Source organism: Cupriavidus sp. 05N40 (assembly GCF_056397305.1).
Map to the genome: position 1 here is coordinate 1 of NZ_JBFTND010000022.1, position 48,472 is coordinate 48,472.

Annotated in this window: 46 protein-coding genes; 28 read left to right on the top strand and 18 right to left on the bottom strand. The window is 67.1% G+C overall.

From position 1 onward, the window contains the following. Positions 1-214: ABC transporter permease subunit (locus AC1DO7_RS07455; RefSeq protein WP_477115953.1), on the bottom strand; the 214-nt coding region annotated here is incomplete at its 3' end. Between the two features lie 10 nt (positions 215-224). Beyond that, on the bottom strand, positions 225-1,085 hold the full coding sequence (locus AC1DO7_RS07460; protein ID WP_477115954.1) for a branched-chain amino acid ABC transporter permease: 861 nt from the start codon (positions 1,083-1,085) through the stop codon (positions 225-227). Between the two features lie 458 nt (positions 1,086-1,543). Here AC1DO7_RS07460 and AC1DO7_RS07465 point away from each other — a divergent pair, with 458 nt between their 5' ends. The 3 genes from AC1DO7_RS07465 (at position 1,544) to AC1DO7_RS07475 (ending at position 4,538) form a co-directional block, all read left to right on the top strand. Further along, entirely contained in the window at positions 1,544-2,488 is a 945-nt protein-coding gene (locus AC1DO7_RS07465; RefSeq protein WP_477115955.1) for an IclR family transcriptional regulator, read from the top strand. A gap of 167 nt (positions 2,489-2,655) precedes the next feature. Next, positions 2,656-3,468 (top strand): SDR family oxidoreductase, encoded by an 813-nt coding sequence (locus tag AC1DO7_RS07470; RefSeq protein ID WP_441614718.1) that lies wholly within the window; start codon positions 2,656-2,658, stop codon positions 3,466-3,468. 86 nt (positions 3,469-3,554) lie between these two features. Further along, positions 3,555-4,538: a Bug family tripartite tricarboxylate transporter substrate binding protein gene (locus AC1DO7_RS07475; protein ID WP_441614716.1), complete on the top strand. Its 984-nt coding sequence runs from the start codon at positions 3,555-3,557 to the stop codon at positions 4,536-4,538. Positions 4,539-4,659: 121 nt separating this feature from the next. Here AC1DO7_RS07475 and AC1DO7_RS07480 read toward each other — a convergent pair whose 3' ends face one another. Beyond that, positions 4,660-6,048, bottom strand: a complete 1,389-nt coding sequence (locus AC1DO7_RS07480; RefSeq protein ID WP_441614714.1) for an MFS transporter — start codon at positions 6,046-6,048, stop codon at positions 4,660-4,662. Between the two features lie 361 nt (positions 6,049-6,409). Here AC1DO7_RS07480 and AC1DO7_RS07485 point away from each other — a divergent pair, with 361 nt between their 5' ends. The 4 genes from AC1DO7_RS07485 (at position 6,410) to AC1DO7_RS07500 (ending at position 12,786) form a co-directional block, all read left to right on the top strand. Then, positions 6,410-7,930, top strand: coding sequence for a pyridoxal phosphate-dependent decarboxylase family protein (locus AC1DO7_RS07485; protein WP_441614712.1), 1,521 nt, complete (start codon positions 6,410-6,412; stop codon positions 7,928-7,930). Next, positions 7,927-9,213: an ATP-grasp domain-containing protein gene (locus AC1DO7_RS07490; protein WP_441614710.1), complete on the top strand. Its 1,287-nt coding sequence runs from the start codon at positions 7,927-7,929 to the stop codon at positions 9,211-9,213. Before AC1DO7_RS07485 ends, AC1DO7_RS07490 begins: the two co-directional genes overlap by 4 nt. Next, positions 9,167-10,759, top strand: coding sequence for a hypothetical protein (locus tag AC1DO7_RS07495; protein ID WP_441614708.1), 1,593 nt, complete (start codon positions 9,167-9,169; stop codon positions 10,757-10,759). Before AC1DO7_RS07490 ends, AC1DO7_RS07495 begins: the two co-directional genes overlap by 47 nt. 368 nt (positions 10,760-11,127) lie before the next feature. Then, positions 11,128-12,786, top strand: a complete 1,659-nt coding sequence (locus AC1DO7_RS07500) for a methyl-accepting chemotaxis protein (RefSeq protein ID WP_441614706.1) — start codon at positions 11,128-11,130, stop codon at positions 12,784-12,786. Here the strand turns inward: AC1DO7_RS07500 and AC1DO7_RS07505 are convergent. Continuing rightward, positions 12,783-13,205: an organic hydroperoxide resistance protein gene (locus AC1DO7_RS07505; RefSeq protein WP_441614704.1), complete on the bottom strand. Its 423-nt coding sequence runs from the start codon at positions 13,203-13,205 to the stop codon at positions 12,783-12,785. The genes AC1DO7_RS07500 and AC1DO7_RS07505 overlap by 4 nt on opposite strands. 170 nt (positions 13,206-13,375) lie before the next feature. Beyond that, positions 13,376-14,050 (bottom strand): type 1 glutamine amidotransferase domain-containing protein, encoded by a 675-nt coding sequence (locus tag AC1DO7_RS07510; protein ID WP_441614763.1) that lies wholly within the window; start codon positions 14,048-14,050, stop codon positions 13,376-13,378. Between the two features lie 488 nt (positions 14,051-14,538). Here AC1DO7_RS07510 and AC1DO7_RS07515 point away from each other — a divergent pair, with 488 nt between their 5' ends. After that, entirely contained in the window at positions 14,539-15,378 is an 840-nt protein-coding gene (locus AC1DO7_RS07515) for an enoyl-CoA hydratase/isomerase family protein (protein ID WP_441614702.1), read from the top strand. Positions 15,379-15,432: 54 nt separating this feature from the next. On the opposite strand, the gene AC1DO7_RS07520 is transcribed toward AC1DO7_RS07515, so the two are convergent. Next, positions 15,433-16,008 carry a hypothetical protein gene (locus tag AC1DO7_RS07520; protein ID WP_441614700.1) on the bottom strand — a complete coding sequence of 192 codons (576 nt, stop codon included), beginning with the start codon at positions 16,006-16,008 and terminating at the stop codon, positions 15,433-15,435. Positions 16,009-16,151: 143 nt separating this feature from the next. Here AC1DO7_RS07520 and AC1DO7_RS07525 point away from each other — a divergent pair, with 143 nt between their 5' ends. Continuing rightward, on the top strand, positions 16,152-16,724 hold the full coding sequence (locus tag AC1DO7_RS07525; protein WP_441614761.1) for a MarR family winged helix-turn-helix transcriptional regulator: 573 nt from the start codon (positions 16,152-16,154) through the stop codon (positions 16,722-16,724). A gap of 5 nt (positions 16,725-16,729) precedes the next feature. Here the strand turns inward: AC1DO7_RS07525 and AC1DO7_RS07530 are convergent, their stop codons facing one another. Further along, entirely contained in the window at positions 16,730-17,953 is a 1,224-nt protein-coding gene (locus AC1DO7_RS07530) for an IscS subfamily cysteine desulfurase (protein WP_441614759.1), read from the bottom strand. Between the two features lie 362 nt (positions 17,954-18,315). Between AC1DO7_RS07530 and AC1DO7_RS07535 the strand changes: the two genes are divergently transcribed. The 12 genes from AC1DO7_RS07535 to AC1DO7_RS07590 all read left to right on the top strand — a co-directional run bounded on the left by AC1DO7_RS07535 (position 18,316) and on the right by AC1DO7_RS07590 (position 29,442). Then, positions 18,316-18,840 (top strand): flavin reductase family protein, encoded by a 525-nt coding sequence (locus AC1DO7_RS07535; RefSeq protein WP_441614698.1) that lies wholly within the window; start codon positions 18,316-18,318, stop codon positions 18,838-18,840. A 33-nt stretch (positions 18,841-18,873) separates the two neighbouring features. Next, entirely contained in the window at positions 18,874-20,358 is a 1,485-nt protein-coding gene (locus AC1DO7_RS07540) for a 4-hydroxyphenylacetate 3-hydroxylase family protein (protein ID WP_477115956.1), read from the top strand. 58 nt (positions 20,359-20,416) lie between these two features. Beyond that, on the top strand, positions 20,417-20,797 hold the full coding sequence (locus tag AC1DO7_RS07545) for a cupin domain-containing protein (RefSeq protein ID WP_441614694.1): 381 nt from the start codon (positions 20,417-20,419) through the stop codon (positions 20,795-20,797). A gap of 2 nt (positions 20,798-20,799) precedes the next feature. Further along, on the top strand, positions 20,800-22,146 hold the full coding sequence (locus AC1DO7_RS07550) for an amidase (RefSeq protein ID WP_441614692.1): 1,347 nt from the start codon (positions 20,800-20,802) through the stop codon (positions 22,144-22,146). A gap of 52 nt (positions 22,147-22,198) precedes the next feature. Further along, the gene (locus tag AC1DO7_RS07555; protein ID WP_441614690.1) at positions 22,199-23,425 is read left to right on the top strand and encodes an ABC transporter substrate-binding protein; all 1,227 of its coding nucleotides are present in this window, start codon (positions 22,199-22,201) and stop codon (positions 23,423-23,425) included. 58 nt (positions 23,426-23,483) lie between these two features. After that, entirely contained in the window at positions 23,484-24,173 is a 690-nt protein-coding gene (locus tag AC1DO7_RS07560; RefSeq protein ID WP_477115957.1) for a DUF2848 domain-containing protein, read from the top strand. Between the two features lie 50 nt (positions 24,174-24,223). Continuing rightward, positions 24,224-25,000 carry an ABC transporter ATP-binding protein gene (locus tag AC1DO7_RS07565; RefSeq protein ID WP_477115958.1) on the top strand — a complete coding sequence of 259 codons (777 nt, stop codon included), beginning with the start codon at positions 24,224-24,226 and terminating at the stop codon, positions 24,998-25,000. Positions 25,001-25,008: 8 nt separating this feature from the next. Then, on the top strand, positions 25,009-25,728 hold the full coding sequence (locus AC1DO7_RS07570) for an ABC transporter ATP-binding protein (protein ID WP_441614684.1): 720 nt from the start codon (positions 25,009-25,011) through the stop codon (positions 25,726-25,728). A gap of 10 nt (positions 25,729-25,738) precedes the next feature. Then, positions 25,739-26,623 carry a branched-chain amino acid ABC transporter permease gene (locus AC1DO7_RS07575; protein WP_441614682.1) on the top strand — a complete coding sequence of 295 codons (885 nt, stop codon included), beginning with the start codon at positions 25,739-25,741 and terminating at the stop codon, positions 26,621-26,623. Continuing rightward, positions 26,623-27,633: a branched-chain amino acid ABC transporter permease gene (locus tag AC1DO7_RS07580; RefSeq protein ID WP_441614680.1), complete on the top strand. Its 1,011-nt coding sequence runs from the start codon at positions 26,623-26,625 to the stop codon at positions 27,631-27,633. The genes AC1DO7_RS07575 and AC1DO7_RS07580 overlap by 1 nt, the downstream gene beginning before the upstream one ends. 206 nt (positions 27,634-27,839) lie before the next feature. Further along, on the top strand, positions 27,840-28,367 hold the full coding sequence (locus tag AC1DO7_RS07585) for a hypothetical protein (RefSeq protein WP_441614678.1): 528 nt from the start codon (positions 27,840-27,842) through the stop codon (positions 28,365-28,367). A gap of 118 nt (positions 28,368-28,485) precedes the next feature. Further along, the gene (locus tag AC1DO7_RS07590; RefSeq protein WP_441614676.1) at positions 28,486-29,442 is read left to right on the top strand and encodes a DMT family transporter; all 957 of its coding nucleotides are present in this window, start codon (positions 28,486-28,488) and stop codon (positions 29,440-29,442) included. Positions 29,443-29,483: 41 nt separating this feature from the next. Here AC1DO7_RS07590 and AC1DO7_RS07595 read toward each other — a convergent pair whose 3' ends face one another. Both AC1DO7_RS07595 and AC1DO7_RS07600 read right to left on the bottom strand, forming a co-directional pair. After that, positions 29,484-29,924, bottom strand: a complete 441-nt coding sequence (locus AC1DO7_RS07595; RefSeq protein ID WP_441614674.1) for a GFA family protein — start codon at positions 29,922-29,924, stop codon at positions 29,484-29,486. Positions 29,925-30,019: 95 nt separating this feature from the next. Further along, complete coding sequence (locus AC1DO7_RS07600; protein ID WP_441614672.1) at positions 30,020-30,379, bottom strand: hypothetical protein; 360 nt, start codon at positions 30,377-30,379, stop codon at positions 30,020-30,022. A 161-nt stretch (positions 30,380-30,540) separates the two neighbouring features. Here AC1DO7_RS07600 and AC1DO7_RS07605 point away from each other — a divergent pair, with 161 nt between their 5' ends. Further along, positions 30,541-31,215 (top strand): alpha/beta hydrolase, encoded by a 675-nt coding sequence (locus AC1DO7_RS07605; protein ID WP_441614670.1) that lies wholly within the window; start codon positions 30,541-30,543, stop codon positions 31,213-31,215. Between the two features lie 18 nt (positions 31,216-31,233). Here AC1DO7_RS07605 and AC1DO7_RS07610 read toward each other — a convergent pair whose 3' ends face one another. Next, positions 31,234-32,772 carry a DHA2 family efflux MFS transporter permease subunit gene (locus tag AC1DO7_RS07610; RefSeq protein ID WP_441614668.1) on the bottom strand — a complete coding sequence of 513 codons (1,539 nt, stop codon included), beginning with the start codon at positions 32,770-32,772 and terminating at the stop codon, positions 31,234-31,236. Between the two features lie 123 nt (positions 32,773-32,895). Here AC1DO7_RS07610 and AC1DO7_RS07615 point away from each other — a divergent pair, with 123 nt between their 5' ends. Both AC1DO7_RS07615 and AC1DO7_RS07620 read left to right on the top strand, forming a co-directional pair. Further along, positions 32,896-33,339, top strand: a complete 444-nt coding sequence (locus AC1DO7_RS07615) for a MarR family winged helix-turn-helix transcriptional regulator (RefSeq protein WP_441614666.1) — start codon at positions 32,896-32,898, stop codon at positions 33,337-33,339. Positions 33,340-33,420: 81 nt separating this feature from the next. Next, the gene (locus AC1DO7_RS07620; protein WP_441614664.1) at positions 33,421-33,897 is read left to right on the top strand and encodes a hypothetical protein; all 477 of its coding nucleotides are present in this window, start codon (positions 33,421-33,423) and stop codon (positions 33,895-33,897) included. Between the two features lie 92 nt (positions 33,898-33,989). Here AC1DO7_RS07620 and AC1DO7_RS07625 read toward each other — a convergent pair whose 3' ends face one another. From AC1DO7_RS07625 to AC1DO7_RS07635, 3 genes are all read right to left on the bottom strand, one after another. Next, positions 33,990-35,663 (bottom strand): FAD-dependent oxidoreductase, encoded by a 1,674-nt coding sequence (locus AC1DO7_RS07625; protein WP_441614757.1) that lies wholly within the window; start codon positions 35,661-35,663, stop codon positions 33,990-33,992. Between the two features lie 184 nt (positions 35,664-35,847). Continuing rightward, positions 35,848-36,816 carry a LysR family transcriptional regulator gene (locus AC1DO7_RS07630; RefSeq protein ID WP_477115961.1) on the bottom strand — a complete coding sequence of 323 codons (969 nt, stop codon included), beginning with the start codon at positions 36,814-36,816 and terminating at the stop codon, positions 35,848-35,850. Between the two features lie 110 nt (positions 36,817-36,926). Beyond that, the gene (locus AC1DO7_RS07635; RefSeq protein WP_441614662.1) at positions 36,927-37,307 is read right to left on the bottom strand and encodes a DUF1484 family protein; all 381 of its coding nucleotides are present in this window, start codon (positions 37,305-37,307) and stop codon (positions 36,927-36,929) included. A 402-nt stretch (positions 37,308-37,709) separates the two neighbouring features. On the opposite strand from AC1DO7_RS07635, the gene AC1DO7_RS07640 reads away from it, so the two are divergent. Further along, the gene (locus AC1DO7_RS07640) at positions 37,710-38,741 is read left to right on the top strand and encodes an isocitrate/isopropylmalate dehydrogenase family protein (protein WP_441614660.1); all 1,032 of its coding nucleotides are present in this window, start codon (positions 37,710-37,712) and stop codon (positions 38,739-38,741) included. A 38-nt stretch (positions 38,742-38,779) separates the two neighbouring features. On the opposite strand, the gene AC1DO7_RS07645 is transcribed toward AC1DO7_RS07640, so the two are convergent. Continuing rightward, positions 38,780-39,415, bottom strand: a complete 636-nt coding sequence (locus AC1DO7_RS07645) for a 3-oxoacid CoA-transferase subunit B (protein ID WP_441614658.1) — start codon at positions 39,413-39,415, stop codon at positions 38,780-38,782. Next, the gene (locus tag AC1DO7_RS07650; protein WP_441614753.1) at positions 39,412-40,101 is read right to left on the bottom strand and encodes a 3-oxoacid CoA-transferase subunit A; all 690 of its coding nucleotides are present in this window, start codon (positions 40,099-40,101) and stop codon (positions 39,412-39,414) included. The genes AC1DO7_RS07645 and AC1DO7_RS07650 overlap by 4 nt, the downstream gene beginning before the upstream one ends. 163 nt (positions 40,102-40,264) lie before the next feature. On the opposite strand from AC1DO7_RS07650, the gene AC1DO7_RS07655 reads away from it, so the two are divergent. Beyond that, positions 40,265-41,173, top strand: a complete 909-nt coding sequence (locus AC1DO7_RS07655) for a LysR family transcriptional regulator (protein ID WP_441614656.1) — start codon at positions 40,265-40,267, stop codon at positions 41,171-41,173. Positions 41,174-41,228: 55 nt separating this feature from the next. On the opposite strand, the gene AC1DO7_RS07660 is transcribed toward AC1DO7_RS07655, so the two are convergent. Then, complete coding sequence (locus tag AC1DO7_RS07660; protein ID WP_477115959.1) at positions 41,229-43,544, bottom strand: xanthine dehydrogenase family protein molybdopterin-binding subunit; 2,316 nt, start codon at positions 43,542-43,544, stop codon at positions 41,229-41,231. Then, on the bottom strand, positions 43,541-44,056 hold the full coding sequence (locus tag AC1DO7_RS07665) for a (2Fe-2S)-binding protein (protein WP_441614652.1): 516 nt from the start codon (positions 44,054-44,056) through the stop codon (positions 43,541-43,543). The genes AC1DO7_RS07660 and AC1DO7_RS07665 overlap by 4 nt, the downstream gene beginning before the upstream one ends. A gap of 375 nt (positions 44,057-44,431) precedes the next feature. Here AC1DO7_RS07665 and nadC point away from each other — a divergent pair, with 375 nt between their 5' ends. Beyond that, positions 44,432-45,268: a carboxylating nicotinate-nucleotide diphosphorylase gene (nadC, locus tag AC1DO7_RS07670; RefSeq protein ID WP_441614650.1), complete on the top strand. Its 837-nt coding sequence runs from the start codon at positions 44,432-44,434 to the stop codon at positions 45,266-45,268. A gap of 154 nt (positions 45,269-45,422) precedes the next feature. On the opposite strand, the gene AC1DO7_RS07675 is transcribed toward nadC, so the two are convergent. Further along, positions 45,423-45,968 (bottom strand): MarR family winged helix-turn-helix transcriptional regulator, encoded by a 546-nt coding sequence (locus tag AC1DO7_RS07675; protein ID WP_441614648.1) that lies wholly within the window; start codon positions 45,966-45,968, stop codon positions 45,423-45,425. A gap of 373 nt (positions 45,969-46,341) precedes the next feature. Between AC1DO7_RS07675 and phnN the strand changes: the two genes are divergently transcribed. Next, positions 46,342-48,450 (top strand): phosphonate metabolism protein/1,5-bisphosphokinase (PRPP-forming) PhnN, encoded by a 2,109-nt coding sequence (phnN, locus tag AC1DO7_RS07680; protein ID WP_477115960.1) that lies wholly within the window; start codon positions 46,342-46,344, stop codon positions 48,448-48,450. The last annotated feature ends 22 nt before the right edge of the window (positions 48,451-48,472 follow it).

Consider the following 48,472-nt stretch of genomic DNA (forward strand, 5'->3'; position numbering starts at 1 on the left):
GCGTGTAGGCGCCGATTGCCATGAAGCCACCGTGCGCGAGGTTGAGCTGGCCGGTGTAGCCGGTGATCAGGTTCAGCCCCAGCGTGGCGATGGCGTAGATGAAGGCCAGCGTCATCACCGTCAGGTAGTAGCTGTTGGGCGTGAGCAGCGGGAACGCGACGGCCAGCGCCAGCAGCAGTGCCCAGCCGGCTTTTCCTTGCAATGCATTGGTCATGTTGCGCTCCTTAAGCGGCCTTGCCGGCAAACAGGCCCTGCGGGCGGATSGACAGGATGRYCACCAGCAGCAYGAASGCGATGATGTCCTTGTAGTCGGTGGAGACGTAGAAGCCGCCGAAGCTCTCGGCCATGCCGATGATCAGCCCGCCCACGATGGCCCCGGGAATGCTGCCCATGCCGCCGAGGATGATGATGACGAAGGCCTTGGTGATGACCAGGTTGCCCATGCTCGGGTAGACCAGGTTGATCGGCGCGTACAGCGTGGCGGCGATGGCGGCCAGCGCGCCCGAGATGGCGAACACCAGCAGGGTGACGCGGGTCGCGTCGATGCCCACCAGCGCGGCGCCTTCGCGGTTCTGCGCCATCGCCACGATGGTCGAGCCGGTCACGGTGCGCGTGAGGAACAGGTGCAGCAGCACCATCAGGCCGAAAGCCGCGCCGATGATCAGCAGGCGCTGGGCGGGGGCGGTGAGCCCGAACACTTCCACCATCTGGCCGTAGGGCGTGGGCATGCGGTTGAAGTCCGCGCCCCACAGCGCCTGCGCGCCGGCCTCGAGGAACAGCATGATGCCGATGGCGGCGATCATGTCGTGCAACTCGGGCGCGTTGCGCAGCGGATGGAACACCAGGCGATCGGCCAGCATCGACAGCGCTGCCACCGCCAGCGCGGCGGCGCCCATCGCCAGCCAGTAGTTCATGCCGAGCGCCGTCATCATGTAGTACGAGACATAGGCGCCGGCCATGTAGAACGCGCCGTGCGCGAAATTGGGCACGTGCAGGATGCCGTAGACCAGTGTCAGGCCCAGCGCCACCAGGCTATACACGCCGCCCAGCGTGAGGCCGTTCAGGACTTGTTGGAGAAACAACATCTCGGGCTTACCTCTTGGCTAGTCGCAAAAAAAATCGCGAACGAAGGCACGCAAGCCGCATGGCGGCATGCGCGGAAGCTGCGGCGCCGCGCGCGAGGCGCGGGCCGCTCATGGGGCAAATACGGGGATCAGCCGGGCGGTGGTGCGGCTTGCCGGATGGTGTGGTCCATGTCTTGTCTCCTGTGCAATGCGGTGCAATGCGGATTTGGCTGGTCGGGGGCGGGCCCCGCTGCCGGTGTCGTCGTGTCGGTGAAGGCGCCATGCGTTCGCACGCATATGCACGTTCCAGCACGATCGTTCGTTTTCATTGACTGTTGCATACGGCCTGAGGCACAGTCAAGGAATACGGAATAGTCTTCCGCACAGCGAAATAGCCGGCGCAGCCCGCGTCCGCAGCCATCCGGCGCGGCCCCGGGGCGCGTCCTTCCGCAGCCAGTTGCCATGTGTCGCCGCCACCCATGAAGCGCACTTCGTCGATCCCGCTGTCGCCCTGCGCATCGCCTGCCGGCGCTGCCAGCGCCACGCAAGCCACGCAAGCCACGCAAGCCGCGCACGCCACGCACGCCACGCATGCGACCCATGCGGCCGATGCGCAGCCGGTGCTGTTTTCCGGCACGCCCGCCGATGCGGCGCGCGACGACCGCAACTTCGTCACCGCGCTGGCGCGCGGGCTGGACCTGCTGCGCGCCTTCGGCCCGCATGACGATTACCTCGGCAACGCCGAACTCGCGCGGCGCGCCGGCATTCCGCGGCCGACCGTTTCGCGCCTGACCTACACGCTCACCAGCCTGGGCTACCTGATCTATTCGGAGTCGCTCGAGAAGTACCGCCTCGGGCAAGGTGCTATGGTGCTCGGGCAGCGCTACCTGGCCGGCTCGCGCATCCGCGAGATCGCGCAGCCGCTGATGCAGTCGCTCGCGTTCGCCACCGATTGCACGGTGGCGCTGGCCACCGCCGACCGGCACGAGATGGTCTACCTGGAGGTCTGCCAGCCGCGCGGCGCGCTGGTGATGCGGCTGGCGCCGGGATCGCGCCTGCCCACCGCCACCTCGRCCATCGGACGTGCGTGGCTGGCCGGGCTGGAAGCGCCGCGCCGCGCCGCCGTGGTGGCCGACCTCGAGCATTTCTACGGCAGCCGCTGGGCACCTATCCGCACCAAGCTCGAACGCGCGCTGCGCGACTACGGCAGGCGCGGCTTCTGCCTCGCGCATGCGGAGTGGGACCGCAGCGTGAGCGGCGCGGCCGCGCCGGTGGTGCTCGAAGGCGGCGCCGAGGTGCTGGCCATCAATATCGGCGGCGCCGCCACGCGGCTCACGCCGGAGATTCTCGATGGCAACCTCGGGCCGCGCATTCGCGAGCTGGCCGAGACGCTGCAGGCGCGGCTCTGGCAAGGACAGGGATAGCGAGGCATCATCGCAGCGGCATCGACATGCATCCACCGCCATCCCTCACAGCAAGGATCACAGCAAGAATCACAGCAAGAATCACAGCAAGAATCACAGAATTCCCGCGGCCATGTGAGCCGTACATCTAGCTGGCATTACAGACAAAGAAAACAAAGGAGACAAAGATGGAGATCCGCAACAAGACCGTGATCGTGACGGGCGCCGCCACCGGCATCGGACGTGCGCTGGCGCTGGCCTTCGCCGCGGGCGGCGCGCGCGGCGTGGCCGTGGCCGACCTCGACGAAGCGGGCGCGCAGAAGGTGGCCGCGGAGCTGGCGCAGGCCAGTCCCGCGTGCAAGGTCTTCGCGCAGCGCACGGACGTGGCCGATGCCGCCGCGGTGCAGGCGCTGGCGGATGCGGCCACCGAGCGCTTCGGCCAGGTGGACGTGTTCTGCTCGAACGCCGGCATCATCCTGCGCAAGGGCCTGGACGCCAGCGCCGAGGAATGGCAGCGCATCTGGGAGATCAACGTGATGGCCCACATCCACGCCGCGCGCGCGGTGCTGCCGCAGATGCTCGCGCGCGGCGAGGGCTACTTCGTCAACACCGTATCGGCCGCGGGGCTGCTGTCGCAGATCGGCTCGGCACCCTACGCCGTGACCAAGCATGCCGCCATCGGCTTTGCCGAGTGGCTGTCGATCACCTACGGCGACCGCGGCATCAAGGTCAGTTGCATCTGTCCGCAGGGCGTGCAGACCAACATGCTGTTCGGCGAGGACGGGGCGCGCAAGGGCTTCCTGCAGGCGGGATCGGTCACGCCCGAGCATGTGGCGCAGGTCACGCTGGCAGGCGTGCAGGAGGAGCGCTTCCTGATCCTGCCGCATCCCGAAGTGCTGGAGTACTACCAGCGCAAGGGCCAGGACTACGACCGCTGGCTCAAGGGCATGCGCCGCCTGCACGACAAGGTGATGGCCGAGTTCGGCGGCACCGTGGTGTGAGCATGGCCGCGCCCCGCGCGGCATCCCAGGCAATAACCCGATCAAAGCAAAAGAAAAAGCAAAAGCAAAAGCAAAGGGAGACATCAATGCGCAGCAAACCATTCGCGGCGGCCATGCTGGCCGCCTGCGCCGCATTTACCGCGCTGGCCGCGTCATCGGCCCGGGCCGATACCTATCCCTCCAAGCCGATCCGCATCGTGGTGGGCTTTCCCAGCGGCGGCGCGCCGGATATCCTGGCGCGGATCTTCTCCGAGAAGATTTCTCCCGCGTGGGGCCAGCCGGTGGTGGTCGACAACAAGCCGGGTGCGGGCGGCAATATCGGCGGCGAGGCCGTGGCGCACGCCGCGCCCGACGGCTACACGCTGGCCATGGGCACGGTGGGCACGCACTCGATCAACGGCGCGCTCTACGCCAGGATGCCGTACGACATGGTGAAGGACTTCGTGCCGGTGATCCTGGTCGCGTCCACGCCCAACGTGCTCGTGGTCAACCCCGCGGTGCCGGCCAGGAACGTGCAGGAACTCATCGCGCTGGCCAAGGCCAAGCCGGGCGGCCTCACCTTCGGCACGCCAGGCGTCGGCACTTCGCTGCACGTGGCGGGCGAACTGTTCAATTCGATGGCCGGCGTGAAGATCACCCACGTGCCGTACAAAGGCCGCGCCATGGCCATCCCCGACCTGCTCGGCGGCCATATCACGATGATGTTCGACAACCTGCCGTCGGCGCTGCCGGTGGTCAAGGAAGGCAAGCTGCGGGCCTTGGGCGTCACCAGCGCCAAGCGCTCGCCTTCGGCCCCGGACATCCCCACGCTGGCCGAGCAGGGATTGCCGGGCTTCGAGGCCGATTCCTGGTTCGCCATCTTCGCGCCGGCCAACACGCCCAAGGATGTGGTCGCCAAGCTCAACGCCGAACTCAACCGTATCTACACGCTGCCCGACGTCCAGGCCAAGCTCAAGACCCTGGGACTGGACCCGATCCTAGGCACGCCGGAAACGCTGGCAAGCTACCAGCGCGCCGAGATCGCGAAGTGGGCGAGGGTGGTGAAGGAGTCGGGGGCCAAGGCGGAGTGATCGCCCCGGAGCGCACAGTCGGGGCTGGCCTGGCGGTGTAAGGCTTCCCCTCTCCCGCAGCGGGCGCTGCGGGGGAGGGGAGCAAGCCGGCGGGATCCCGGTGCAGGGCGCCGGCCGGGCGTCAGATATCCGCTTCGGCCGCGCCCCGCGCCTGGGAGCCACTGCCGCTGCGCAGCCGGCTGAAGCTCACCACCGCGCCCACCGTGGCCACCGTCGCCGCCACATACAAGGCCAGCCTTGCCGCGCCGGTCTGGTCCACGCTGAACAGCAGTGCGACCACCGCGGTGCCGGTGGTCTGCCCCAGCAGCCGCGTGGTGGCCTGCGCGCCGCTGGCGCCGCCGCTGCGCGCGGGCGGCGTGGCGCCGATCATGGCGCGGTTGTTGGGCGACTGGAACAGCCCGAAGCCCAGCCCGCACATCGCCATGCGCCAGCCGATGCCGAAGCTCGATGCGTCGGGGCCGAGCAAGGCCAGGCCGACCAGCCCGCTGCCGAGCAGCGCCAGCCCGACTCCGGCCAGGATGCTGGCGGGATAGCGGTCCGACAGGCGACCCGACAAGGGTGCCATGATCGCCACCATCAGCGGCCACGGCGTGATCAGCAGCCCGGTCTCGTGCAGCGAGCGGCCCAGCTGGTATTCCAGGTAGAACGGCAGCGCCACGAAGGCCAGCATCTGCGCCATGAAGGAGCAGAACGAGGTACCCACGGCCAGCGTGAAGGCGCGGTTGCGGAACAGGTCCACCGGCACCAGCGGCGCCGGCTTGCCGCGCTGCATGCGCACCAGCCCCAAGCCCAGCAGCGCGGCGGCCACCAGTCCGGCCGCCGCCGCAGGACGCAGGCTGGCGTGGCCGGCGCCGTCGACGCTCAGGATGAACAGCGCGAATACCACTGCCGACAGCAGCGCGCTGCGATAGTCGAAGCCATGCGGCTGGGGCGGCGTGGCCGGCAGCGCGCTGCGTGCCAGCACGAGGGCGAACACCGCCACCGGCACGTTGATGGCGAACAGCCACGGCCAGCTCGCGATGGACAGGATCAGTGCGCCCACCGACGGGCCCACGGCGATGGTGATGCCCACCACCAGCGCATTCAGCCCGATGCCGCGGCCGAGCTTGGTGGGCGGATAGATAAAGCGCACCAGCGCCGTGTTCACGCTCATGATGCCGGCGCCGCCCACGCCCTGCAGCACGCGCGCCGCCACCAGCACGGGCAGGTTCGGCGACAGCGCGCACAGCAGCGATCCGAGCAGGAAGATCGCCAGCCCCGCGCGGTACACCCGCTTGTAGCCAAGGATGTCGCCGAGCGAGGACAGCGGCAGCAGGCATACCGTGACGGTGAGCTGGTAGGCGTTGACCACCCAGATGGTGCTGCTCGGGTCTGCCGCCAGCTCGCGGGAGATCGATGGCAGTGCGATATTGGCGATCGAGCCGTCGAGCACGGCCATGATGAGGCCGCAAAACACGGTGAGGATGGCCCAGCCGCGTTGGGGGTGGGGGAGGCCTTGGTGTGTCTGCATGGGAAGTGGGGGAGTGCCGACGGGAGGCGCGAGCGTTGCCTGCGATACTTGATTGCACAATTATCGTCGCGCACGGCGGTGCCCGCAATCGATCGGATTGTGGTAAGGCGGGGCCGCAGTGTTGTTTTTCGGTCCCCGGGGTGCCGGCGCGGGCCGGCAGCGGGGCCGGCCCGCGCCCCGGGCGGAGCCGGATACCCACGGCGGGCCCCTGGCTTGGCAGAGAAATAGGGCAGGAAACCCGCCATCCTCGTCAGAACGGGCCGGCGGCCCGGCGCTATGATCCCCGCCACAATGTCCCGCAAGCGAGGCCGCGCAAAGCACCTCGCCTTGGGACGCAGCGTTTTCCGGACAGCCATCAGCCATGTCAACACCAACCCCCGAGGGCAGCCGGCAGCCAGCCCGCGCCAGCCTCGACCCTGTCGACTGGAGCGCGCTGAGGGCGCAGGGCCACAGCATGCTCGACGATATGCTGGACTACCTCCAGGGCATTCGCGAGCGGCCGGTCTGGCAGCCGATCCCCGACGCGGTGCGCGAGCGCTTCCGCGAGCCCTTGCCGCGCGAGGGAAGCGGGCTGGAGCGGGTGCACCAGACCTTCATGGACAGCATCCTGCCTTATGCCGTGGGCAATGCGCATCCCGGCTTCATGGGCTGGGTGCATGGCGGCGGCACCCCGGTCGGCATGCTGGCGGAAATGCTCGCGGCCGGGCTCAATGCCAACCTCGGTGGCCGCGACCACATCCCGGTCGAGGTGGAGTGGCAGGTGCTGCGCTGGGTGATCGAGCTGTTCGGCTTTCCCCAGGATGCCAGCGGCCTGTTCCTGACCGGCTCCTCCATGGCCAACCTGTGCGGCGTGCTGGCCGCCAGGACCCGGGCACTCGGTGGCGAGGTGCGCGCGAGCGGCGTGGCGCAGGCAGCGTGCCGCCTTACCGCCTATACCTCCGCGCGGGCGCACGGCTGCATCGCGCAAGGCATGGACCTGGCCGGCCTGGGGAAAGACAATCTGCGCTCGATTCCCGTCGACGATCAAGGGCGCATGGATCTGGCCCGCCTCGCCGCCGCCATCGCGGTGGACCGTGCTGCCGGCTTCTCGCCATTCCTCGTCGTCGGCACCGCCGGCACGGTCGATACCGGTGCCATCGACGACCTGGCCGGCATCGCTCGCATGGCACGCCGGGAGCAACTGCACTTCCATGTCGACGGCGCCTTTGGCGCACTTGCCATGCTGTGTCCCCAGCTTGCCCCGCGCCTGCGTGGCATCGAGCAGGCGGACTCGATCGCCTTCGATTTCCACAAGTGGCTGCAAGTCCCCTATGACGCCGGCTTTTTCGTGGTCCGGGACCGGCAATTGCACCTGCGCACCTTTGCCACGCACGAAGGCACCTATCTCAGCCGCGGCGAGCGCGGCATGGCGGCCGGCTCGCCCTGGCCGTGCGACTTCGGCCCGGATCTCTCGCGCGGCTTTCGCGCCCTGAAGACCTGGTTCACGATCAAGGTCTACGGCACCGAGCGGCTGGGCGGCATGATCGCGCATACGTGCGCAYTGGCGCAGGAACTCGCGCGCCGCATCCGTGCCGAGCCGGAGCTGGAGCTGCTGGCGCCGGTATCGCTCAATATCGTCTGCTTCCGCTTCACCGGCACCGGGCCCGCGGCGAGCGGCGCCATCGACCAGGTCAATCGCGATCTGGTCGTCGCCTTGCAGGAATCCGGCCTCGCCGCGCCTTCGTCGACGATGCTCGACGGGCGCTTCGCGATCCGGGTTGCCTTGTTCAACCATCGCAGCACCTCGCAGGATATCGATGCCCTGCTTGGCGCGACCCTCGCACTCGGCAAGGCGCTGAGCGCTTCGACATCCGTGCCTGAAGTCAGCGATCTAACACAATGAACGTGAACGCCATCCACGATTCCGCAACCGCCACGCCGGCCCGGGACACGCTGATCGGCCTGCGCCACCTGCTGCGCGCCGCCCATCAGAATGAAGACCTGCGCCCCCTCGGCGCGAAGCTGATCAACCATCTGCAGTCGCAGCCGGATGACGCCAATGCGCTGATGGATCTCTCGCTGGTCCTGCAGCTGCTCGGCGATCATGCGCTTGCCATGACCATCCAGGCCGAGGCGCTGCAGACGCGGCAGCTCTATCACCTGCCGACGCTGCGCGATGGCGCCGTTGGCCTGCGCGTGCTGGCCATCATGGTGTCAGGCGACCTGATGGCGAACACGCCGCTGGAATGCCTGCTGGGCAACTCCGACGTGGCGCTCGACGTGCTGTACGTCACCCCGGAAGAACCGCTGCCGCAGGCCGTGCCGGAGCACGATGTGCTTTTCATTGCCGTTGGCGAATCGGACCGCACCCAGCCCGTGCTGGAGCAACTCCGCGCGCTCGCCGCGATCTGGCCGCGCCCCGTGCTGAACCTGCCGGATCGCCTGCAGCGGCTGTCGCGCGACCGGGCCGCATCGGCGCTGGCGTCGGCACCGGGCATCTGCATGCCGCCCACGCTGCGCGTGGACCGCGAGGTGCTGGCGGCCGTGGCCGGGGAGCAAGCCACGATCGTATCGGTGCTGGGCGAAGGTGGATTCCCGATCATCGTCCGGCCGCTCGGCTCCCATGCCGGCAAGGGGCTGGAAAAGCTCGGCGACGCGGCCGAGCTGGCCGCTTACCTGGCGCAGTCCGGCGAGCCGGCCTTCTATGTGTCGCGCTTCATCGACTACCGGAACGCGGACGGACTGTTCCGCAAATACCGGCTCGTGCTGATCGAGGGGCGTCCCTATGTGTGCCACGTGGGCATTTCCGAGCACTGGATGATCCACTACCTGAATGCCGGCATGGCCGAGAGCGCCGTCAAGCGGGAGGAGGAAGCGGCGATCATGCGCGACTTCGACCACACCTTCGCGCTGCGCCACAAGGATGCCCTGGCACTGATCCAGGCGCGCCTGGATCTCGACTATGTCGGCCTGGATTGCGCCGAGACGCAGGACGGCGAGTTGCTGGTGTTCGAGGCGGACACGGCCATGGTCGTGCACGACATCGACCCGGTCGACCTCTTTCCCTACAAGCAGCCGCAAATGCACAAGATCTTCGCTGCATTCCGGGCCATGCTGATCAATGCCAGCCAGACCGAGCATGCCGGTCGAACGCACGCTGCCGATGCCGCTGCCATCGACGGCTGAGCTGCTGGTCAGCGGCGGCGATCACCGCATCGCGCTGGACCCCGCCACAGGCCGCAACAAGTACGGTTGCGAGCCGCTCGCCTGCGCGGACCTCGCTGCGTTCGGCTCGTCCACGTCTTCGGGAATCTCGCCGGCGGCGTTCGCCGTGGTCGACGAACTGCGCGGCCGGCTCGCCGCCGCGCTGGCGCACCAGACGCCGGCCGAGCTTTATCGCCGCGAGATGGACCGGCTGCGCAGCGAGGTGCTGGCACTGTGCGGCATCGACCAGGCGCAGGACCCCGGGCTCGTTTTCTCGGCGTCGGGCACCGATGTGCACCTGCTTGCCGCGCGGGTAGCCGCGCGCGTGACGGGGGACGGCGACCGCGCTGGCGATGGCGCGCCCGCCAGGCCGCTGGTGATCATGGCGGGCGCGGCCGAAAGTGGCAGCGGTGTGCCCGCGGCGCTCGCCGGGCAGCACTTCAGCACGTATAACGCCCTGGGCCGTACCACCATCCCGGGCGAGTCCCTCGGCCAGTCCTGCGCCAGCGATATCCTCGATGTGCCGATCCGCAATGCCGACGGAACCCTGCGGGATGCGGCCATGGTCGACGCGGAAATCGAGGCGCTGGTCGGCCAGGCCGCGCGTAACGGGCGCCATGTGCTGCTGGTGCTGATCGATGTCTCCAAGACCGGCTGCATCGCGCCGGGCATCTCGTGCGTCATGCGGCTGCGGCGCCGCTGGCCGTCGGTGGTGCAGGTGCTGGTCGATGCCTGCCAGTTCCGCCTTGAACCACGCACCATCCAGGCCTACCTGCGCAGTGGCTTCATGGTGGCGCTGACCGGCTCCAAGTTCCTCACGGGACCCTCGTTCTCCGGCGCCTTGCTGCTGCCAGCGGAGATTGGCGGCAAGCTGCGCCAGCGCGGCGTGCCTGCCCAGCTTCGTATCTACTCCGCGCGCGAGGAATGGCCGCAGGACTGGGCCTGCGCGCAGGCCCTGGGATCCTTCGCCAATTTCGGCCTGCTGCTGCGCTGGCAGGCGGCGGTCCATGAGTTGCGCGCGTTCCGGGCGGTAAGCGCCTCGCAGGTCGAAGGCATCCTGCGGCGCTTTGCCGACGCCGTCGGGCAACGGCTGCACCACGATCCGGCCTTTGCCGCCCTCGATGTACCGGCGCTGGACCGCGCCGCGCTGGACAGTCCGTCGAGCTGGGACGGTATCCAGACCATCCACCCTTTCCTGCTGTACCGGCCCGTCTCGCATGGCGGCAGGGCTCCGCTCAGCCGGGACGAGACCGCCGCCGTCTATCGCCAGTTGCAGATGCCGGCGTCTGGTAGCGGCGCCTGCCAGCTTGGCCAGCCGGTGGATTGTGGCCACCAGGCGGGCGTTCCGGTCAGCGCCCTGCGGCTGTGCATGAGCGCCAGGCTGGCAGTCGATGCCGCGCGCGGCATCGGTCATGAGACGCGCATCATCCGCCAGGCCATGTCTTGCCTCGATGCCGTTGCGGCGCTGGCCCACGGCTGCGCGCCTTCTCTCAACCCGGCGGCGCTAGCGGAAACGGCATTTTCCTGATCCCCGGCGCGGGCATGCCTGCCCGATTCCAGCTCTTGCCCCGGCGCCGATGCCGGCATGCTTCAGCGCGCGGGAGCTGTGGCGATTGCGCCGCCTGGTCGCGCGCTCACGAAAATCTATCCCCACTTTGGTAGGGGGTGAGTATTCCCGACTTCTGCCGTTAGCCGCTTTGCAGCCCGGCGCCGCATGCATGCGGCGCCGGGCTGCACACGCATGAGCCGAAGAGCGACGCGTAGACGATGATCGCCCACACCACAAAAGACGGGCAAGCGGGAACGGGATGGCAGCGGTTCGCCTTGGCGATTCAAAGCAGAAACCTTGGACCAATCCGCAGCGCCAATGTCCTGACGGGACAAGAGGGGATCACCGTGAAGTTCAACAGCCTGTCCATCAAGCGCAAGCTCCTGCTCGGCTTCAGCCTGCTCGCCATCATCACACTGGCCGTCGCCGCGCTCTCGCTGCGCGCGCTGAGCCAGACCACCGAAGGCTTCACCCGCTATCTGCACGGCATGAATGCGCGCGCGGAGATGGCCGCGCAGGTGCGCACCGCCGTCGACCGCCGCGCCATTGCCGCGCGCAACCTCGTGCTGGTGACCAGGCCCGAGGATATCGCCATCGAGAAGACCGAGGCGCTGCGCGCGCACGATGACGTGAAGGCGCACCTGGCGCGGCTCAAGGAGATGGTCCAGGCCAGCGACGCCAGCGAAGGCGCGCGCAAACTGGTGCGCGATATCGACAGCATCGAAACGCGCTACGGGCCGGTGGCCACGGACATCGTCGGCCTGGCGCTTGCCGGCAAGCGTGACGAAGCCATCCTCAAGATGAATGCAGAATGCCGGCCCCTGCTCGCGGCGCTGGTCCAGGCCACCGATGCCTATACACAATTCACCGCCGCACGCCAGGCCGAAACCGTGCAGCGGCTGGGAGAGGACTATCTGGCGCAGCGCAACCTGTTGATCGCCATGTCGATTGGCGCCGTGGTCCTGGCCGCCGCGGGCGGGCTGTTGCTCGCCCGTGCGATCACCGGCCCGCTGCAACTGGCCGTCGGGGTGGCGCAGACGGTAGCCCGCGGCGACCTCGGAAGCAAGATCGTGGCCACCTCGCAGGACGAGGCCGGCCGCCTGTTGTCGTCGCTGGGCGACATGAACGAACGCCTGATCGAGATCGTCTCGCGCGTGCGCCAAGGCTGCGGCAGCATTGCCGGGGCCTCGGCGGAGATCGCCGCGGGCAACGCGGACCTGAGCCGCCGCACTGAAGAGCAGGCGGCCTCGCTCGAAGAAACCGCCGCCAGCATGGAAGAGCTGACCACCACGGTACGCCTGAGCAGCGAGAACGCCAGGCAGGCCAACGACCTCGCCCGCGAAGCCGCCGATATTGCCCAGAGCGGCAGCGTGGCGGTGGGCCGGGTAGTCGATACCATGCAAGGCATCAGCGCCAGTTCCAGCAAGATCGCCGACATTACCGGCATGATCGAGGGGATCGCCTTCCAGACCAATATCCTGGCGCTCAACGCGGCGGTGGAAGCCGCGCGCGCAGGCGAGCAGGGCCGCGGGTTCGCGGTGGTGGCCAGCGAAGTGCGCAGCCTGGCCCAGCGCTCGTCCGGCGCAGCCAAGGAGATCAAGGAACTGATTTCAGGTTCGATGCGGCAGATCGAGGACGGCTCGACGCTCGCCGGCGAAGCAGGGCGGACCATGGCATCGGTGACCCAGGCCGTGGCGCGCGTCAGCGGCATCGTGGAGGAAATTGCCGGCGCGGCGCAGGAGCAAAGCCGCGGCATCGAGCAGGTCAACACCGCGATCTCGCAGATGGACCAGGTCACGCAGCAGAACGCAGCCATGGTCGAGCAGGCCGCCAGCGCATCGCGCGCGTTGCAGGATCAGGGCCGGGACCTGGATGAAGCGGTGGCGTTCTTCCGCCTGCCTGGCACCGGCAGTGGCCGCCGCCAGGCACCGGACCGGGCGGCCACGACCGGGCCGGTTGCCACCGGCATGCGATCGCTTGGCGCGCGCGGCGTGCCGGCCCCCTAGACCAGCGTCAGGGTCACGTCGATATTGCCGCGAGTGGCATTCGAATAGGGGCAGACCTGATGGGCTTGCTCGACCAGCTTCTCGGCCTCGGCGCGATCGAATCCCGGAATCGAAATCTTCAGTTCGACCTGGATGGCGAAGCCTTGCGGGATCGGGCCGATGCCGACCGCGCCTTCGATCGAGGTATCGGCCGGCAGCGTGATCTTCTGCTGTCCGGCTACGAAACGCATGGCCCCGATAAAGCAGGCAGAGTAGCCGGCAGCAAACAGTTGTTCGGGATTGACGCCATTGCCGGCGCCACCCATTTCCTTGGGCAGCGCGAGCTTCACGTCGAGCAGGCCGTCCGACGATGCAGCGCGGCCATCGCGCCCTCCGGTGGCGGTGGCATGGGCGGTGTAGATAGCTTTTTCCAGCTTCATGATGACTCCTTGAGAAGGGCCCGCGGCCAAGTGTTGGCGGGTTGGTGAAGTCGGTTCAACAGCTGCCGCGGGCGGCCTCCCTGGGAGCCCGCGGCGGATCTCGTCGATCGTGCATCGCGTCGCGCACGGCCAGGCCGCCTTGCGCGAGGCCTTGTGCAAACCGGCTTCACTCAGCCGAGAAGCGTCAGCAGCTTCTGCGCAGTGGCCGTGGATGAGGCGGGATTCTGACCGGTAATCAAGAGGCCGTCGACGATCGCAAAGCTCTGCCAATCGTCCACCTTCTCGAACAGGCCGCCGAGCCGCTTGAGTTCATCCTCGACAAGAAACGGGACGACCTTGGTCAGCTGGACTGCCTCTTCCTCCGTATTGGTGAAACCCGTTACGCGCCGRCCCTTCACGATCGGCTGGCCGTCGATAACGACGCGGTGCAGGACGGCGGGGGCATGGCAGACTGTCGCCACCGGCTTTCCGGCGTTGTAGAACGCCTCGATCAATGCGATCGAGTTCTTGTCTTCGGTCAGGTCCCACATCGGACCGTGGCCGCCCGGATAGAAGACCGCGTCATAGTCATCGGCCTTCACGCCGGCGAGCTTGACCGTGCTGGCGAGGACCGCCTGCGCAGCCGTGTCTTCCTTGAATCGCTTTGTCAGTTCGGTCTGGCCCTCGGGCTCGTCGCTCTTCGGATCGAGCGGCGGCTGGCCACCCTTGGGAGAAGCAACCGTGATCGTTACTCCCGCGTCGAGGAATGTGTAGTAAGGGGCGACAAACTCTTCGAGCCAGAATCCAGTCTTCTTCCCCGTATTTCCCAACTGATCGTGGGAGGTCAGTACCATCAGAATCTTCATCATCGTGCTCCTTGGGCCGGGACTGCGTTACCCCGCCGGGACGGCGGGCGCCGCCTCCGGCCTGAAGCCACGGCGCCCCCTTTTCGTCCATCGCCCCCTCCTTGCCGGGCGGCCGATGCGCTCTTCATCTTAGCAGCAGGGTACGGCGCRATCAAAAAACGGATGGTGATGGAATTGGAAATTATGACGAAGCGGTATCTTTATGATTCGGTTACGTTCAATAAATCAATATTTATGAATTGACAATTAATATTCTATTTATTGTTGCGTGGACGGGGTTTGCCCGGACAATGCCGCCCGCGTCGCGCGACGCTGGATCTTGCTCTCCTTGCCTATACTAAGGAGCCAGATAGCGGCGAGCCTGTTCAAGGAGCGTCCTCGAAAAGGCCGGCCCGCGTGCGTTTCCGGCGGTGCCGTCGGCTCTCGCGATTGGTTTATGGAGGCGATGATGGTGGTATAGCGTCACTTGCCGCAACCAAGGATCCCAAATGTCTAAGACAAATAAAGACCGGCAGATCTTTATGGAATGCCGTACGCCAGAATACTGGAGAGTCACGCTCAATCATCCTCCTTTCAATATTTTCGGGCCRGATAGCATCCCGCAATTGAATGAAGTCATCACTGCGCTGGAATCGGACAAGGACGTCAAGGTCGTCGTTTTCGAAAGTGCCGTGCCGGGTTTTTTCCTGACGCACTATGACTTCACCCGCGATCTTGAAGAGTCGACAAGCATGGCGCCCGGGCCAACGGGCATGCACCCGCTGCCGGATATGCTGGTGCGCCTGAGTCGCGCCCCGGTCGTGTCGATCGCGTCTATTCGCGGACGGGCGACTGGCGTGGGCAGCGAGTTGTCGCTCGCCAGCGACATGCGCTTCGCGAGTCGGGAAAAGGCCATCCTTTCGCAGTGGGAGGTCGGCGCCGCGCTTGTTCCCGGTGGCGGCCCGATGGCACGGTTGCCTCGCCTGATGGGACGAGGGCGCGCCCTTGAGGTGCTGCTGGGGGCCGACGATATCGACGGCGACCTCGCGGAGAGATATGGCTACGTGAATCGCTCGTTGCCGGATTCCGAACTGGACGCCTTTGTGGAAGCGCTCGCCTTGCGGATCGCCTCGTTCGACAAGCAAGCCATTGCCGACACCAAGCGCCTGGTCGACATCGCCAGCTTGCCGCCCGACGCCGAGATTCGCCTCGAATGGGATGCTTTCATTACATCGGTGGGTCGTCCGCAGGCCCAGAGAAAGGTAGGCGAGTTGCTGAAGCTCGGCCTGCAGGAGAATGCCGACGTCGAAGCGCGACTTGGCTATTACACCAGTACCCTGGGAAATTGAAGGCCTGGCGCCGAACCTGTGGCCATCCGCGATAGAGCCCGCGCCAGTGTCGTGTCAGGGCAGCGGCACTGGCTCGGCAAAGGCCTGCAGGAAAGCGAGCGACGGCTTTGCCGCCACGAGCCGGTTGATTTCTGTTTTCAGTTCATCCGCGGGAAGCCAGGGGTAGGTCAATCCTGCCTGCAGGGCCGCCAGCGTGGCCGCCATCGGATCGGCCACCGAGTCCATCCGCTCGATATGTATGTGCAGGCTGGCGATGCGCGCCGGGCCATCGGCCTGCGCAAAGCCCCAGCGGTAGTAGCCCTTGCCAAGCCGGAGAACGTTGGCGGCGGTTTCGCGCATTGCCACCAGCCAGGGGACAACAATGCTGTCTCCCACCAGGGCGAGTTCGTCGGCGACGTAGTAGGTACGGCAGGCATCGAAGGTCTTGGCAAACTCCGTGACGAGCGTGGCGGCGATGCCCTGTGCACCCTCGGTCTTCGCAGGAAAGGCGATCGTATCGGTGTTGATCGAGATCGTCAGCGTAGCGTCTTGCGCAAAGGCCTCATGGATCAGTTCCGGGCGGTTGTTGTCCTTGGCCCGGACATAGGTCTCCAGGAGTGACTTGGCGGTATGCAAGGGGATCGGGTTCATGGCATGTCTTGAGCAGCGAAGGGATGGAGGCGCCCGGAAGGGCGGAAATCCGGCTTGTCGCTGCAGCTTCCCGCCGCGTAGCCGGGTTGTTTGCTAGAATTTGGCACAAAGCTTGCTTGAAAAGCTATGTGGAGCAATTGCCTGTGGCGACAACTACCGGAAACAAAACCCTGACGATCACCAATCCGGCGTGCCTCGTCGATGGTTCTGACGTCGAGTTCCGTCATCTCGTGAACGGACTGCTGCCATTCGCCGCAAGGCTGCTTTCGGTGCGGGACGGCTTCGGCAGCGTGATTGGCCTGACCGGGGTCCAGTACTCGCTGATCCGGTCCATTGCGCATCTCTCCCAGCAAGGTGAGGTGACCGTGAACCAGCTGGCCGATCATCTTCACCTCAGCGGCGCCTTCGTCACCCTCGAGACCGGCAAGCTGAAGAAGCTGGGCCTGATCGACAAGAAGGCCCACCCCGACGACAAGCGCAAGATGCGCCTGACCATCACGGCCGCGGGCACGCGCTTGCTCAATGAACTGTTGCCCCTGCAGCAGCAGATCAACGACGTGTTGTTCGACGGCGTGAGTCGCACCGAATTCAAGGTCTTGTGCTCCGTTGTCGACAGGCTCGTCGCCAACGGAGACCGGGCCGCGCTTGACCTCGAGCACCTCCAGGCGCGCCGGCAAACGGTCCAGCCCGCGCGAGGTGGCGCCAGGGAGCGCTGACAGCTTCAGTGCGCGGCCCACTGGATGGTGCGCAGATCGATACCCTCCTGGTGCATGTCCCAGAGCGGGCTGAGTTCGCGCAGCCTGGAAACGGTGGCGGTGACAAGCCGGATCACTTCATCGACTTCCGCCTCGGTGGTGTAGCGGCCCAGCGTGAAGCGAATCGAGCTGTGCGCCAGCTCATCGCTGCGGCCGAGCGCACGCAGCACGAACGATGGCTCGAGCGAGGCCGAGGTGCAAGCGGATCCGGAAGAGACGGCGACACCCTTGATGCCCATGATCAGGGATTCGCCTTCGACGAAGTTGAAGCTGATATTCAGGTTGTGCGGGATTCGCTGCCGCAGGCTCCCGTTCACATAGACTTCGTCGAGTTGCGTCAGCCCCGCCAGCAACCTGTCCCTCAAGGCCCCGACGCGGCCTGCCTCTTCTGCAAGCTCCACCCTCGCAAGCCTGAACGCTTCGCCCATGCCCACGATCTGGTGCGTCGGCAGGGTGCCTGAGCGCATGCCGCGCTCATGTCCGCCGCCGTGGATCTGCGCCTCGAGGCGGATCCTGGGCTTGCGCCGCACATAGAGCGCGCCGATCCCCTTGGGGCCATAGACCTTGTGCGCGGTCACGGTGAGCAGATCGATCTTGAGCGCAGCGAGGTCAATGGGGATCTTGCCCGCCGCCTGCACCGCGTCGCAATGGAACACGATGCCCGCCGCGCGGCAGATCTCGCCGATCTGCGCAACCGGCTGGATGACGCCGATCTCATTGTTGACCATCATCACCGACACCAGGATCGTATCCGGCCGCAAGGCAGCGCGCAGCGCGCCGAGATCGATCAGGCCGTCTTCCTGCACCTCGAGATAACTTACCTCGAATCCTTGCCTCTCGAGTTCGCGGCAGGTATCGAGCACGGCCTTGTGCTCGGTCCTGACGGTGACAATGTGCCTTCCCTTGCCGCGATAGAAATGCGCCGCACCCTTGATGGCGAGGTTGTTGCCTTCCGTCGCGCCGGATGTCCAGACGATCTCCCGCGGATCGGCATTCAGCAGTGCCGCCACATGGGAGCGTGCCGTCTCCACCGCTTCCTCGGCATGCCATCCGTAGGCATGGCTGCGCGAAGCAGGATTGCCGAAATGCTGGTGCAGGAAGGGCACCATTTCATCGACGACCCGTCTGTCGACAGGCGTCGTCGCACTGTAATCCATATAGATCGGATAGGTCCTGGGTGCTGTGTGCATGCTGCTTCTACGCTGACGGCTGATGGGTTGGCGTCGCAGGGAAGAGCGATCCCTGCGCGGGAAAGTGGAGCGGAGTCYAGCACCGCGCGCGCTCCATCTGCGCTGGCGCCACACCGGCGGTAGGGTTGTTGGATGGCCCTGGCGTGGTCCGCCTGCAGTCACCCGAAATCCGGAGACGATCGTCCAGCCCTTGTGCAGCAAGGCTTTGCGGCGCAAATCCGGTCCGCCAGCGTAGCGCGCTCCCGCTCCTCCTAGGGTTTTTACCAACTTGAATAGCAGTGTTGCATAGCATTCAATAACACCTAATTTACAAAGGTAATAAACAAAGCAACAAGGCAACGACAACATGTGTAGGAGTAGCGATGTCTGAGTCATCTGTCGGTACCGGCTTCGACGCCGAAGCGCAGCGCCGCTTCAGGAATGCGCTGGCAATGTTCGCGACGGGCGTGGCGGTGATCACCGCGCCCAGGGAGGAGATGCCGGTCGGCATCACGGTCGCGTCGTTCAACTCGGTTTCCCTCGATCCGCCTCTGGTCCTGTTCTCGGTGGATCGCCGCTGCCTGAGCCTGGCGGACCTATACACGGCGCCGCGCTACGCGGTCAACGTGCTCGCCGAGGCCCAGCAGGATATGTCGAACCGGTTTGCGAAGGCGAACTCCGGGAAGTGGGAAGGCATCGACTATTCGGCGCGCGACAGCCGCGGCCACGTGCTCCTGCCCGACGCCCTGGCCGCCTTCGAATGCGAGCCGTATGCGCAGCATGACGGTGGCGATCACGTGATCTTCATCGGGCGGGTGATCCGCTATCAGGCCCGGCATGACGGCCGGCCCCTGATCTTCTTTGGCGGCAGGTACCGGGCACTCGAGAGCAGCCCGGCAGCCGCCTGAATCCACAGCAAGCAGGCAATCAGGAGAAAAGACATGGTTAAGACCGGAAACCAGCACATCGAGATGCTGCGCGATGGCCGAGAGGTCTATCTGGACGGCAAGCGCGTGACCGACGTCACGAGCCACCCGGCGTTCCGCAACTCGATTCGCAGCTACGCCAATCTCTACGATTTCCAGGCGCGCCCGGAGAACATCGGGAAGATGACGTTCCAGCCCGAGGGCACGCACAAGCGCGTGAGCCGGATCTGGGAATTGCCGACCAGCTACAACGAACTGGTCGAGCGCCGCCAGATGCTGGAGGCCTGGACCGAGCTGCACTACGGCTTCATGGGCCSCTCTCCCGACCACGTCGCCTCCTGCATATCGGGCATGTATATGGGGATCGACGTGTTCGAGCAGGCCGACCCCGCACGCGCCGGCGCCTTGCGCGACTACTACAGGTACGCCCGCGACAACGACCTGTTCCTGACCTACGTCATCGTGAATCCGCAGGCGAACCAGTCCAAGTCGGCACATGAGCAGGAAGACAAGTATCTCGCCGTCGGGATCGTGGACCAGGACGCCGAGGGCATCACGGTCAGGGGCGCGAAGATGCTGGCCACCAGCGGGATCATGGCCAACGAGGTCTTCTGCAGCTGCATCCAGCCGCTGCGCGAGGGCGACGACATGTACGCGCTGTCCTTCGCCGTGCCGATGAACACGAAGGGGCTGAAGGTGATGTCCCGCAAGTCGTACGAGGAGAACGCTACCTCGGTCTTCGACAACCCGCTGGCAAGCCGCTATGACGAGAACGACGCCGTTCTCTACTTCGACGATGTGAAGGTGCCCTGGGAGCGGATCTTCGTCGCGGGCGACGTCGCGATGTGCGCGAAGCAGTTCCATGCCACGCCGGCGCACAGCTACCAGAACTATCAATGCCAGGTTCGCCTGATGGTGAAGCTGCGCTTCCTGGTCGGGATCGCGCTCAAGATCACCGAAGTCAACGGCACGAACAGCTTCCCGCAGGTCAGGGAGATGCTCGGCCAGCTTGCCGCCGAGGCCGGGATGGTCGAAGCGTGGGTCTACGCCATGGAGGCCAAGGGGCAGGTCAACAACAATGGCTACTACATTCCCGATCGCAGCATGCTGTATGGCTCGCAGGTCCTGACCCAGCAGCTCTATGCAAAGGTGCTCGGCACGCTGCGCGAGCTGGCCGGTGGCGGCATGATCATGCTGCCGTCGAGCATCAATGACTTCGCGAATCCCGCGCTGGCGGAAATCATTGCGAAGACGCAGAAGTCGCCCGCCTGCAGCCCCGAGGAGCGGGTCAAGTTCTTCAAGCTGGCATGGGACGCGGTCGGCTCAGAGTTCGCGTCGCGCCACAACCAGTACGAGATGTTCTACGCCGGCGCCTCCTTTGTCACCAAGGGGCATGCCTACCGGACCTACGACTGGAAGGGTGCCGCGAATCTGGTCGACAACATGCTGGGCAGCTATTCCCTCGACGGCGAGTTGGCCCGCCTGGCCCAGGCCGCCTGAGCTGACCTTCAACGCAGTCCCCTTCGCGCTATCCATCACCACACCTACGGAGATCAACATGGCGATCAACAAACTCCACGACGAGTTCCACTCCCTGGACCTTGCATCCGGCTGGGAGGTCCCGCACGGCTATCCCTCGGGCATCCAGCAGAAGATCCTGTCCGGCTCGCTCGACGAGCGCGGCCGCAGCGGCAGCCGTACCCGCCTGCTGCGCTTCCAGCCCGGCGTGTTTACTACCTCGCCGTTCGTTCACGAGTACTGGGAGGAAGTCTATCTCGTGAGCGGCGACCTGACCGTCGGCAACGACGTCAACGGAGAGGGCGGCGAAGCCTTCGCGCCCAACACCTACGCTTGCCGTCCGCCCGGCGCATTCCACGGTCCGTTCAAGTCGGACGGCGGCTGCATGCTGCTGGAAATCCACTACTTCGACCCCGCCTGATCGTGGCCCCGACCCTGGAAGCGACGCTGCACCTGCTGGCGAGCGGTGGCGCAAATGCAAAGTCCTTGCTGGCATCGTGCGTCGAGCGGATCTGCAATCCCGCCGGCGAAGGCGGGCGGGTCTTTCCGCACGGCGTCAGCATGGCGGCGCGAAAGCAGGCCGCGGCCTGCGACATGCTGCGCGAGCAGGGCGTTGCCGGCCCGCTCGCCGGCGTGCCGCTCTCGGTCAAGGATCTGTTCGACGTGCAAGGCGATGTCACGCGGGCCGGCGCCCGCGTGTTGCCGGAAGTGCCTGCCAGCCACGATGCGCTCGCCATCGGGCGCCTGCGGGCGGCGGGTGCCGTCTTCGTCGGTCGCACCAACATGAGCGAATTCGCTTACTCGGGCGTCGGCATCAATCCGCACTATGGCACGCCGCGGAATCCCTTCGACCGCTCCGCGGCACGCATCCCGGGCGGATCGTCCGCCGGGGCCGCGGTCTCGGTCACCGACGGCATGGCTCTTGCCGCGATAGGCTCGGATACCGGCGGGTCCTGCCGCATTCCGGCAGCCCTGTGCGGCATCACCGGTTTCAAGCCCACGGCGAGCCGCGTGCCGTTGCGTGGCACCGTGCCCCTGTCGTCCAGCTACGACTCGGTCGGCTGCCTGGCCAGCACGGTGGCGTGTTGCGCCGCCATCGACGCCGTGATGGCCGGCGAGGACCTGGCTGCGCTGAAGCCGGTGCCGGTGGCAGGCCTGCGCCTGGCGGTACCGGCCGGGCTGGTACTCGAAGGCATGACGGACGAAGTGGCGCAGACGTATAAACGCGCCCTGTGCCGGCTTTCGGCGGCGGGCGCATTGCTGCGGGACGTTTGGTTCGACAGCTGGAACAGTCTTGCCGAAATCGGCGCCGACGGCGGGCTTGTCGCAGCGGAAGCCAGCGCCTGGCATGGCGACCTGATGGCAGCGCATGCCGGGCGCTACGATCCCCGCGTATTGTCGCGCATCCGCCTGGCTGACGGCCAGCGTGCCGCCGACTACCTGCGCATGCTCAAGCGCCGGGCCGCGCTGTGCCGGCAGGCGGACGCGGAACTGACCGGCTTTGACGCCGTGGTCCTGCCCACCGTGCCGATCGTGGCTCCCCGCATCGCCGATCTCGACGATGACGAGGCGTTCTTCAAGACCAATCGGCTGCTACTGCGCAACCCCGCCATCGCCAACATGCTCGACCTGTGTTCGCTGTCCGTTCCTTGCCATCGGCCGGGAGACGCGCCTGTCGGCCTGATGCTGTTCGGCCGCCACCTGGCCGACCGCAGGCTGCTGGCCATCGGCATGGGTGTGGAGAAGGTGCTGCAGCAGGACCGGCGCTAGGCAAGCACCGGCGACGATTCCAGACGCAACGAAAAAACACAGAGGAGACATCATGCCTGCAATGCGTTTCGGTGCGGCCATCCTGGCCAGCGCCACTGTTTGTGCCGCCCCCGTGGGAGCGGCGGAGCCAGCCCGGATCAGCGACGGCGTGGTCAAGATCGGCGTCCTGACCGACATGTCATCGATATTCTCCGATATCGGCGGCAAAGGGTCGGTCGTGGCGGCGCAAATGGCCGTGGAGGATTTCGGGGGCACGGTGCTGGGCGCGCCGGTCCAGGTGGTCCACGCCGATCACCAGAACAAGACGGACGTCGCCGCGACCATCGCCCGCGGCTGGTTCGACAACCAGAAGGTCGACATCATCCAGGACGCGCTGCCGTCGTCGGTGGCGCTGGCGGTGTCCAACCTGGGCAAGGTCAAGCACAAGATCGTCATCGCGAGCGGCGCCGGCACGACCCGGCTGAGCAACGAAGACTGCTCTGCCTATACGATCCAGTATTCGTACGACACCTATGCATTCGCCGCCAACACCGTCAAGGCGCTGACAAAGGGCGGGGACAACAGCTGGTACTTCCTGACCGTCGACTATGCCCTCGGCGCATCGCTCGAGAAGGATGCGACCGACGCGCTGGGCAGCGTCGGCGGCAAGATGGCGGGCAAGGCCAGGCACCCGATCAATTCCGCCGACCTGTCGTCCTACCTGCTCCAGGCCCAGGCGTCCGGCGCGAAGGTGATCGGCCTTGCCAACGCGGGAGCCGACACCGTCAACGCCATCAAGACGGCAAGGGATTTTGGCATCAACGCCACAGGCAAGCAGAAGCTGGCCGGGCTGCACATGTTCATCAGCGACATCCACAGCCTGGGGCTTCCCGCCGCGCAAGGCATGACGCTGACGACCGCGTTCTACTGGGATCGCGACGACGCCACGCGGGCCTGGTCCCAGCGCTTCTTCGAGAAGACGAAGCGGATGCCAACCCTCGTCCAGGCCGGGGTCTATTCCTCGACGATGCACTATCTCAAGGCCGTCCAGGCCGCGCGCAGCGACGACAGCGATGCGGTGCTGGCCAGGATGCGGGAGACGCCCGTCAACGACTTCTTCGCCAGGGACGGCAAGATACGCGCCGATGGCCTGATGGTCCACGACATGTACCTGGTCGAGGTGAAACGGCCGCAAGAGTCCAGGCGGCCGTGGGACTACTACAAGATCAAGAGCGTGATTCCCGCAAGCGAAGCCTTCCGTCCGCTCAGCGCCAGCACCTGCCCGCTCGTCGGCAAATAGGCGTGCCCCCGGCCGGCGCGAGCGCCGGCCAGACCCACCATCCAGGAGACCATTCAGCATGAAAACGCTCACTTTTGATATCGAGAGCCGCCAGGGAAATTCGCAGCGCAGCGTCACGATCCGCCAGCTCGTCGTGGCGGGCTGGACCGGACGGGATGCCGAAGCCATGGAGGCCCACATCCGGGAACTGGAAGCGCTCGGCGTCAGGCGCCCGCCCTACACGCCGGTCTTCTATCGTGTGGCGGCGCAACGCCTGGCTTCGCCGCGGGAGATCCAGGTGAGCGGCGAGGCGAGCAGCGGCGAGGCGGAGTTCCTGCTGGTAAAGGACGCAGGCGAGATCCTGATCGGCATTGSATCGGATCACACCGACCGCGAGGTGGAAACCTATGGCATCACGGTTTCGAAGCAGATGTGCGAGAAACCTTGCTCCGCGGCCCTGTGGCGCCTCGCCGAGGTCGAGGGCCACTGGGACCGGCTGATCTTGCGTTCCTACGCCACCATCGACGGCGAGCGCGTGCTGTATCAGGAGGGCGCGGTGACGGCCATGCGCTCTCCGGCCGATCTGCTGGCGAAGTTCGCCGGGCATGGCGGCGACTTCTCCGACGGTTCGGCGATGCTGTGCGGGACCTTGCCCGCGATAGGCGGGATCCGGGCGGCAGAGCGCTTCGAGATCGAGCTCGACGACCCGGTGCTCCGCCGCACCCTGCGGCATGCGTACGCCATCACGACGCTGCCCATCGCGGGCTGAGCACCGCTTCGGCGGCCATATCTCCAAGGCATACCCATTGTGTCACGGCCATGCACCTAGACGACTTGATACTAGAAACCCGCAACCTGGGAAAAACATTCCGGGGATTCACCGCGGTCAGCGGCGTTGGCCTGCGCGTACGCCGCGGCTCGATCCATGCCCTGATCGGCCCCAACGGCGCGGGCAAGACCACCTGCTTCAATCTGCTCACCAAGTTCCTGGAGCCGACCACCGGCACCATTCTCTTCAACGGTATCGATATCACCCGTGAGCGTCCGGCGCAGATCGCGCGGCGCGGGGTGATTCGCTCGTTCCAGATTTCGGCGGTATTCCCGCACCTGACCGTGCGGGACAACGTGCGCATCGGGCTGCTGCGCCAGCTTGGCACCGCGTACCGGTTCTGGCGCAGCGAACGTTCGCTCAGGGTGCTCGACGACCGCGCGATGGAGCTGCTCGAACAGGTCGGCTTGRCCGAGTTTGCGCAAACCGTGACTGTCAACCTGCCGTATGGCCGCAAGCGCGCGCTGGAGATCGCCACCACGCTGGCGATGGATCCGGAGCTGATGCTGCTTGACGAGCCCACGCAGGGCATGGGCCATGAAGACGTGGACCGCGTGACGCAGCTCATCAGGAAAGTGTCGGCGGGCCGCACCATCCTGATGGTGGAGCACAACATGAACGTGGTCGCATCGATCGCCGACAAGATCACGGTGTTGCAGCGTGGCGCCATCCTGGCCGAGGGCCCGTACGCAGCGGTGTCGACGGACCCGCGCGTGATGGAGGCGTACATGGGCACCGCTGATGCCGAACTGCGGGGCGCGCACTGAGGGAAGACATGACAACATCGAACACACCGGCCCTCGAGATCAGGGACCTGCACGCCTGGTACGGCGAATCCCACATCCTGCACGGGGTGGACCTGAGCGTGAATCGCGGCGAGGTGGTCACGCTGCTGGGTCGCAACGGTGCGGGGCGCACCACGACACTGCGCGCGATCATGGGCCTCACCGGCACGCGCAAGGGCTCGATCCGCGTCGACGGCAATGAAACCATCGGGTTGCCCACACACCGCATTGCGCACTACGGCATTGGCTACTGCCCCGAGGAGCGCGCCATCTTCTCCAGCCTGTCGTGCGGGGAGAACCTGCTGCTGCCGCCGCAACTGAAGGGGCGGCGCGCCGGCATGAGCGAGGCCGAGATCTACGAGATGTTCCCGAACCTGAAGGAGCGCCGCGAGAGCCAGGGCACGCGCATGTCGGGCGGCGAGCAGCAGATGCTGGCGGTCGGGCGCATCTTGCGCACCGGCGCCAACCTGCTGCTGCTCGATGAAATCTCGGAAGGACTCGCGCCGGTGATCGTGCAGGCGCTGGCCCGCATGATCCTGATGCTGAAGACGAGGGGGTACACGGTGGTGATGGTGGAGCAGAACTTCCGCTTTGCCGCGCCGCTGGCGGACCGCTTCTATGTGATGGAGCACGGCAGCATCGTTGAGCGCTTCGCGGCCAATGAGCTGGAAACGAAGATGCCCGTGCTGCATGCACTGCTGGGCGTATAAGGAACGTCGCATGACCATATTCGCTATCCCGCTCCCGGCCCTGCTGTCGCAGTTGATGCTGGGGCTCGTCAACGGCGCCTTCTATGCGATGCTGAGCCTGGGACTGGCCGTGATCTTCGGCCTGCTCAACGTGATCAACTTCGCGCACGGCGCGCTTTTCATGCTCGGCGCGCTGCTGGCATGGGCCGGCATGGAATACGCCGGGCTGAGCTACTGGGTGATGCTGGGGCTGTCGCCGCTGGTGGTGGCGGTGCTGGGTGTCGTCATCGAGAAGACCATGCTGCGCCGGATCTACGAGCTCGACCACATCTATGGCCTGCTGCTGACGCTGGGCATCACGCTCGTGATCGAGGGCGTGTTCCGCGCCGTCTATGGCGTGTCGGGCCTGCCGTACTCGCCGCCGGAAGCGCTGCAAGGCGCCACGGACCTGGGCTTCATGCGCTTGCCAGACTATCGCGTATGGGTGGTGGCCGCATCGCTCGTGGTGTGCCTGGCGACGTGGTTCATCATCGAGAAGACCAGGCTCGGCGCCTACCTGCGCGCCGGTACCGAGAACCCCAGGATGGTGGAGGCCTTCGGCGTCAACGTGCCGCTGATGGTGATGCTGACCTATGGCTTCGGCGTGGCGCTGGCGGCGTTTGCCGGCGTGCTGGCCGCGCCGGTCATGCAGGTATCGCCGCTGATGGGGCAGAACCTGATCATCATCGTGTTCGCCGTCGTGGTGATCGGCGGCATGGGCTCGATCACGGGCTCGATCTTCACCGGGCTCGGGCTCGGCGTGATCGAGGGTTTCACCAAGGTGTTCTATCCAGAGGCATCGTCGACCGTGGTGTTCGTCATCATGGTGATCGTGCTGCTACTGCGCCCGGCAGGGCTGTTCGGGAAGGAGAAATGATGAACGGACAATCCATCGCGGCGATCACACCGCGGCAAGACGCGGCGGCCCGCCGCTTTCCGAAGGGCGCCTTGTATGGCCTGCTGCTGCTGGGCTTGCTGGTGGCGCCGCTGGCCGGCGCCTACCCCGTGTTCGTGCTCAAGGTACTGTGCTTCGCGCTGTTCGCCTGTGCGTTCAACCTGCTGATCGGCTACACCGGGCTGCTGTCCTTCGGGCATGCCGCTTTCTTCGGCGGTGCCGGCTACGCGGCCGGCCACGCCATGAAGGTGTGGGGCGTAAGCCCGGAGACCGGCTTGCTCCTGGGCGCGGGCAGCGCGGCGCTGATCGGCTATGCGGTCGGCTCGCTGGCCATCCGCCGGCAGGGCATCTACTTCTCGATGATCACGCTGGCGCTGGCGCAGATGCTGTACTTCATCTGCCTGCAGACACCCTTCACGGGCGGGGAAGACGGCTTGCAGGGCATTCCGCGCGGCAAGCTGCTTGGCCTGCTGTCGCTGTCCGACGATACGACGCTGTACTACGTGGCCCTGGCGATGATCGTCGCGGCCTTCGCGCTGATCGTTCGCACCGTGCATTCGCCGTTCGGCCAGATCCTCAAGGCGATCCGGGAGAACGAGCCGCGCGCCATCTCGCTCGGCTATGACGTGGACCGCTTCAAGCTGATGGCGTTTGTGCTGTCCGCGGCCTTGTCGGGGCTGGCGGGTTCGATCAAGGCGCTGGTGCTGGGTTTCGAGACGCTCTCCGACGTGCACTGGTCGATGTCGGGCCTGGTGATCCTCATGACCTTGGTGGGCGGGCTTGGCACATTGTCGGGACCGATCATCGGCGCCTTCGTGGTGGTGGCGCTCGAGAACAAGCTGGGCGAGATAGGCAGCTACCTTGGCGCGCTGACCGGTATCGACGGCTTCAACGCCCTTGGCGAATCGGTTTCCATGGTGATGGGCGTGATATTCATTGTGTGCGTCCTGACGTTCCGCAAGGGTATTGTCGGCCGGCTGGGCGAACGATAGGCGGTGGCTGGCGGGCAGCCGCCAGCCCAGTGCTTCGTGGTATCGGTTACCCCCGGGATGGCTTCCCGCGCGCGGCTTCGGGCGGTGTGCCGGCCGATGCTCTATATTGCAGGCAGGAGCGGCCGCCGGCGCCAGCGCGCCAGGGCACCATCGCCCCGCAGCCGGACGCTGCTCCAGGCGTGCCGACCCGGACCAGGATCGAAACCATGAAGACTCCTTCGCAATACCTTGGTGGCTGGCTGTTGTGCGCCGCCGCGGCGGCCGCGCTGCCGGGCTGCAGCGTGCTGCAGCCGGTGGAAACGGCCCAGAAGATGATCGGCGCTCCCGAAGATGCCGTGCGCGGCACCTTCGGCACGCCCACCGACGTGTATCGCCTGGCCGATGGCACCACCCGCTGGATCTACTCCAGGCAGCCGCTCGGCTACCAGGCCTACGCGGCGGATTTCGATGCCGGCGGCAAGCTGACGGACTTCCGGCAGATGCTGACCAACACGGAAATCTACAAGGCCAAGGTCGATACCTGGACCAAGCGCGACGTGGAGGAGCATTTCGGCAAGCCGCGCATGCCACTCCAGTATTTTCCGCTGATGAAGCGCGAGGTCTGGTCCTACCGCTTCCGCCAGGACGGCATGCTCGCCTCGCTGTTCAGTTGCTACTTCGACAGCCAGGGCGTGTTGCGCCAGGTGCAGATCACGGTGGATCCGCTCGGCGGCGACAGCAGCCGCTCCAACTAAGCTGAAGTCTCTGCCGTCCGGCATGCCGGACGGCGTGCAATCCATCCTTCGGCACGCGTTGAAACGTTTCCCGCGCCTGGCTTCCACAATGGAGGCAAGTCCAGCTGCGGAGACAGCCATGCAAGTCACGCCGGCGGCCGATGCGGCCGCCAACCCTGCCAGCGGCCATGCCCGTGGTCCGCACGACCCGCCGCGCACGCGCGGGCGCGCCGCGGACCTGCTGCTCCTGCTGGCGCTGTCCACGCTGTGGGGCGCGTCCTACACCTTCATCCGCATCGGCGTCGCCACGATTCCACCGCTGACCCTGATCGCGGCAAGAACGCTGATCGCCGGCGGGCTTCTCGTCGCGTGGATGGCGGCCACGGGCGTGCCGATGCCGGTCGATGCCATGGTCTGGCGGCGCTTCGCGGTACAGGCCCTGCTCAACAGCGTGGTGCCGTTCACGCTGATCGCCTGGGCCGAGCAGTCGGTGCCGGCCGGGCTGGCCACCATCCTGAACTCGTCTTCGCCGGTCATCGCCGTGCTGGGCACATGGCTCGTCACGCGGCACGAGCGCATCACCGCACGCAAGCTGCTTGGCGTGGCGGCCGGGCTGGCCGGCATCTGCATGATCGTGGGCGCGAGCGCGCTTGGCGGGCTCGGCCAGCAATTGCTGCCGCAGCTGGCCATCGTGGCCGCCACGGTCTGCTATGCCGGCGCGGCGATCTATGGCCGCGGCTTCAAGGACCTGCCGCCGGCCGCGCCGGCCGCCGGTTCGCTGATGGTCGGCGCGGCGCTGCTGGTGCCGGTCAGCGTCGTGGTGGACCGGCCCTGGACGCTGCATCCGTCGATGGCATCGGTGGCGGCCCTGCTGGCGTTGTCGGTGTTCTCCACGGCGCTGGCCTTCGTGATCTATTTCCGCCTGGTGCGCACGCTCGGCCCGGTAGGAACCACCGCGCAGGCCTACCTGCGCGTGCCGGTCGGCGTGGCCATCGGCATGGTGTTCCTCGGCGAGTCGCTGGCGCCCGCCGCATGGATCGGGCTGGCCTGCGTGGTGACGGGCGTGGCCGCCATGACCTTGCCCGGGCGGCGCTAGCAATGATGCCGCGCCGCCCGGGATCCCCGGCGGCGGGCGGCTCAGAAGCCGGCCTTGTGAAGGGGGCCGTCCCAGCCGTCCAGGTACTTGGGCAGATCGTCCGCCACATCCACCACGCGGTGACGGTAGAACAGGTGCATGGCCGGCTGCAGGGCTTCCGGCAACTGGCCGCCGGCCGCCCGCGCGAACAAGCTGTTGGGCACCACCGACATGCCCAGCCGGTTGATGCCGAACAGGGTCTCGCCGCAATGCCGGCAGAACTGGCGCTGCAGCGCGCGCGTGGCATGGTGATACGTGGCGACGTGCTCGGCACCGCGTTGCACCGTCACTTGCGAGGGTTCCCAGGCTGTCGCCGCGAACATCGGCGTTGCATAGAAGTCACGGCAGGCCTGRCAATGGCAGTTGGCTTTCGCGACGGGTTCCCCGGCGATGCGCAGCTCGACCTGGCCGCAAAGGCACGCCAGCGTGGCGGGAATCGGCATGGGCTTGTCTCCTGTCTTGGTAAGGCGATGTGCATTCTACTTGCGGTCGCGCGAGCCTGCTTGGCGGCCCTCGCGCGGCGCCCGTGAACGGCCGCTCAGCCTTGCAGGGCGGCATCCAGCATGGCGCCGGACAGGCCGATCAGCAACGCCAGCGCGGAGGCGATGAACCAGCGCACGGTCTTGCGGTATTCCGGGACCTGGTCGTCCTCGATGCGCAGCGAGCGGAACAGCGCGACGATCTGCAGGCACACGGCAGCCACCAGCGACACCGCCGCGCACAGCGCCTGCGCGCTCCAGTGTCCGGGGCTTTCGAAGCCCCAGAAGCGCCAGAATGCCAGCGAGAAGCCCAGCAATACCGTGATGGCGGTGATGATGCCTTGCCGGTAGCCGGCCGGCACCACCTGTGGCGGCAGTGGCTTGGGCACTGGTGCGGCTGGGGCTTGGGGGGCGCTCATGGGGAGTCCTCCTGATCGGCGGCAGAGAAGCGGTATCCGTGCTGGAGTGAGTATAGGCAGGAGCGGCCCCGGCGCGTCCGCGGGCCGCCGGCATTACAATGCCGGTTCGCGGCGCGGCATCCGCTGCCCGGGCCGCCACATCCATCGAGTTTCGCTTCCCCATGTCTTCGCTTTCTTCCCCTGACAATCCGCTCTGGTTCGATGGCGCCGCCGGCCGCATCGAGGCCCTGGCCAACGCGCCGCAGGGCGCCCCCAAGGGCATCGCGGTGATCGCGCACCCGCATCCGCTGCTCGGCGGCAGCGCCACGCACAAGATACCGGTGGCGCTGGCCAGGCTGTTCGAGGCACGCGGCTACCTGGCAGTGCGCCCTAACTTCCGTGGCGTGGGCGGCACGCAGGGCGGGCACGATACCGGCGAGGGCGAGACGGACGACACCCTGGGCGTGGTGCGGCAGCTCATGCAGGCGCATCCCGGCTTGCCGCTGGCGCTGGCGGGATTCTCGTTCGGGGCTTATGTGCAGACGCGCGTGGCGGGACGGGTGCTGGCATCCGGTGGCCGCGTGGCGAGCCTGGTCCTGGCCGGCATGCCGGCGGGACCGGCACCGGGCGGGCGCAGCTACGACACGCCGGCGGTGCCGGCCGATGCCTTGGTCATCCACGGCGAGCAGGACGCCAACGTGCCGCTGCAGGCGGTGTTCGACTGGGCGCGGCCGCAGGAGTTGCCCGTGGTGGTGGTGCCGGGCGCCAACCATTTCTTCACCGGCAAGCTGCCGGTATTCCAGCGGGCGGTGGCGGAATACCTCGACCGGCAGGCGCGCACGGCCGCCGCCGGCTGACCGGGCCGCCGCGCCGCGTCAATCCATGGCGGCGTGGGCCACGGTGGCATCGTCGGCGTGGCGGGCGGGCTTGATCAGGAGGATCAGCGGCACCACCAGCAGCGTTGCCACGAACATGACCTTGAAGTCGTTGAGGTATGCGATCATCGTGGCCTGCTGGTTGATCGACTGGTTGAGCAAGGCCAGGTCATGGCGCGAGCCGCTGGCCAGCAGCGACTGCATGGCCGGGTTGTAGATGCTCACGTTGGCGGCCAGGTCTGCGTGCGCGACCTGCGTATTGCGCGTCATCAGGGTCTGGATCACGGAGATGCCGATGCTGCTGCCGATATTGCGCATCAGGCTGTAGGTGGCGGTGCCGTCGGCGCGCAACGCCGGCGCCAGGGTGGAGAAGGTCAGCGCGCTCAGCGGCACGAACACCAGCCCCAGCCCGAAGCCCTGGATGACGCCTGGCCACACGATGTCCGAAACCGACAGCACGATGGTGTACTGCATCATCTGCCACAGCGCGAAGGCCGAGATCAGGAAGCCGCACAGCAGCAGCATGCGCGCGTCGATGCGCTTGAGCAGGCGCCCGGCCAGCAGCATGGCCAGCATGGTGCCGGCGCCGCTCGGCGCGGTCACCAGCCCGGTGGTGGCGACGGGGTAGCCCATCAGGTTCTGCAGCATGGGCGGCAGCAGCGCGCGCGTGGCGTACATCACCGCGCCGATCACGAAGATAAAGCAGGCGCCGGTGGCGAAGTTGCGGTCCTTGAGCAGTTCGTAGCGGAAAAAAGAGAGCTTGCCTGCCGTGGCGGTGTGCGCGACAAAGTACAGGAAGGCCAGCGCCGCCACGATGGCCTCCACGCGGATCTCCATCGAGCCGAACCAGTCGAGCTGTTCGCCGCGGTCCAGCATGGCCTGGAACGCGCCGATGGCCAGCCCCAGCGTGATGAAGCCGAAGGCATCGAACCTGACGCTGCGCGCCGGCTCCCGGTTCGGCAGGAACGACAGCACGCCGAACAGCGCGAAGGCTCCGATCGGCACGTTGATGAAGAATACCCAGCGCCAGTTGTAGCTGTCGGTCAGCCAGCCCCCCAGGGTCGGGCCCAGGATGGGTCCCACCATGACGCCCATGCCCCACACCGCCATGGCCTGTCCCTGCTTCTCGCGCGGGTTGATATCGAGCAGGATCGACTGCGACAGCGGCACCAGCGAGGCACCGAAGATCCCCTGCAGCAGGCGCGATGCGACGATCTGCGCCAGCGTCTCGGAGAGCCCGCACAAGGCCGAGGCCACGGTGAAACCGGCGATCGAGATGGCCAGCAGTCGCTTGACGCTGAGCCGGTCGGAAAGCCAGCCGGTGAGYGGCGTGGCGATCGCGGCGGCGACGATATAGGAAGTGAGGACCCAGGTGATCTCGTCCTGCGAGGCGGACAGGCTGCCCTGCATGTGCGGCAGCGCCACGTTGGCAATGGTGCTGTCGAGCGTCTGGATCAGGGTCGCGGCCATGATTGCGATAGTGATCATGGGCCGGTTGAGCGGCGTCTCGACGCGCGCGGGCACCGCTAGGGAAGACATGGTGGGGGCGGCCTGGCAGGATGATAAGCATGCTTATTATACGGCGGCGCCCCGATGTGGCAAGCGCTTACGTCCTCCCCGCGCACTGAAGGGGCGCCGCGCAGATGTTTGTACAATCGCGCCATGGAAACGAAACTCGAAAAGCGCTTTGGCTTCCTGGTCTCGGACGTTGGCCGCCTGTGCGGCAAGCGTTTCGACGACCTGGCGAAGTCCTCGCTCGACCTGACCCGCGCGCAGTGCCATGCGCTTGCCTACCTGAGCCACTACGGCGAAGTGAACCAGGCGCGGCTGGCGGACCTGCTGGAAGTGGCGCCGATCTCCGCCGGCCGCCTGCTGGACCGCATGGAAGAGGGGGGCTGGATCGAGCGCAAGCCCAATCCCGAAGACCGCCGCGAACGCGTGGTGCGCATGACGGCCAAGGCAGAGATGGCGCTGGACAAGGCGCGCCGCGTCGGCGACGAGGTCGCCGCCGAGGCGCTGGCCGGCCTGAGCGCGCAGGACCGGGACCAGCTGATCAGCCTGCTGCAGCGCGTGCGCATCAACCTGGGGACGATTGTCGACCGGTAAAGGGGGCGCCCGGGGGGGCGGCCGCGCGCGCAGCCACCGCAAGCCGCTCAAGTTCTCCGCCCGGGTGCCGATGATCCGGTTATGCCAAACTCTTCGGACAACCTGATCATGTCGAGCATCACCGCGTTTGCCCCTCAGGTAACGCCTTCCGGATCGACTACCCCCGTCAAGGCCGCAGCGGCCGAAGGCCAGGACACCCAGGCCACGGGCGCATCGGCTTCCGCCGCGGGCGGCCACATCTCCGGCCCGGCCGGGCTGGGGGGCGCCAGTGCCAGCGGCGCCAGCAGCGACAGCAGCAGCGGCGAGTCCGACACCGTCAAGGAACTGAAGAAGCAGATCGCCCAGTTGCAGAAGCAACTGGCCGAAGAACTGCGCCAGCTCAAGGCAGTCGAGGCCAGCAAGATGGACCGCGAGGCCAAGACCGCCGCCGTGGGCAACCTCCAGGCCCAGGTCGCCCAGACCTCGGCGTCGCTGCAGACGGCCATGAACGCACTGACCCGGACCCTGCTGGCCGAGAACGGCAACACCTCGGGCTCGATGCTGAATACCACGGCGTAATACCCGCGCCTGCCAGTGCCTGGCGTCCGGCCGCGGGCCGCGCCGGGTCCGCGCCAGGCCTGCGCCAAGCTTGTGCCAGTTCCGGCCGCGGCTCAGCCCGCGAAGTACTCGTGCAAGGACTGCACCGCCACCGCTCCCTCGCCAACCGCGGCGGCAACGCGCTTCACGGAGCCGGCGCGCACGTCGCCAACGGCGAAGATGCCCGGATGGCTTGTCTCCATGGGCTGCGGAGGCCGCTCGAGCCGCCAGAGGGAGGGCGGCACCTGCGAGCCCGTGAGGACGAAGGCCTTCTCGTCCAGCGCCACGCAATCGCCCAGCCACGCCGTACAAGGATCCGCGCCAAGGAACAGGAACACGTGCTCGATGTCCAGCAGCACGGGGTCCTTGCCCCGCGTCACGCACCGCACCTGCCGCAGCCTGGAGTCGCCGATCAGGTCGACGATCTCGGTCTCCGTATGCAGCGTGATGTTGCCGGCGGCTTCGATCCGCTGGATCAGGTAACGCGACATGCTCGCCGCGAGGCCCTTGGCGCGGACCATGACGTGGACGTGGCGCGAGTGTCCCGAGAGGAATACCGCCGCCTGCCCCGCCGAATTCCCGCCACCGACGACGATCACCGCGTCGTCGGAGCAGTAGGTCGCCTCCATGAACGAGGCGTTGTAATAGATCCCCCTTCCTTCGAATTGCGCCAGGTTCTTCAGGGGCGGCTTGCGATACCTCGCGCCCGTGGCGATCACCACCGCGCGCGCGTGAATATCCTCCCCGTTGTCGAGCCGCATGTCGAACGCGGCTTCACCATCGCAGCGCAGCGCTTCCACCTGCACCGGCACGGCCACCTCGACGCCGAATTTCCGCGCCTGCGACAAGCCGCGCCCCGCCAGCGCCCGCCCCGAGATGCCTGTCGGAAAACCGAAGTAGTTCTCGATCTTGGAACTCGTGCCCGCCTGGCCGCCGGGCGCCTTGGCGTCCAGCACGATGACCCGCAGGCCTTCGGACGCGCCATACACCGCGGCGGCCAGGCCGGCGGGGCCCGCGCCGACCACCGCAAGGTCGAAGTGCCTTCCGTGCAGTGCGTCCGGGCTTGAGCCGATCGCGTCGGCCAGCTCGCGGTTGCTCGGATTTCGCAAGACCTCGCCGCGCGGCGTGATGACGGCGGGAATATCCTCGGCGCGGACACTGAACCGGCGCATCAGGTCCTTTGCTTCCTCATGCACTTCGATGTCGAAGTAAGCCGCCGGCTGGCCGTTTCTCGCAAGGAACTCGCGCAGGCGAAGCACGTTGGGACACTGCCGCGAGCCAATCACGATCACGCCGCCACCTGCTTCATCGTCGATGAAGGCGACGCGCCGCAGGATGAACGCGCGCATGACAATCTCGCTGAGGTCGGCTTCGGAAATGACCAGCGTACGCATTGCCTCGGCCTCGATGACGAGCATCTCGCTGTCGCGGTCGGCCTTGACGGTAGCGACCGCGCCTCGCCCGACCAGCGAACCGATATCGCCCGAGAACATGCCGGGGCCGTGCTTGCCGACGACGTGCGAGCCGAGGGCGGTACTGCGTTCGACCTGGACGCCGCCGGAGAGCACGACGAAGGTCCTGACATGGCGGTCGCCCTGCCGGAACAGCACCTCGCCGGCGGGAATGTGGCGCCGCTCTCCATAGCGGCTCATCAGTTGCAGCTGCGCCTGGCTCAGTAGCGGATAGAGCTGGTGCTGGCGGCTGGCGAGTGGCGACGGTGGCAAGTCTTTCGGATCGGCCTTATTCATCACGTCCCCCTCATCCGTCCCGGCGCGCAGCCGTGCGGCCGCGAATCGCGCAGCCCCGAAAGCCGCGGGAGCGACTCCGGCCAGCGCATGCATGGCTCAGACAATATTAGCAGCGTTCTCGCATGGCGAAAGTGCCTGAGGGTGCCCTCGGATCTCGCCGCGCGATCCGCCGTGGCGCATGGCGCTAGCCGGCCTGGCGCCGCGTGCGCCTTGTGGGGCTGGCGGCGCCCGCAACGCCCGCCAGCTGCGACAGCGAATGCTCGGCACCGCGGCTGGCATCGGCCACGAAGTCAATGAAGCGCCTGACCCGTACGGGGATGTGGCTGCGATGCGGGTAGTACATGTAGAGGCCCACATTATTGCTGCTGAAGCGCGACAGCACCGGGACGAGCCTGCCGGTCCCGAGGTCCTCGTGCACCATGTAGGCCGAGAGCTGACCGATCCCGATGCCGGCCCGCACCGCCTCGACCTCCGTCTCGACGTCGTTGAAGGTGGCCACGGCGGGGAATTCCTGGTACACGAGATTGCCGTCCACCTGCAGCTCCCATGGCACCATGCGGCCCGTGACGGGGCGCCTGAACCCTGTGCACTGGTGGTTGGCGAGGTCTTCCAGGCTACCCGGCTCGCCATGCTTTTCCAGGTAGGCCGGGGCGGCACAGATCAGCAGCGGCAGGTCGCACAGCCGCCGGGCCACGAGATTCTGGCCGGGGCTCGTGCCGGCGCGAAATCCGATATCGATCCGTGACTCGACCAGGTCAGTGAACAGGTCGCTCAAGACGATATCGAAGGTGATCCCGGGGTACTGTTCGCGGAATGCCCTGATCAGCGGCACCAGCACGCGGGCGCCAATGGAAGGCGGCGCCGTGAGACGGATCATTCCGTCGTCTTCGCTCTTGCTGCTGCGCACCTGTCCGAGCGCCTCGTCGAGCTGACGCATGCCGGGCTCCGCGAGCTCGAATAGCCGGGCACCCTCGGTGGACAGGCTCATCTTGCGCGTGGTCCGGTGAAAAAGCCGCACGCCCAGTTCTTCCTCCAGGGTGCGAATCGCCTTGYTGACGGCTTGCGGTGTGACGCCGGCCTCCACTGCCGCCTGGTTGAAGCTCTTCGCCCGCACGACGCCAAGAAAGAGAGTGAGTGCCCGGGCCTTGTCCATGATTTGCAACCAGCGGTTGGGAATGAAGCAATGATGGTACGCCTGGCGCAATGGACGCGCCAAACCGATGGCAGCCGGAAGCATCGCGCGCGCCGGCGTGGCGCGCGGTGTCAGATCAATTGCCGGAGTTGTCCCGCTGCTGCTTCCAGCTGATGTCTCAGCAATCTCAGCAGGCAATACATGCCGTAGGCTTCTTCGGATTTCTCGCTTTGCATCTCCGCCAGCGTCATCACGCTGTCCAGCCCCGCGCGGACGCTATCGAGTTCGGCGCAACCGTTGGTCACGCGCTGGCGGATATCCGCGCCCAATACCTCGATCAGGGCAGCCACTTCGGGGACGCGGGGATTGGGCTTGGTGCCGGCGGCGATGGCTGCATCGATCAGTTCCGCGATCAGCTCGCTGTGCTGGCTGATGACGGGCCCGGACAGCAGCGGCGCACTGGCGGCGGCAGCGGTGGCGGGCTTGGAGCTGTTGCGGGCGTTGTGGCGCAATGGTGCCTCCTGGGATAGGGAGGGCCGCTTGCGCTTGTTCCCATGCAAGGGAAGCGGGCCCGGAAAAACTGCCTGGCGATGCTACGCCGTTTCCCCGCTGCTTTGGCGCAGCTTCTGTGTTGTTGCCGCGCCGTTCTTGCGCCGTTCCTGCGCCGTTCTTGCGCCATTCTTGCGCCGTCCCGCACTCCCCGGCACTGCTTCGTGCGATTTGCAGGCAACCCGATCCTGCGATTCTTGACGATCGGGGTGGGGGTGTCAAGCTGATGCCATGTCGGTTTTGTGACGTTTCTGTTGCGGGTCGCGCGGTGGTTGCGGGGGGACGCGCAGCGTCGATGCCGGCAGCGCCGACGGTCGATCCATCACCTATTCTTGTAGATCGCACGCCAACGACAGGACACCCAAATGGTCACCCCGACACCCCAACAAATCCCCGCCACCCTCATCCCCGGCGACGGCATCGGCCCCGAAGTCGTGGAGGCCACCGTCAAGCTGCTCGATGCCCTGGGCGCGCCGTTTTCCTGGGACGTGCAGCAGGCCGGCATGGCGGGCATCGCGCAGGGTGGCGACCCGCTGCCGGAGGCGACGCTGGAGAGCATCCGCCGCACCGGCCTGGCGCTCAAGGGGCCGCTGACCACGCCGGTGGGCGGCGGCTTCCGCTCGGTCAACGTGCGGCTGCGCGAGGCGTTCAACCTCTACGCCAATGTGCGGCCCGCGCGCACGCTGGTGCCGGGGCGCTTCGAGGATATCGACCTGGTGCTGGTACGCGAGAACGTGGGCGGTTTCTACGTGGCGCACGACTACTACATCGGCGTGGGAGACGATCCGCATGCCGTGGCGGTCTCCACCGGCACCAACACGCGCGATGCCTGYCGGCGCATTGCCCGCTTCGCCTTTGAGTACGCGGTGAAGAACCAGCGCAAGAGGATCACCGTGGTGCACAAGGCCAATATCCTCAAGGCGCTGACCGGGATTTTCCTGGAGGCCGCGCGCGAGGTGGCGCAGGACTATGCCGGCCGCGTCGAGATGGACGACCGCATCGTGGATGCCTGCGCGATGCAGCTCGTGCTCGATCCCTGGCAGTTCGACATGCTGCTGTGTACCAACCTGTTCGGCGATATCCTGTCCGACCAGATCGCCGGGCTGGTAGGCGGCCTGGGCATGGCGCCGGGCGCGAACATCGGCGACGCCGCCGCCATCTTCGAAGCGGTGCACGGCTCGGCGCCGGATATCGCCGGCAAAGGCATCGCCAACCCGATCTCGCTGATGCTGGCCGCCGGACTGATGCTCGAGCATGTGGGCCGGCAGGACCTGGCGGTCCGGCTGCGCGGCGCGATCGACCAGGCGCTCAACCAGGACCAGGTCAGGACCGGCGACCTGAAGGGATCGGCCTCGACCCTGCAGTTCACCGAAGCGGTGGTGAAGCGCCTGGGCTGAGTCCACGCGCCGGACCCGCCAGCGCGCCGATACGTGCGTCAGGCCAGCAGCCTTGCCTCGGTCAGCTGTTGCAGCGTGTCGAGGCTCATGCCTTCGGCCATCGCTTCGACCTGCAGGCCATCCGGCGTGACACGCATCACCGCCAGGTCCGTGTAGATGCGCTTCACCACGCCGTGCGCGGTCAGCGGCAGGCTGCAGCGGTGCCTCAGGCGCGGGCGGCCTTCGCGCGTGGTGTGTTCCATCAGCACCCACACCTCGCGCGCGCCGTAGGCAAGCTCCATGGCGCCGCCCACCGCGGGCGGGGTGTTCGGGTCGGCGCGGGTCCAGTTGGCGAGATCGCCGTTCTCGGCGACCTCATACGCGCCGAGGATGGCCAGGTCCAGATGGCCGCCGCGCATCATGGCGAAGCTCAGCGCGGAATCGAAGATCGCCGCGCCCGGGCGCAGCGTCACCGGCTGCTTGCTGGCATTGACGAGTTCCGGATTCTCCTGCCCGGCCGGCGGCCTCGGGCCCAGGTGGAGGATGCCGTTCTCGCTGTGCAGGAAAACCTCGCGGCCGGGCGGGATCATGTCGCCCACCTGCACCGGCAGGCCGATGCCGAGGTTCACGTAGGCCCCGGCGGGAATGTCCTGTGCCGCGCGCTGCGCGACCTGTTCACGGGTCCACCGCATCATTGCGCGCTCCCATTTTGCGTTGCCGCTGCCGTGACGACCACCCGGTGCACGAAGATGCCGGGTGTCACGATCCGTTCCGGGTCCAGGGCGCCGGCCTCGACCATGCCGTCGACCTCGGCCACCACCACGCGCGCGGCCGTGGCCATCACGGGATTGAAGTTGCGCCCGGCCAGTTGATAGTCCAGGTTGCCGAGGCGGTCGGCGTGCCGGCCGCGGATCAGCGCGAAGTCGGCATGCAAGGGCAGCTCCAGCACATGCTGCACGCCCTTGATCTCGCGCGTGTCCTTGCCTTCTGCCAGGATGGTGCCGGCGGTGATGGGGCAGTAGAAGCCGCCCAGACCGGCGCCCGCGCAGCGGATGCGCTCCACCAGCGTGCCCTGGGCCACCAGTTCGAGTTCGATCTCGCCGCGCCGGTAGGCGTCGCGGAAGGCGGTGGCGCCCGCGGTCAGCGGGTAGGAGCAGACCAGCTTGCGCACGCGGCCCGCCTCGATCAGGCTGGCCACGCCCTCGCCGTCGTAGCCGGCATTGTTGGATATCACCGTGAGGTCGCGCGCGCCGTGCGCCAGCACCGCGCCGATCAGGCCACCCGGCAGTCCGGCGCTGCCGAAGCCGCCCACCATCACCGTGGCGCCGTCGTGCAGCCCGTGCAGGGCCTCGCCGCAGCTGCCCACCTGTTTGTTCACCAGTCCCATGCGAGGCTTGCTCCCCATCCGTGCCGCGGCACTCCATGCCGCCAAGGCAGCATCATGCGTCGGGGAGCAGCATAGGTTCAAGTATCGCTTGCTTAATTTTTGATAAGCTAGACTTATGATCATGACGAACTCCGGTGATCCGGAAAAGACGGCGCCAATGAACCTGGAACTCCGCCATTACCGCTATTTCGTCGCGCTGGCCGAAGAACTGCACTTCGGGCGGGCGGCGGAGCGGCTCGGCATTTCGCAGCCGGCGCTGAGCCAGCAGTTCCGCTGGATCGAGCAGGAGGCGGGCGCGCCCCTGCTCTCGCGCAACAAGCGACGCCTGGCGCTGACCGAGGTCGGCACGGTGTTCTACGAGGAGGCCGCCGGCATCCTGCGGCAGGTACGCCAGGCCGAGCTGGCCACCGCCAGCGCCAGCCGGGGCGATGTCGGCAGCGTGTCGATCGGCTACGTGGCATCGGCCGCGTTGTCTGGCCTGCTGCCGGGCCTGGTCCATCGTTTCCGCCAGGAGTATCCCGGCGTCGGCATGTCGATGCGCGAGACCGACGTGCCGGCGCAGCTCGAAGCCGTGGCGCGCGGCGAGCTCGATATCGGCTTCGTGCGGCCGCCGCTGCGCTCCCTGCCGGAAGGCGTGGCGCTGCTCGACATCGCGGCCGAACCGGTGGTGCTGGCCATGCACGCCACCCACCCGCTGGCGCGGCGCGCGCGCATCGACGTGGCGCTGCTGCGCGACGAGACCTTCATTTGCACGCACACGGAACACGGCACCGGCTTCTACGCCATTACGCTGGCCATCTGCGGCCAGGCCGGCTTCCAGCCGCGCGTGGAGGCGCTGTCGCGGCAGATGGCGACCATCATCAGCATGGTGGCGGCGGGCTTCGGCGTGGCGTTCATCCCGGCCTCCATGCGCGCGTTCGCGCCGCCGGACGTGGTATTCAAGCCGCTCGCGCGCAACGATGTGCTGTCCCACCTGGCGGTGATCCATCGCCGCAACGAGCGCTCCCCCGCGGTGCTGCGGCTGCTGGAGCGGTGCCGGCAGCTCAAAGGCCGGCGCCAGAAATGAAAACGGGCCGGGCGGGGTGATCTCCCGCCCGGCCCGCCGCCACGCGCAGCGGGGCTTACGCCTTGAGCTGCTCGCGGATCGGCAGCGCGCGGATGCGCTTGCCGGTGGCCGCGAAGATGGCGTTGCACAGCGCCGGCGCGATGACCGGCACCGCGGGCTCGCCGACGCCGCCGAGCGGCGCGTCGAAGCTGCCCGGCACCAGGTGCACGTGGATGGCGCGCGGTGCGGCCGGGGCGCGCATCACTTCGTACTGGTGGAAGTTGTCCTGCTGGGCACGTCCATCCTTGAAGGTGATCTCGCCCGTGGTGGCGAGGCTGATGCCCATGATGCAGGCGCCTTCGACCTGCGAGCGGATGCGGTCCGGGTTGATCTGCGCGCCGCAATCCACCGCCATATCGATGCGCGGCACGCTGATGCCGCCATCATCGCTCACCGCCACCTCGATCACCGCCGCAACATAGGTCACGAAGCTGTAGCAAACCGCCAGGCCGAGGCCGCGGCCCTTGGGCAGCTTCCTGCCCCAGCCGGCTTCGCGCGTGGYCAGTTCGATCACGTTGCGCAGCCGGGCAGTATCGAGCGGATACTGCTGCGGCGACTCGCCGTAGTTCCACGTATCGGACAGTTGCGTCGGGTCGACCTTGCGGTCCGGTCCCAGCAGCGCGAGCAGGTAGTCGCGGTGATCGCGCCCGGCCGCGGCGGCCAGTTCGGCCGCGAACGACTGCACGGCGAACGCGTGCGGCACGTTGGATACCGAACGGAACCAGCCGATGCGCGTGTGCGCCTCCACCTCAGGGTTCTCCACGCGCACGTTGGGGATGTCGAAGGGCATGTTGACGGCCGACATGCCGAGCTCGAACGCCGCTTCGTTCCTGGCGCCGGCAGCGAAGATCGAGGCGATGGTGGAAGCCGCGGTGCGGTGCAGCCAGGCCTGCGCGCGGCCGTCGGCGGACAGCATGGCTTCCATGTGCTCGACGGAGACGGTGTGGAAGTAATCGTGGTGCAGGTCGTCGTCGCGCGTCCACGTGACCTTGACCGGCTTGCCGTCCATGGCCTTCGACAGCAGCGCGGCTTCAGCGGCGAAGTCCGGCTTGGACTTGCGGCCGAAGCCGCCGCCCAGCAGCGTCACGTGCACGGTGACGTCCTCGGGTTTGAGGCCGAGATGCCCGGCCACGGTCTCGCGCGTGGCCTGCGGTGCCTGCACGGAGGTCCATACCTCGCACTTGCCGCCTGCGATGCGCGCGGTGGCCACCGGCGGCTCCATGGTGGCATGGGCCAGATGCGGCAGGTAGTACTGCGCCGTGACGTGTTTGCCGGGGCCGGCCAGCGCGGCCATGGCGTCGCCCTGGTTGCGCACGACCTTGCCGGGCTGGCTGGCGGCTTTTTCCATGGTGGCGCGGAAAGCAGCGGACTCATAGCTGGCGTTGGGGCCGTCGTTCCACTGGATCTTGAGCGCCTCGCGGCCCTTGATGGCCGACCAGGTATTGGTGGCGATCACCGCCACGCCGCCGAGCGGGTGGAACAGCGCGGGCGCGGGGCTGCCGGCGATTTCCACCACCTTGACCACGCCGGGCACCTTCATCGCCTGCGCGGCATCGAAGCTGGCGACCTTGCCACCGAACACCGGCGGGCGCGCCACCACGGCGTAGAGCATGCCGTCCAGGCGCACGTCGATGCCATATTGCGCGCGGCCAGTGGCGATGTCATGCCCGTCGATGCTGCGCGTGCTGTCCTTGCCGATATAGCGGAACTGCGCGGGGTCCTTGAGCTTGAGGCTGGCGGGTGCCGGCACCGGCAGGCGCGCGGCGTCCTTCGCCAGCGCGCCGTAGCCCAGGCTCCTGCCGCTCGCGGCGTGCACCACCGCATGGTTGCGCGCCTGCACCTCGCTCACCGGCACGCCCCAGCGCGCCGCCGCGGCGGTTTCCAGCATGGCGCGGGCACTTGCGCCCACGTGCCGCATCGGCTCGAAGAAATGCCGCACGCTGCGCGAGCCGTCGGTGTTCTGGCTGCCGTAGCGCGCTTCGTCGCCGGGCGCCTGCACCACGCGCACCCGGGCCCAGTCGGCCTCGAGTTCGTCGGCCACCACCATCGGCAGGCTGGTGCGCACGCCCTGGCCCATCTCGGAGCGGTGGCAGACGATGGAGACCTGGCCGTCCTCGCCGATGGACAGGAACACCAGCGGGCTGTCCACCGCGCCGCCGGGCATGCCGTCGCGACCGTATTTCTTGGGTTCGTCGGCGGCCAGCACGACGCCGTCCAGGCCCACCGTGAGCGTCAGCCCGGCGATGGCGCCCATGCCCTTGAGCCAGCGGCGGCGCGCTGCCGATTGCGGGCTGCCGTYCGCGGCCGTCGTGAGTGCGTCGCGGGCGTTCATTTGGCGCTCCGCTTGCCGGCGGTGCCGGTGGCCTTGCCACCGGCCTTGGCGCCCGCCACATTGGACTTGGCCACGTGCTGGATGGCCGCGCGAATGCGGGTATAGGTGCCGCAGCGACAGATATTGCCGCTCATGGCGCCGTCGATATCGGCTTCGGTCGGGTGGGGGTTGGCGTGGAGCAGTGCCGTGGCGGACATCAGCTGGCCCGCCTGGCAGTAGCCGCACTGTGGCACGCCGAATTCCTCCCAGGCCGCCTGCAGCGCCTGGCCGGTCTTGTCCGCCGACAGGCCCTCGATGGTGGTGATCTTCTTGCCTGCGACCGCCGAGATCGGCGTCACGCACGAGCGGATGGGCTGCCCGTCCAGGTGCATGGTGCAGGCGCCGCACAGCGCCATGCCGCAGCCGAACTTGGTGCCGGTCATGCCGAGGTGGTCGCGCACCGCCCATAGCAGGGGGGCGTCGTCCGGCAGGTCGATCGAATGCGGCTTGCCGTTGATCGTGATTGTTCTCATCGTCTTGTGGGGAGTGGTCCAGCGGAGGAAGGACGGCCAGCGCGCATCGGCATGCGGGCCGCTGCGGCAACGTGGCGCAATGCGCATTGTGACGCCGGCGGGGATGGGGCGGGAATGACGCCGTCGGGATTTGTCAATTCCGGAAAACGGAATAAAGGCGCCAGGCCATCGCAAGGGGGGGCGAAAGCAGGAGCACTGGCCAGCATCGGCGCGCGCCGGCCTGCGCCGGTCGTCGCGCTATTTTAGTTAGAGATCAAACTTTTTATTGACAAGGGCTGCCAAGGTGCTACGATTGCTTCATGTAGTTCGATATCTAAGTATTTTTTGTGGGATACCACGCGAACCTGCCGGATCAACCGGAACCTGGAGCCAAGCATGTACGACACTTTTGCAACCGACAAGCTGATTGACCTGTGGCTGACCGAAGACATCGGCATCTGCGACCTGACCGTCCAGACCATGATCGAGAAGGACGAGACAGGTTCGTTCTATATGAACGCACGTGAACCGATGCTGATTGCCGGCGTGGACGTGGCCGCGCGCGTGTTCAAGCGCTATGACCCCGAACTGCATGTCGACGTACGCGTCGCYGACGGCGACAAGGTCGGCAAGGGCGCCATCCTGATCGCGGTGAGCGGCTCCGCGCGCAGCGTGCTGACCGCGGAGCGCACGGCGCTGAACATCATGCAGCGGCTCTGCGGCATCGCCAACCAGACGGCTCGCTACGTGGAAGCGATCGCCGGCACCAAGGCGCGCCTGATCGACAGCCGCAAGACAACCCCGGGGCTGCGGGCGCTGGAAAAGCACGCGGTCACCTGCGGAGGCGGGCTGAATCACCGGCTTAGCCTGGACAATGGCGTGATGATCAAGGACAACCATATTGCCGTTTGCGGCAGCATTGCCGCGGCCGTGGCGCGCGCGCGGCGGCAGTTGCCGGTGCTGACCAGGCTCGAGGTCGAATGCGACCGGCTCGATCAGGTGCGCGAGGCGCTCGACGCGGGCGTGGATGTGATCATGCTCGACAATATGTCGGTGCCCGACATGCGCGAGGCGGTGGCCTTCGTCGACGGGCGGATCAAGGTCGAAGCGTCAGGTGGCATTCGCCTCGAAACGATCCGCCCGATCGCCGAGACCGGCGTCGACTACATCTCCACCAGCAAGATCACCCAATCGGCACCTGCGGTGGACATCGGTCTGGACGACGCGGTGTAAGCGGGCAGGGCAACACGTCAGGTCACTCCTGCATCGCCGGCCAGAAGTCTGCCGACCGGTCATGTTGGTTGCGCGAGGCAAGTCCTCGCGCTTTTTTTCGCGCGCTCCCGGCGCGTACCCCGCGCAGACGGCGGGCGCTTGTCTCCGGCGGGCCTCAGAGGCTTGCCAGCAGGCGGCCCAGTTCTTGCGTGGATGGCACGCGGCGGCCAGTGCCTTCCGCTTCGGTCTCGTCCTGCGCCAGGTTGCGGATGACGGCCATCAGCACCTTGCGCGCCGCGGCCACTTCCGCGGCCGACACGCCCTGGATGGCGATGTCGTTGACTTCCTCCGCCAGCGGCACCAGCTTGCGCTCGAGCGCCTTGCCCGACCGCGTCAGGAAAACGTGGATGTTTTTCTTGTTGCCGGGGAGGTGCGTGCGTTCGACATAGCCCAGGGCCTCGAGTGCCTTGACGGCGGTGAACGTGGTCGGCTCGGTGACGCCGGCGAGATCGCTCAGCTCGCGTTGCGACAGCCCGTCGTTGGTCCACAGGATGCGCAAGATCACCCAGTGCCCATACGACACCTGGTGTTCGGCCAGCCGCATTTGCAGGGCACGGATGAATGCGCGCGCCCCATCCTTGACAAGGTGAGCCAGGCGCTCGCTGGCAAGCTCCTCTTCCTTCGGGGCTGCCTGGGGTGCTTTCGCTTTCGTGGTTGCCATGTTGACGGTCTTCGATTCCGATTGCGGCGCCTGCGAAGCGCCGCGCCTGTATCTCCGAATGATATCGCGTCGGCCCCCGAAGTGCCGCGACGCGGGCGTGGCGCTGCGGACCGTCCGCTTTCACTAATGTAGTGCTCACTACATCAGTGCGGCGTGCGCAGGGCCGGCGCCGGCATGCACCCGCACAGGGATTTCGCCTGGCGCCGGAGACGGAAATTCCTCCGGTTCCTTGTGCACAAAGGCTTTCCGGCATTGGCCCGGCTCTTGCATATTCTTAGATGTCGAACTTATCTTGACAACGCGATGACAGCTGCTAGCATAGCTAGTACTTCGATATCTAAGCAAAATTGCGCGATGCCGCAAAGGACGACAAATGAGAAGCGAGGACTTCAGCACCATCTCGACGGCGCCGCTAGGCAAGCCCGTGGCCGCCGGCACGTTCTTTCTCGTGGTGGGACCCAGCGGGGCGGGCAAGGACTCCTTGATGGACGGCGCGCGTGCGGCACTGGCGGGCGATGCGCGCTATGTCTTCGCGCGCCGGGTGATCACGCGCGCTGCAGGTGCGCCAGGCGAGGACCACGAGGGCGTCGATGAGTGCGAGTTCGCCGCCCGCGAGGCAGCCGGCGAGTTCCTGATGACCTGGCAGGCGCATGGCCTGCGATACGGCTTGCCGGCAGCGACCTTGCGCGAGCTGGAGTGCGGACGCCACGTGGTAGCCAACGGTTCGCGCAGCGTGGTGGCGGCGCTGGCGCAGCGCATGCGGAATTTCATGGTGATCCACGTGACGGCGCCGGCTGCCGTGCTGGCGCAACGCATCGCTGCGCGGGGCCGCGAATCCGGCGACGCGGTGCGGCGCCGGCTGGAGCGCGCGCCCGATCCCATGCCGGCCGGCGTGCCATGCGTTTCGGTGTGCAATGACGGCACGCTCGAAGCCGGCGTCATGCATTTCGTGCACGCATTGCGCTCGACGGCCATTGCGCTGGCCCTGCGGCCGGTGCCGGTCTCGGCCGAAGGCGCGCATATCGCCTACGTTTCCCCCGCTGTTGCCGACGCCGTTCGCCACGCGCGCGTGGCCGTGYGCGCCGGCGGCCTGGAGTTGCCCGCCGCCTTGCATGTACTGGACAGCGCGGCGCTGCTGGGCGACCACGAAGTGGGACTGTCAGGCCCGCTGCGCGAGCGGCTGGGCGCGGTGGCGGGCGCCACCGTGCGCGTGCGTCGCCTGCCGGAGCCGGCCAGCCGCGCATCGCTGCGTGCCAAGCTGCGGGGCGAGCCGCTCGACGAAGCGGGCTTCGAGGCGGTGCTGCGCGACGCGGTGGAAGGGCGCTATACCGAGCTGGAACTGACGGCGTTCCTGGTGGCCGCCTCGCGCCAGCTCTCCGATGCGGAAGTGGTGGCGGTGGCGCGGGCGCGCACGCGCTTTTCGCGCCGCATCGACTGGAGCGAGCCCATTGTGGTGGACAAGCATTCGATGGGGGGCGTGCCCGGCAGCCGCATCACGCTGATCGTCGTGCCGATCGTGGCCGCGCACGGGCTGGCGATGCCAAAGACATCCTCGCGGGCCATCACTTCGGCGTCCGGCACGGCCGATGCGATGGAGACGCTGGCGCAGGTGGACCTGGACTTCGAGGGCGTAYGCCGCTGCGTGGCGCAGGCGCGTGCCTGCATCGCCTGGAATGGCCGGCTCAACCACTCACCGGTCGACGATGTGATGAATGCCATCACGCGCCCGCTCGGCCTCGATACCAACCGGTGGTCCGTCGCCTCGATCCTTTCCAAGAAGTACACGGCCGGCTCGACGCACGTGATCGTCGACCTGCCCTACGGCCCGCAGGCCAAGCTGGCGAGCGAGGCCGAGGCGCGCGAGCTGGCGGCCCTGTTCGAGGTGGTGGGCCAAGGCCTGGGCATGCATGTGCGTGCCTTTGCCACAGACGGCAGCAAGCCCATTGGCCGTGGCGTGGGGCCGGCGCTCGAGGTGCGCGACGTGCGCCTCGTCCTGGACGGCGATGCGCGTGCGCCCGCCGACCTGCGCGACAAGGCACTTTTCTTCGCTGGCGAGATCCTGGCCTTCGACCCCGCCATCGGCACAGCCGCGGCGGGCCGCCAGCGTGCCGCACAACTGCTGGCCTCGGGTGCCGCCCGCGCCGCGCTCGATGCCATCGTGGCGGCCCAGGGCGCGAAGCCGGTGGCGGACAAACCAGCCGCGCACGTGCACGAGGTGGTCGCGCAGAGCGCCGGCGTGGTCACGCAGATCGACGGATTCGCCATTTCCGGCATTGCCCGCAGCGCCGGCGCGCCGCGCTGCCCCGGCGCCGGCGTGGACCTGCTGTGCGCGGTGGGCGAGCGCGTTGTGCCGGGGCAGGCGCTGTTGCGCATCCACGCCGGCAATGCCGCAGACCTGGAAGCGGCGCGCGAGGCATGTGCGCTGCTTCGCGCAGGCGGTGCCCGCGCCATGCCGCCTGCCATCAGCGTCGTTCCCGGTTAGCCGGCGCGCCGGCGCATTGCAC

Excerpts from the sequence above, each read along its gene's own strand:
- AC1DO7_RS07615 (WP_441614666.1), top strand. The coding sequence starts at position 32,896 with ATGGAAACGAAACTCGAAAAGCGCTTTGGCTTCCTGGTCTCGGACGTT.
- AC1DO7_RS07555 (WP_441614690.1), top strand. The coding sequence starts at position 22,199 with ATGCCTGCAATGCGTTTCGGTGCGGCCATCCTGGCCAGCGCCACTGTT.
- AC1DO7_RS07600 (WP_441614672.1), bottom strand. The coding sequence starts at position 30,379 with ATGAGCGCCCCCCAAGCCCCAGCCGCACCAGTGCCCAAGCCACTGCCG.
- AC1DO7_RS07470 (WP_441614718.1), top strand. The coding sequence starts at position 2,656 with ATGGAGATCCGCAACAAGACCGTGATCGTGACGGGCGCCGCCACCGGC.
- AC1DO7_RS07585 (WP_441614678.1), top strand. The coding sequence starts at position 27,840 with ATGAAGACTCCTTCGCAATACCTTGGTGGCTGGCTGTTGTGCGCCGCC.
- AC1DO7_RS07520 (WP_441614700.1), bottom strand. The coding sequence starts at position 16,008 with ATGAACCCGATCCCCTTGCATACCGCCAAGTCACTCCTGGAGACCTAT.
- AC1DO7_RS07590 (WP_441614676.1), top strand. The coding sequence starts at position 28,486 with ATGCAAGTCACGCCGGCGGCCGATGCGGCCGCCAACCCTGCCAGCGGC.
- AC1DO7_RS07580 (WP_441614680.1), top strand. The coding sequence starts at position 26,623 with ATGAACGGACAATCCATCGCGGCGATCACACCGCGGCAAGACGCGGCG.
- AC1DO7_RS07480 (WP_441614714.1), bottom strand. The coding sequence starts at position 6,048 with ATGCAGACACACCAAGGCCTCCCCCACCCCCAACGCGGCTGGGCCATC.
- AC1DO7_RS07495 (WP_441614708.1), top strand. The coding sequence starts at position 9,167 with ATGCCGGTCGAACGCACGCTGCCGATGCCGCTGCCATCGACGGCTGAG.
- AC1DO7_RS07490 (WP_441614710.1), top strand. The coding sequence starts at position 7,927 with ATGAACGTGAACGCCATCCACGATTCCGCAACCGCCACGCCGGCCCGG.
- AC1DO7_RS07645 (WP_441614658.1), bottom strand. The coding sequence starts at position 39,415 with ATGATGCGGTGGACCCGTGAACAGGTCGCGCAGCGCGCGGCACAGGAC.
- AC1DO7_RS07655 (WP_441614656.1), top strand. The coding sequence starts at position 40,265 with ATGAACCTGGAACTCCGCCATTACCGCTATTTCGTCGCGCTGGCCGAA.
- AC1DO7_RS07530 (WP_441614759.1), bottom strand. The coding sequence starts at position 17,953 with ATGCACACAGCACCCAGGACCTATCCGATCTATATGGATTACAGTGCG.
- AC1DO7_RS07505 (WP_441614704.1), bottom strand. The coding sequence starts at position 13,205 with ATGAAGCTGGAAAAAGCTATCTACACCGCCCATGCCACCGCCACCGGA.
- AC1DO7_RS07620 (WP_441614664.1), top strand. The coding sequence starts at position 33,421 with ATGCCAAACTCTTCGGACAACCTGATCATGTCGAGCATCACCGCGTTT.
- AC1DO7_RS07475 (WP_441614716.1), top strand. The coding sequence starts at position 3,555 with ATGCGCAGCAAACCATTCGCGGCGGCCATGCTGGCCGCCTGCGCCGCA.
- AC1DO7_RS07665 (WP_441614652.1), bottom strand. The coding sequence starts at position 44,056 with ATGAGAACAATCACGATCAACGGCAAGCCGCATTCGATCGACCTGCCG.
- AC1DO7_RS07575 (WP_441614682.1), top strand. The coding sequence starts at position 25,739 with ATGACCATATTCGCTATCCCGCTCCCGGCCCTGCTGTCGCAGTTGATG.
- AC1DO7_RS07675 (WP_441614648.1), bottom strand. The coding sequence starts at position 45,968 with ATGGCAACCACGAAAGCGAAAGCACCCCAGGCAGCCCCGAAGGAAGAG.
- AC1DO7_RS07570 (WP_441614684.1), top strand. The coding sequence starts at position 25,009 with ATGACAACATCGAACACACCGGCCCTCGAGATCAGGGACCTGCACGCC.
- AC1DO7_RS07605 (WP_441614670.1), top strand. The coding sequence starts at position 30,541 with ATGTCTTCGCTTTCTTCCCCTGACAATCCGCTCTGGTTCGATGGCGCC.
- AC1DO7_RS07545 (WP_441614694.1), top strand. The coding sequence starts at position 20,417 with ATGGCGATCAACAAACTCCACGACGAGTTCCACTCCCTGGACCTTGCA.
- AC1DO7_RS07625 (WP_441614757.1), bottom strand. The coding sequence starts at position 35,663 with ATGAATAAGGCCGATCCGAAAGACTTGCCACCGTCGCCACTCGCCAGC.
- AC1DO7_RS07535 (WP_441614698.1), top strand. The coding sequence starts at position 18,316 with ATGTCTGAGTCATCTGTCGGTACCGGCTTCGACGCCGAAGCGCAGCGC.